General features: G+C 59.5%; 58 protein-coding genes (2 of these 58 running past the window's edge). 30 read left to right on the top strand and 28 right to left on the bottom strand.

All coding sequences use genetic code 11. From position 1 onward, the window contains the following. On the top strand, window positions 1-273 hold the 3' portion of the coding sequence (locus FHW76_RS10685) for an Hsp20 family protein (RefSeq protein WP_008804992.1). Its footprint begins 201 nt before the window's first position; 273 of the gene's 474 nt are visible here — the last part of the coding sequence; its start codon lies beyond the left edge, outside the window; its stop codon occupies window positions 271-273. Window positions 274-440: 167 nt separating this feature from the next. Continuing rightward, complete coding sequence (locus tag FHW76_RS10680; RefSeq protein WP_012968286.1) at window positions 441-953, top strand: 2-oxo-tetronate isomerase; 513 nt, start codon at window positions 441-443, stop codon at window positions 951-953. 20 nt (window positions 954-973) lie between these two features. Here FHW76_RS10680 and FHW76_RS10675 read toward each other — a convergent pair whose 3' ends face one another. After that, a complete protein-coding gene (locus tag FHW76_RS10675) occupies window positions 974-2,191 on the bottom strand; it encodes a diguanylate phosphodiesterase (protein WP_183476650.1) in 1,218 nt (405 codons plus the stop codon). Window positions 2,192-2,530: 339 nt separating this feature from the next. On the opposite strand from FHW76_RS10675, the gene FHW76_RS10670 reads away from it, so the two are divergent. Beyond that, the gene (locus FHW76_RS10670; RefSeq protein WP_071787621.1) at window positions 2,531-2,713 is read left to right on the top strand and encodes a small membrane protein; all 183 of its coding nucleotides are present in this window, start codon (window positions 2,531-2,533) and stop codon (window positions 2,711-2,713) included. Window positions 2,714-2,741: 28 nt separating this feature from the next. On the opposite strand, the gene kbvR is transcribed toward FHW76_RS10670, so the two are convergent. Next, a complete protein-coding gene (kbvR, locus tag FHW76_RS10665; protein ID WP_008804989.1) occupies window positions 2,742-3,353 on the bottom strand; it encodes a LuxR family transcriptional regulator KbvR in 612 nt (203 codons plus the stop codon). Between the two features lie 310 nt (window positions 3,354-3,663). On the opposite strand from kbvR, the gene FHW76_RS10660 reads away from it, so the two are divergent. Then, complete coding sequence (locus FHW76_RS10660; RefSeq protein WP_012541794.1) at window positions 3,664-4,563, top strand: helix-turn-helix domain-containing protein; 900 nt, start codon at window positions 3,664-3,666, stop codon at window positions 4,561-4,563. Window positions 4,564-4,611: 48 nt separating this feature from the next. Here the strand turns inward: FHW76_RS10660 and FHW76_RS10655 are convergent, their stop codons facing one another. Genes FHW76_RS10655 through ltnD form a run of 5 tightly spaced genes read right to left on the bottom strand, consistent with a single transcriptional unit; the run spans window position 4,612 to window position 9,613 of the window. Next, window positions 4,612-5,976, bottom strand: coding sequence for a GntP family transporter (locus tag FHW76_RS10655; RefSeq protein WP_008804987.1), 1,365 nt, complete (start codon window positions 5,974-5,976; stop codon window positions 4,612-4,614). A 57-nt stretch (window positions 5,977-6,033) separates the two neighbouring features. Further along, window positions 6,034-6,816 (bottom strand): HPr family phosphocarrier protein, encoded by a 783-nt coding sequence (locus FHW76_RS10650; RefSeq protein WP_022065599.1) that lies wholly within the window; start codon window positions 6,814-6,816, stop codon window positions 6,034-6,036. A 4-nt stretch (window positions 6,817-6,820) separates the two neighbouring features. Then, window positions 6,821-7,441, bottom strand: a complete 621-nt coding sequence (locus FHW76_RS10645) for an aldolase (protein ID WP_012541792.1) — start codon at window positions 7,439-7,441, stop codon at window positions 6,821-6,823. After that, on the bottom strand, window positions 7,434-8,699 hold the full coding sequence (gene otnK, locus FHW76_RS10640; protein ID WP_032730293.1) for a 3-oxo-tetronate kinase: 1,266 nt from the start codon (window positions 8,697-8,699) through the stop codon (window positions 7,434-7,436). Before otnK ends, FHW76_RS10645 begins: the two co-directional genes overlap by 8 nt. An 11-nt stretch (window positions 8,700-8,710) precedes the next feature. After that, window positions 8,711-9,613, bottom strand: a complete 903-nt coding sequence (ltnD, locus tag FHW76_RS10635; RefSeq protein ID WP_022065597.1) for an L-threonate dehydrogenase — start codon at window positions 9,611-9,613, stop codon at window positions 8,711-8,713. A gap of 260 nt (window positions 9,614-9,873) precedes the next feature. Between ltnD and FHW76_RS10630 the strand changes: the two genes are divergently transcribed. Beyond that, window positions 9,874-10,635 carry a DeoR/GlpR family DNA-binding transcription regulator gene (locus FHW76_RS10630; RefSeq protein WP_040968491.1) on the top strand — a complete coding sequence of 254 codons (762 nt, stop codon included), beginning with the start codon at window positions 9,874-9,876 and terminating at the stop codon, window positions 10,633-10,635. Between the two features lie 17 nt (window positions 10,636-10,652). Here FHW76_RS10630 and blaLEN read toward each other — a convergent pair whose 3' ends face one another. Next, window positions 10,653-11,513 carry an LEN family class A beta-lactamase gene (gene blaLEN / locus FHW76_RS10625; protein ID WP_183476648.1) on the bottom strand — a complete coding sequence of 287 codons (861 nt, stop codon included), beginning with the start codon at window positions 11,511-11,513 and terminating at the stop codon, window positions 10,653-10,655. A 299-nt stretch (window positions 11,514-11,812) separates the two neighbouring features. Here blaLEN and FHW76_RS10620 point away from each other — a divergent pair, with 299 nt between their 5' ends. Both FHW76_RS10620 and FHW76_RS10615 read left to right on the top strand, forming a co-directional pair. Continuing rightward, window positions 11,813-12,073, top strand: coding sequence for a hypothetical protein (locus tag FHW76_RS10620; RefSeq protein ID WP_080930376.1), 261 nt, complete (start codon window positions 11,813-11,815; stop codon window positions 12,071-12,073). Window positions 12,074-12,159: 86 nt separating this feature from the next. Then, window positions 12,160-13,248 carry an AAA family ATPase gene (locus FHW76_RS10615; protein WP_012541789.1) on the top strand — a complete coding sequence of 363 codons (1,089 nt, stop codon included), beginning with the start codon at window positions 12,160-12,162 and terminating at the stop codon, window positions 13,246-13,248. A 28-nt stretch (window positions 13,249-13,276) separates the two neighbouring features. Here FHW76_RS10615 and FHW76_RS10610 read toward each other — a convergent pair whose 3' ends face one another. Together FHW76_RS10610 and FHW76_RS10605 are read right to left on the bottom strand one after the other, a co-directional pair. Beyond that, window positions 13,277-14,542: an MFS transporter gene (locus FHW76_RS10610; RefSeq protein WP_008804978.1), complete on the bottom strand. Its 1,266-nt coding sequence runs from the start codon at window positions 14,540-14,542 to the stop codon at window positions 13,277-13,279. A gap of 54 nt (window positions 14,543-14,596) precedes the next feature. After that, window positions 14,597-17,704: a beta-galactosidase gene (locus FHW76_RS10605; protein ID WP_110209814.1), complete on the bottom strand. Its 3,108-nt coding sequence runs from the start codon at window positions 17,702-17,704 to the stop codon at window positions 14,597-14,599. A 196-nt stretch (window positions 17,705-17,900) separates the two neighbouring features. Between FHW76_RS10605 and FHW76_RS10600 the strand changes: the two genes are divergently transcribed. Continuing rightward, entirely contained in the window at window positions 17,901-18,965 is a 1,065-nt protein-coding gene (locus FHW76_RS10600) for a LacI family DNA-binding transcriptional regulator (RefSeq protein WP_012541786.1), read from the top strand. 265 nt (window positions 18,966-19,230) lie between these two features. Then, on the top strand, window positions 19,231-19,671 hold the full coding sequence (locus FHW76_RS10595; RefSeq protein WP_012968274.1) for a GNAT family N-acetyltransferase: 441 nt from the start codon (window positions 19,231-19,233) through the stop codon (window positions 19,669-19,671). 52 nt (window positions 19,672-19,723) lie between these two features. On the opposite strand, the gene FHW76_RS10590 is transcribed toward FHW76_RS10595, so the two are convergent. Both FHW76_RS10590 and ftrA read right to left on the bottom strand, forming a co-directional pair. Then, window positions 19,724-19,939 carry a DUF4177 domain-containing protein gene (locus FHW76_RS10590; RefSeq protein ID WP_004205985.1) on the bottom strand — a complete coding sequence of 72 codons (216 nt, stop codon included), beginning with the start codon at window positions 19,937-19,939 and terminating at the stop codon, window positions 19,724-19,726. Beyond that, window positions 19,908-21,005 carry a transcriptional regulator FtrA gene (gene ftrA, locus FHW76_RS10585; protein ID WP_032735539.1) on the bottom strand — a complete coding sequence of 366 codons (1,098 nt, stop codon included), beginning with the start codon at window positions 21,003-21,005 and terminating at the stop codon, window positions 19,908-19,910. Before ftrA ends, FHW76_RS10590 begins: the two co-directional genes overlap by 32 nt. Before the next feature lie 67 nt (window positions 21,006-21,072). On the opposite strand from ftrA, the gene FHW76_RS10580 reads away from it, so the two are divergent. The 7 genes from FHW76_RS10580 to urtE all read left to right on the top strand — a co-directional run bounded on the left by FHW76_RS10580 (window position 21,073) and on the right by urtE (window position 28,379). After that, complete coding sequence (locus FHW76_RS10580; protein WP_012541783.1) at window positions 21,073-21,471, top strand: rhodanese-like domain-containing protein; 399 nt, start codon at window positions 21,073-21,075, stop codon at window positions 21,469-21,471. Window positions 21,472-21,619: 148 nt separating this feature from the next. Beyond that, window positions 21,620-22,723: a cobalamin-independent methionine synthase II family protein gene (locus tag FHW76_RS10575; protein ID WP_183476646.1), complete on the top strand. Its 1,104-nt coding sequence runs from the start codon at window positions 21,620-21,622 to the stop codon at window positions 22,721-22,723. A gap of 170 nt (window positions 22,724-22,893) precedes the next feature. After that, a complete protein-coding gene (urtA, locus tag FHW76_RS10570) occupies window positions 22,894-24,165 on the top strand; it encodes an urea ABC transporter substrate-binding protein (protein WP_008804971.1) in 1,272 nt (423 codons plus the stop codon). A 61-nt stretch (window positions 24,166-24,226) separates the two neighbouring features. Next, on the top strand, window positions 24,227-25,801 hold the full coding sequence (gene urtB, locus FHW76_RS10565; RefSeq protein ID WP_183476644.1) for an urea ABC transporter permease subunit UrtB: 1,575 nt from the start codon (window positions 24,227-24,229) through the stop codon (window positions 25,799-25,801). After that, window positions 25,801-26,874, top strand: coding sequence for an urea ABC transporter permease subunit UrtC (urtC, locus tag FHW76_RS10560; RefSeq protein ID WP_008804969.1), 1,074 nt, complete (start codon window positions 25,801-25,803; stop codon window positions 26,872-26,874). Before urtB ends, urtC begins: the two co-directional genes overlap by 1 nt. Then, window positions 26,874-27,671, top strand: a complete 798-nt coding sequence (gene urtD, locus FHW76_RS10555) for an urea ABC transporter ATP-binding protein UrtD (RefSeq protein ID WP_002904321.1) — start codon at window positions 26,874-26,876, stop codon at window positions 27,669-27,671. Before urtC ends, urtD begins: the two co-directional genes overlap by 1 nt. A 9-nt stretch (window positions 27,672-27,680) precedes the next feature. After that, window positions 27,681-28,379, top strand: a complete 699-nt coding sequence (urtE, locus tag FHW76_RS10550; protein WP_008804968.1) for an urea ABC transporter ATP-binding subunit UrtE — start codon at window positions 27,681-27,683, stop codon at window positions 28,377-28,379. 35 nt (window positions 28,380-28,414) lie between these two features. Here the strand turns inward: urtE and FHW76_RS10545 are convergent, their stop codons facing one another. Together FHW76_RS10545 and ydeE are read right to left on the bottom strand one after the other, a co-directional pair. Then, entirely contained in the window at window positions 28,415-28,897 is a 483-nt protein-coding gene (locus FHW76_RS10545; RefSeq protein ID WP_183476642.1) for a helix-turn-helix domain-containing protein, read from the bottom strand. 129 nt (window positions 28,898-29,026) lie between these two features. Further along, window positions 29,027-30,223, bottom strand: a complete 1,197-nt coding sequence (gene ydeE / locus FHW76_RS10540) for an efflux MFS transporter YdeE (protein ID WP_008804966.1) — start codon at window positions 30,221-30,223, stop codon at window positions 29,027-29,029. A gap of 194 nt (window positions 30,224-30,417) precedes the next feature. Between ydeE and eamA the strand changes: the two genes are divergently transcribed. Further along, window positions 30,418-31,317, top strand: a complete 900-nt coding sequence (gene eamA / locus FHW76_RS10535) for an O-acetylserine/cysteine exporter (protein ID WP_049009640.1) — start codon at window positions 30,418-30,420, stop codon at window positions 31,315-31,317. A gap of 46 nt (window positions 31,318-31,363) precedes the next feature. Here eamA and marB read toward each other — a convergent pair whose 3' ends face one another. From marB to marR, 3 genes are read right to left on the bottom strand one after another with little or no spacing between them, the layout of a single operon-like run. Further along, window positions 31,364-31,582 (bottom strand): multiple antibiotic resistance protein MarB, encoded by a 219-nt coding sequence (gene marB / locus FHW76_RS10530; protein ID WP_038422522.1) that lies wholly within the window; start codon window positions 31,580-31,582, stop codon window positions 31,364-31,366. A 40-nt stretch (window positions 31,583-31,622) separates the two neighbouring features. After that, window positions 31,623-31,997 (bottom strand): MDR efflux pump AcrAB transcriptional activator MarA, encoded by a 375-nt coding sequence (gene marA / locus FHW76_RS10525; protein ID WP_002904397.1) that lies wholly within the window; start codon window positions 31,995-31,997, stop codon window positions 31,623-31,625. Window positions 31,998-32,016: 19 nt separating this feature from the next. After that, window positions 32,017-32,451, bottom strand: a complete 435-nt coding sequence (gene marR, locus FHW76_RS10520; protein ID WP_008804963.1) for a multiple antibiotic resistance transcriptional regulator MarR — start codon at window positions 32,449-32,451, stop codon at window positions 32,017-32,019. Window positions 32,452-32,712: 261 nt separating this feature from the next. On the opposite strand from marR, the gene FHW76_RS10515 reads away from it, so the two are divergent. Further along, the gene (locus FHW76_RS10515; RefSeq protein WP_002904403.1) at window positions 32,713-33,381 is read left to right on the top strand and encodes a MarC family NAAT transporter; all 669 of its coding nucleotides are present in this window, start codon (window positions 32,713-32,715) and stop codon (window positions 33,379-33,381) included. A gap of 70 nt (window positions 33,382-33,451) precedes the next feature. Here the strand turns inward: FHW76_RS10515 and FHW76_RS10510 are convergent, their stop codons facing one another. Continuing rightward, the gene (locus tag FHW76_RS10510; RefSeq protein WP_008804962.1) at window positions 33,452-34,651 is read right to left on the bottom strand and encodes a sugar transporter; all 1,200 of its coding nucleotides are present in this window, start codon (window positions 34,649-34,651) and stop codon (window positions 33,452-33,454) included. Between the two features lie 201 nt (window positions 34,652-34,852). Here FHW76_RS10510 and FHW76_RS10505 point away from each other — a divergent pair, with 201 nt between their 5' ends. After that, entirely contained in the window at window positions 34,853-35,644 is a 792-nt protein-coding gene (locus FHW76_RS10505) for a PhzF family phenazine biosynthesis protein (protein WP_183476641.1), read from the top strand. Between the two features lie 63 nt (window positions 35,645-35,707). Here the strand turns inward: FHW76_RS10505 and FHW76_RS10500 are convergent, their stop codons facing one another. From FHW76_RS10500 to FHW76_RS10475, 6 genes are all read right to left on the bottom strand, one after another. After that, window positions 35,708-36,385, bottom strand: a complete 678-nt coding sequence (locus FHW76_RS10500; protein ID WP_004183978.1) for an SDR family NAD(P)-dependent oxidoreductase — start codon at window positions 36,383-36,385, stop codon at window positions 35,708-35,710. Then, window positions 36,382-36,855, bottom strand: a complete 474-nt coding sequence (locus FHW76_RS10495) for a YhcH/YjgK/YiaL family protein (protein ID WP_008804960.1) — start codon at window positions 36,853-36,855, stop codon at window positions 36,382-36,384. The genes FHW76_RS10500 and FHW76_RS10495 overlap by 4 nt, the downstream gene beginning before the upstream one ends. Further along, the gene (locus FHW76_RS10490) at window positions 36,852-38,018 is read right to left on the bottom strand and encodes an exo-alpha-sialidase (RefSeq protein ID WP_016160991.1); all 1,167 of its coding nucleotides are present in this window, start codon (window positions 38,016-38,018) and stop codon (window positions 36,852-36,854) included. The genes FHW76_RS10495 and FHW76_RS10490 overlap by 4 nt, the downstream gene beginning before the upstream one ends. 3 nt (window positions 38,019-38,021) lie before the next feature. Beyond that, on the bottom strand, window positions 38,022-39,431 hold the full coding sequence (locus tag FHW76_RS10485; protein WP_004151621.1) for a sodium:solute symporter family protein: 1,410 nt from the start codon (window positions 39,429-39,431) through the stop codon (window positions 38,022-38,024). A gap of 76 nt (window positions 39,432-39,507) precedes the next feature. Beyond that, window positions 39,508-40,392 (bottom strand): dihydrodipicolinate synthase family protein, encoded by an 885-nt coding sequence (locus FHW76_RS10480; protein ID WP_008804958.1) that lies wholly within the window; start codon window positions 40,390-40,392, stop codon window positions 39,508-39,510. Between the two features lie 13 nt (window positions 40,393-40,405). Next, window positions 40,406-41,554 (bottom strand): iron-containing alcohol dehydrogenase, encoded by a 1,149-nt coding sequence (locus tag FHW76_RS10475; protein WP_012541772.1) that lies wholly within the window; start codon window positions 41,552-41,554, stop codon window positions 40,406-40,408. A gap of 175 nt (window positions 41,555-41,729) precedes the next feature. Here FHW76_RS10475 and dtnK point away from each other — a divergent pair, with 175 nt between their 5' ends. The 3 genes from dtnK to FHW76_RS10460 are packed head-to-tail and all read left to right on the top strand — an operon-like array spanning window position 41,730 to window position 44,707. Then, on the top strand, window positions 41,730-42,965 hold the full coding sequence (dtnK, locus tag FHW76_RS10470) for a D-threonate kinase (RefSeq protein WP_183476639.1): 1,236 nt from the start codon (window positions 41,730-41,732) through the stop codon (window positions 42,963-42,965). Beyond that, on the top strand, window positions 42,958-43,944 hold the full coding sequence (locus FHW76_RS10465) for a D-threonate 4-phosphate dehydrogenase (protein ID WP_012541770.1): 987 nt from the start codon (window positions 42,958-42,960) through the stop codon (window positions 43,942-43,944). Before dtnK ends, FHW76_RS10465 begins: the two co-directional genes overlap by 8 nt. Window position 43,945: 1 nt before the next feature. Then, entirely contained in the window at window positions 43,946-44,707 is a 762-nt protein-coding gene (locus FHW76_RS10460; protein WP_012968265.1) for a DeoR/GlpR family DNA-binding transcription regulator, read from the top strand. A 14-nt stretch (window positions 44,708-44,721) separates the two neighbouring features. On the opposite strand, the gene FHW76_RS10455 is transcribed toward FHW76_RS10460, so the two are convergent. Further along, complete coding sequence (locus FHW76_RS10455) at window positions 44,722-45,666, bottom strand: L-lactate dehydrogenase (protein ID WP_046619722.1); 945 nt, start codon at window positions 45,664-45,666, stop codon at window positions 44,722-44,724. Between the two features lie 145 nt (window positions 45,667-45,811). Between FHW76_RS10455 and FHW76_RS10450 the strand changes: the two genes are divergently transcribed. Next, the gene (locus tag FHW76_RS10450) at window positions 45,812-46,294 is read left to right on the top strand and encodes a GNAT family N-acetyltransferase (RefSeq protein ID WP_008804952.1); all 483 of its coding nucleotides are present in this window, start codon (window positions 45,812-45,814) and stop codon (window positions 46,292-46,294) included. On the opposite strand, the gene ptrR is transcribed toward FHW76_RS10450, so the two are convergent. Next, window positions 46,248-47,126: a putrescine utilization regulator PtrR gene (gene ptrR, locus FHW76_RS10445; protein WP_012968263.1), complete on the bottom strand. Its 879-nt coding sequence runs from the start codon at window positions 47,124-47,126 to the stop codon at window positions 46,248-46,250. The genes FHW76_RS10450 and ptrR overlap by 47 nt on opposite strands. Before the next feature lie 106 nt (window positions 47,127-47,232). On the opposite strand from ptrR, the gene sad reads away from it, so the two are divergent. The 7 genes from sad (at window position 47,233) to FHW76_RS10410 (ending at window position 54,408) form a co-directional block, all read left to right on the top strand. Continuing rightward, entirely contained in the window at window positions 47,233-48,618 is a 1,386-nt protein-coding gene (gene sad / locus FHW76_RS10440; protein WP_008804950.1) for a succinate-semialdehyde dehydrogenase, read from the top strand. 81 nt (window positions 48,619-48,699) lie between these two features. After that, the gene (glsB, locus tag FHW76_RS10435) at window positions 48,700-49,626 is read left to right on the top strand and encodes a glutaminase B (protein ID WP_008804949.1); all 927 of its coding nucleotides are present in this window, start codon (window positions 48,700-48,702) and stop codon (window positions 49,624-49,626) included. After that, entirely contained in the window at window positions 49,626-49,994 is a 369-nt protein-coding gene (locus FHW76_RS10430) for a DUF4186 domain-containing protein (RefSeq protein WP_008804948.1), read from the top strand. The genes glsB and FHW76_RS10430 overlap by 1 nt, the downstream gene beginning before the upstream one ends. Before the next feature lie 114 nt (window positions 49,995-50,108). Beyond that, complete coding sequence (locus FHW76_RS10425) at window positions 50,109-51,533, top strand: GGDEF domain-containing protein (protein WP_008804947.1); 1,425 nt, start codon at window positions 50,109-50,111, stop codon at window positions 51,531-51,533. Between the two features lie 77 nt (window positions 51,534-51,610). Then, window positions 51,611-52,141 carry a GNAT family N-acetyltransferase gene (locus tag FHW76_RS10420; protein WP_008804946.1) on the top strand — a complete coding sequence of 177 codons (531 nt, stop codon included), beginning with the start codon at window positions 51,611-51,613 and terminating at the stop codon, window positions 52,139-52,141. Window positions 52,142-52,254: 113 nt separating this feature from the next. Continuing rightward, window positions 52,255-53,706, top strand: coding sequence for a tagaturonate reductase (locus FHW76_RS10415; RefSeq protein WP_023297591.1), 1,452 nt, complete (start codon window positions 52,255-52,257; stop codon window positions 53,704-53,706). A gap of 255 nt (window positions 53,707-53,961) precedes the next feature. Next, window positions 53,962-54,408: a GNAT family N-acetyltransferase gene (locus tag FHW76_RS10410; protein ID WP_012968261.1), complete on the top strand. Its 447-nt coding sequence runs from the start codon at window positions 53,962-53,964 to the stop codon at window positions 54,406-54,408. A gap of 211 nt (window positions 54,409-54,619) precedes the next feature. On the opposite strand, the gene FHW76_RS10405 is transcribed toward FHW76_RS10410, so the two are convergent. Both FHW76_RS10405 and FHW76_RS10400 read right to left on the bottom strand, forming a co-directional pair. Next, window positions 54,620-55,000, bottom strand: coding sequence for a tautomerase family protein (locus tag FHW76_RS10405; RefSeq protein ID WP_008804943.1), 381 nt, complete (start codon window positions 54,998-55,000; stop codon window positions 54,620-54,622). After that, window positions 54,991-55,063, bottom strand: the end of a protein-coding gene (locus FHW76_RS10400; RefSeq protein ID WP_008804942.1) for a carboxymuconolactone decarboxylase family protein. Its footprint extends 248 nt past the window's final position; the window shows 73 of its 321 coding nt (coding positions 249-321); its start codon lies beyond the right edge, outside the window — the gene reads right to left on this strand; its stop codon occupies window positions 54,991-54,993. Before FHW76_RS10400 ends, FHW76_RS10405 begins: the two co-directional genes overlap by 10 nt.

Raw genomic sequence — 55,063 nt, 5'->3', positions numbered from 1 at the left:
GAAATAGAGACCGTCGGCGGTAATCTGCATATTACCGGCAAACGTGGAGAAACTGATTCCGGGACCGACGGTAGCCAGCGCTGGATATATAAAGGCATCCGCCGCGCTGATTTCCAGCTGAGTTTCTCGCTTCCTGAACATGCCCAGATTAATCAGGCACAGCTGGATAGTGGGATCTTAAAGGTGACTATCCATCAGGAGATCCCGGAAAGCGAAAAACCGCGCAAAATTGCCATTGAGAGTCACGGCCGGGTGATTGAACACAAGGTCTGATTCGGCGACAGTTCAGACGAGTATTCGCTAAGGCCCGCGCAGCGGGCCTTTATTTTTCCACCCGAACTGACGCGATCGGTCTACTGCCGACGAGAGAAATCGATATGCTATTCTTTTAACTGGCGCGATGCTGCTGTTATTCCTTTGATATTTTGTGAGGGGTCTGAATGACAGACGAGATGAGTTACGATGCAAAACCGACCTCAGCGCTAACGGCGGAAGTGGCTCAGATGCTGGTTGCTCGGGGCTGGCGGCTAACCACGGCAGAGTCCTGCACCGGGGGCAATCTGGCGGCGGCGCTCTGTGCTCAGGCGGATACCGCGGCGTTTTATGATACCGGCGTCGTCACTTTCAGCGATGAAGCCAAACGAAACGTGCTGCAGGTTCGTGCGGAAACCCTGGCGGTACACAGCGCCGTCAGCGAAGCGTGCGTCCAGGAGATGTCGACCGGTATTCTGGCAATGGCTGACGCCGATATCGCCATCGCCATCAGCGGCTACGCGGGACCGGAGGGCGGGGAAGATGGTACCCCCGCCGGCACGGTATGGTTTGCCTGGAATTTTCGCGGCCAGACTGAAACCAAACGGATGTGCTTTGCCGGCGACTGTGAGACCGTGGTGGCGAAAGCGGTACGATATGCCCTGGCGGCACTGAGCGAAAAGCTTGCCCACTGGCAATGACGATGCCCGGGTGCGCGTCCTTACAGGTCCGTTGCCTGGCGCGCTACCGGCCAGCAGATCTCCCCGATGCCGTTAAGGCAGGGTCGGGAAAAGAGAAATCCCTGAAACAGGCGAATGCCTACCGACTGCAGCCAGCACCACTCCTCAATGGTTTCGACGCCCTCGGCGACCACGGTGATGCCGAGATCTTCACAGCAGCGCACGACCGAGGCGACAATCGCCTGTTTGGTGCCGCTAATATGAATATCGCGCACCAGCTCCGCATCCACTTTGATTTTATCAGGCTGAAAGCGGGTCAGGAGCGACAGACCGGAGTAACCGGCGCCAAAATCGTCGATGGCCAGTTTCATGCCGGCCACGCGCAGCGCTTTGAGTACTTTGCGGAACTGGTCGAAACAGGAGATAACCTCCGTCTCAGTCACCTCGATCAAGACCTGTTCTGGCCTGAGACCTGCCGCCAGCAGGTTGTCCATCAGCCAGCCTACGGCGTCAGGATGGTTATACAGCGAGCCTGGCAGCAGGTTGACCGCCAGCTGCTGTTTGCCGAGCGGAAGGCGGGCGGCGAGAGAGAAGGCGAACGCTTTGCTCTCAAGGTCGAAACGGTAGCGATCTTCCGCCGCAATGGCGGCAAACATTTCCACGGGTGAGCCGCCGGTTGGGCTGCGGATCAGGGCTTCAAAGGAAGAGACCCGCCTTTTGGCCGGCTCGACGATGGCCTGCAGGGCGAACTGGCAGGGCTGATCCGTCAGGTTGCGCGGCGAGGCATTGCCCACTGTGGGAGTCATCGACCAGCGAGAAGGCTGCAGAGACTCGGGCAGGCAATAGCGCCCGCCGTCGGCGATAAAGGCGCTAATCAGTCTGAACATGCGGTCATTGACCGGCTCAGTTTCACCAAAGGTGCTGAAGCGCAGGATCTCTTCTACCGCAGCATCATTCTCATGATAGCGGAGATCCAACATCCGCATACCGACGTCCCGAAAACGGCGATAGGCCGAGTAGTCGCGCATCAGCTCCACCACATCGCGATGTCGTGGGTCGAATTGTATTTTGCTGAATAACGACTCGAGGATCTCCTCATTTCCTTCCAGTACCTGGAAAAACTGCTGACCATTAAACAGCAGAATTCCGGTTATCCCGAGGGGCATATTTTTTCCGCTGGCGCGATGAATAAGGGCGTCAAGATCGGTCAGTGGCCGGGCTGGATCAACCTGGCTGCGGTAAATCAAGGTGGTTAGCATAGTCATTCCGTTCGCTGTAGCAGAGCCCGATGGCCTGTACAGAGCGAAAATAGGGAGGTAGGGCCATACCCTCAAGGAGGAGGCCAGCATTTTCTGACATTCAACCAACCGTGATGTCCGCTACGCGGAACGGGAGATTCACATGGTGATTCCCTCCACTCTACAGGGAATCGGATGTTTAGCTATCTTTTTCTCAATATCGTTGCTAAAAGATAATAACAGGCCATACATTTCTTCTAAAACTCGGGGGCGGAGACTGAACTTAGCGATTAAATAATGGCTGTCAGGAATTATCCTACCACGCTATGACGTGTTCTGGAAAAAAAGAAATGAGCTTGCATGGATAATATGAGGTCAATATTATCTATGCCAATCAAATTCTTTTTATTTTTCGAGGTTGTCATGGGTGATTTGCTTATTGTTTTATGTTTGATTTTTTGCCCCATTATTTCTTTGTGGAGCGGTATATCCTATATTAAAGAGAGGCGTAAAAGACGTTATGTCTTCCGTTCCAGAAGATAATGAGTTAGCATAATAATATTTTACGAGGTTAACGTCTGGCGAGTATCTGGACAAGATTGTTGAATTGCTGACGACTCTTTAAATGGAACTTATTCATAATGTTCTTTTTATGCGAATGGATCGTTTTGTGACTAATTTTTAGTACAGTGGCAACTTCATGCGGGCTCAGGCCAATGCTGAACGCGTAGATGACTTTGGTTTGTGCGTCGCTCAATGACTTACAGGGACAATTTATGCAGCGACGCAGACGATTAAAGGGAGAGCCATGCTGTTCCGTTAAGGGGCGTTGAATTGCATGACCTATCACCTCCTTAAGAAGATGAACGGCGGTGTGCGGGTGTATAAATACCGCATGCTTAAAACAGTTGGGTAAGTGATCGATGACGGTAACCTCTTCATCATTCAGGAAAATAAAAAGTTGATAATTCTCTGTAGCGTGCTGTAAAAGTTCATGGCATAAGTACCATTCTCCCGCCACCATTTCCGTGAATATGACATCGGCTTGTGCAATCGACGCCGGCTTCCATTGCTGAGAAAACTGATAATGCGATCGCTCGCACGCCTGCATCGTTTCATTGACCAGTTCGGCAATCGCGACCCGCAGATAGTGATTTTTTATATTGAACAAAAAATTCGTCATATAACTTCCCTGTTGGGTATTAAAATGATATCAGGATAAATTAAAACATATAATGGCAATGCGCTGAATATTTTTAGACGAGATAATCTAAGGGATGTTTTACACTAATGCAATATTCGCTGGAGAAAGTGGGATAACGGCAGATGAGCATACGAAAGTTCCTAATAAACAAAACGTTAATCATATGTCTGTTAGGGTTTTTCACTGATAATTATTTTTTTATTTTTGCCGTGCATAAAAAGCTTAGTGCTGTCCGCCGCCTGTTGTTAAAATTAGAGGAGGATAAGACTACAGGAAGTATGCGGTATCTATGAAGCAGATGCTCTATTTAAAAATGCTGGCGTGGCTGGAAGATAATATCTACTGTAACCCGTCTATCGATGACCTGGCGCAGTATATGGGGTATTCGCGGCGGTTTGTCTATGAGGTGTTTTATCAGTATGGTCAGTTACCCATCGGGCAGTATATCCGGCTGCGGCGGTTGACCATCGCGGCGGTGAGTCTGCGATTAACACGGCAACCGATCGCCGCCATTGCCTGGCAGTTAAGCTATGATTCGCCGCAGACTTTTTCCCGGGAGTTTAAGAAGCGCTTCTCGCTCTCGCCGCGGGAATACCGTTGCGCCGTGCACTGGGACACGGCTTTGCTGTTAAAGAAATTCGACCCGGAGGGTGAGAGCCTGCCTCAGGCCCGTTTCTGTTCACTGCCCGAGAGGGTCTATCGTGGCTCTCCAATGAAGTATGAGCTGCGCCTGTCGGATATGGTATTGCAAAGCACGTCGAAGACGGCTGTCAGACAAAAGGTTGACCGTTTTTTTACCGCCGGCGGTGGCCGTCTCTCTGTGTTATCCGATTATTATGCGGCGAGAAACAATGAGCTTAACGTCGAGGTTAACGCTTTTGTCGGTTGTCATCGGGAGCGAGGGGCGCTGCCCGCGCTGACGACGAACAGCACGTTGACGACAAGGCCTGGGCTGTATGTTGGCGTTGAATTCTATGGCAGTTGGGCGCGTTACGCCCGTTTATCCAGCGATCTGTATATGGAGTTGCTGCCAGCGCTGGGAGCAAGCCGCCGGGAGGGAGTCGACATTGAATGCTTTCTCGAGCGTCATACGGAAGGTGGGCCAGCGGCGGAAAGGCGCTATCGCGTACGCTATTTTATTCCGGTGACGCTGTCTGGTGAGGTGACAGCGCGGCCAGCGCCCGGCTAACTGACAAATGACAAATAAAGGTGGCCCGGTGGCCACCTTTCACGAATATCACAACACAAACCACAGCAGCCAGGTGATCAGAAAGCCCGTCACCCCCATGATGGTCGTCAATACGGTCCAGGTTTTTAACCCGTCCGGCACTGAGAGCCCGAGATAGCGCGTGACGACCCAGAACCCGGCATCGTTGACGTGCGATAACCCGAGCGAGCCGAAGCAAGTCGCCAGCGTTACCAGCACCAGCTGAATCGGATCCAGCCCGATGACCGCCTGAGACAGCAGACCGGAGGTGGTGAGGATCGCCACGGTGGCCGATCCCTGCGAGGCCCGGAGTACCAGCGAGAGCAGGAAGGCGGCGGGCATCAGCGGCAGATGAATTGTCTCCAGCGCCTCGGCTAAGGCATTGCCGATGCCGGAGGCGACCAGTACGCCGCCAAAGGCGCCGCCGGCGCCGGCGACGAGGATCACGTCCGCCGACGAGGGGATCGCGCTGCCGGTGACTTCGCCCAGCTTTTTCAGGCTCATCCGCCGACGGATGCCCAGCGTCCAGCTCGCCAGGCCCAGGGAGATCAGCAGGGCGACCGGCGGGGTACCAATGACGGTCATCAGCTGGCGAACCGCGTTTTCCGGCAGCAGCAGTGCCTGACACAGCGTCCCGGAAACAATCAGCATAATGGGCACCACGATCAGTCCACCGATAACCAGCGCATTCGGCGGCGGCAGACGGGTCTGCTGCGCGTTAACCGAGAGGTCCGGCACTTCAGCTGTTTGCTGCTGTTCCAGCACGTTAATCGACAGATGATAATGGCGCCGATTGATAAACCGGGCGACAAAATAACCCACGATACCAACGACTATCGATACTCCAATCCCCGCCAGCATCAGCCAGCCCACATCGCTATGCAGAATGCCTGCCGCGGCCGCTGCGCCAGGGTGGGTGGGCAGCGCGACGTGCACGGTTAACATCACTCCTGCCATCGGCAGGCCAAACTTCAGCGGCGACACGTGGGCGACTTTGCTGAAGCCGTAAATTAACGGAATGATGATGATAAAGCCGACTTCAAAAAAGACCGGCGTGCCGAGAATAAAAGCCACGATGGTTAAGGCGGCAATGGTCCGTTTTGCGCCCAGTACGCCGGTCAACGTTTTCGCCAGCGATTCGGCGCCGCCGGACATTTCAATCAGCACCCCCAGCATTGAGCCCAGAATAATAATGCTGGCGATGTGACCAAGCAGGCCGCCCATGCCTTTTTCAATGGTGGTAATAATTTTATCTGCCGGAATGCCGGTGGCGAATGCCACCAGCAGGCTGACGATCAGGAGCGCCACAAAAGGATGCGCTTTCGCTTTGATCACCAACAGGAGCAACAGCACTACGCTGGCTAACGCAATAAGTAACAGCGCCGATGTCGACATAGGTTTGCCTCGGGTATTAACAGGTGTACAGAGAGTTATTTTTTTAGAAAACGGCGTTTATTTTTTCCGGTAGGGCGAGAACCACCCCAGCCCGGAAAGCGTGTCTGCTCGGGGGATATATTCGCAGCCGATCCAGCCGTCATAACCGGTTTTATCCAGTAGCGCATAGAGCCACGGATAGTTTATTTCGCCCTCATCCGGTTCATGACGGTCGGGCAGGGAGGCAATCTGAATATGGCGATACTGGCCGGCATATTCGGTAATGAGATGGCTTAAATTGCCGTCCACCTTCTGCGCGTGAAACAGATCTAACTGCACCGCGACGTTTGGCCTGTCGACACGTTTCACCATCTCCAGCGTTTGATATTGGCTGTGGTAGAGATAGCCCGGTTTGGTCTGGGGATTCAGCGCTTCGATGAGTATCCGCTTGTCGTGGCGGGCAAAGCACTCCGCCGCGTAGCGCAGATTATCGATAAGCACGGCTTCGCAGGCTGCGCGATCCATCCCCGGCTGTACCACGCCGGCCATGATATGCACCTGCGGGCAATCCAGCTGGCAGGCATACTCCAGTGCCAGCTGGATCTGCTGGCGGGCCTCGGCGCTTCTGCCTGGCACCGCGGCGAGCCCCCATTCTCCGGCGTTGACGTCGCCAGGTGGGGTATTGAACAGCACCAGCTGCAGCTGGTTTTCCTGCAGGCGCTGTTTAATTTCCCCGGCCTCATACTCATAGGGAAACAGAAACTCCACGGCTTCAAAACCCGCGCGGGCAGCGGCGGCGAACCGGTCCAGGAACGGCAGTTCGGTAAACAGCATGGTTAAATTAGCAGCAAATTTTGGCATGGTTTTATCTCAGTTCATCCACTTCGTCAGTGGTCAGGTAACGGATCTCACGGTTGCCGAGGGTAAATATCAGCCGCGCGGTCTCTTCCAGCTCTTCGGTATTGTTGGTGGCTTCGCGCAGCGATGAGCCGGTGACCACCGGACCGTGGTTGGCCAGTAAAAAGGCGTTATAGCGCGGCGCCAGTCCGGCCAGTGCCTGGGCAATACGGTCATCGCCCGGCCGGTAGTAGGGAACCACCGGGACGTCGCCGACACGCATCACCACATAGGGGGTAAAGGGACGAATACAGTTGTGCGGATCGAGCCCCTGCAGGCAGGAGAGCGCGGTCAGATAGTGGCTGTGCAAGTGGACGATCGCCTTGCAGGCCGGGTTGTGCAAATAGACCGCCCGGTGAAAAGTGACCTCTTTCGACGGTTTGTCGCCGGAGATCCATTCACCTTGCAGCGTCACCACCGACAACCGCTGCGCCTGCAGTTCGCCGAGGCAGGAGCCGGTCGGCGTCGCCAGCAGATTGCCGTCCGGCAGCAGCAGCGACAGATTGCCGGCGGAGCCGGTGGCATAGCCGCGGCTAAACAACGAGGCGCCAATCTGCACCATTTCATCTCGCAGCTGTTGCTCAGTCATGACGAAACTCCTGCTGGGCACGGGCAAAGAAGTGGATATCGCCGAAGTTACCTGACTTCAGCGCCAGGGAGAGCGGCTGGCGGGTGTCACGCACCCAGGGCACGCCGGGGGAGATGGTCGGCCCAATATGGAACGCCTCGACCCCCAGCGTCTGCGCCACAATGCTCGATGTTTCCCCTCCGGCCACAATAAACCGGGTAAATCCTTTCGCCTTCAGGGCGGCGGCAAGGGCGGCAAACAGCTGTTCCACCCGTTCGCTGCTGGCCTTGTCGCCATACTGCGCCTGGATCCGCTGCAGCGTTTGCGGCTCGGTGGTGGCATAGATCATCGGCGCCAGCGGCGCATCGCGCTGCGCGTCCACCCAGTCAGTCAGCGTCCTGACGTAGCTCTCCAGATCGGTAAAACAGGCGCTTAAGTCGACGGCGCGGGCGGGGGCCTGTTCACGATAGGCCGCCACCTGGCTGTTGGTCATCACCGAGCAGGAGCCCGAGAGCACCACCGCCGGGCCGGCCAGCGGCATGCCCGCCTGAGCGCTTTCACCCCGGGCGCCATGGCGCTGTGCCCAGTCGCGGGCGAGGCCGATGGCGAGACCGGAACCGCCGGAGACCAGCTTCATCTCTCGCAGCGCCACGCCCTGGGTGAGCAAATCCTGTTCACTGAGGGCGTCGAGCACCACATAGCGCACCGCCGGATCGCTGATTGTCGCCAGCGCGGTGGCGACCGCCTCCGGCCCCCGGGCGACAATCGGCCAGGCAATCAGCGCGGCTTTTCCGCGCCCCTGGCGCTCAATTAAGCGGCCCAGGTGCGCATCCTCCATCGGCGTCACCGGATGGTGGCGCATCCCGGACTCATTCAGCAGTTGCTCGCCGACAAACAGATACCCCTGATAGACCGTGCGGCCGTTCACCGGCAACGCCGGGGAAATCACCGTCCGCGTTTCACCCAGCTCGGCCAGCAGAGCATCCAGCACCGGGCCAATGTTGCCCTGCGCGGTGCTGTCGAACGTGGAACAGTACTTGAAGTAGAATTGCTGACAGCCCTGGGCCTGCAGCCAGCGCAGCGCGGCCAGCGACTGGCTGACGGCCATTTCCACCGCGCAGGAGCGGGTTTTCAGGCTGATGACCACCGCCTCGCTGGTCAGCGGAAGATCGCGGGTCGGTACGCCATTAAGTTGCACCGTCGGCATGCCGTTGCGCACGAGAAAGCTGGCGATATCCGTGGCGCCGGTGAAGTCATCGGCAATGACACCAAGCTGCATGTTATCTCTCCTCACTGTTTGTGGCCCGGCAGGGTGATGCCTTTGAAAATCTTGATCACCGCGCTGTCATCTTCCCGGCCGAATCCGGCATTGCTGGCGGAGGTGAACATATTTAGCGCGGTGGTGGCGAGCGGCAGCGGGAAGGTCAGCGCCCGGGCGGTGTCATTCACCAGACCGAGATCTTTGACAAAAATATCGACGGCGGATTTTGGCGAGTAATCGCCATCCAGGACGTGCTGCATGCGATTCTCAAACATCCAGGAATTACCCGCCGCGTGCGTCACCACGTCATACATCGTCTCCAGCGGGATCCCGGCGCGGGCGGCAAGCGCCATCGCTTCGGCGGCAACAGCGATATGCACCCCAGCCAGCAGCTGATGAATAATCTTTACCGTCGAGCCAAGGCCGATGTCGCTGCCGATGCGGTAGACTTTGCCGGCCACGGCGTCCAGTACCGGCGCGAGGCGGGCAAAGGCGGCATCGCTTCCGGAGGCCATCACCGTCATGTCGCCAGCGGCCGCTTTCACTGCGCCGCCCGATACCGGCGCGTCAAGCATCAATAGCTGGTATTCCGCCAGCGCCACGGCTATCGCCTGGGCATCGGCGGAGGCGATGGTGGACGACACCATCACGACGGTGCCGGGCTTCAGATGGGCGGCGAGGCCGGTTTCGCCGAACAGGATCCCCCGCACCTGGGCGGCATTGACCACCAGCAAGACGACCGCATCCAGGTCAGCGGCGAAAGGCACCGCGCTGGGGCCCGCGCCTTTGGCGCCCGCCGCCAGCAGTGCGCGACAGTTGTCGGGGTTGATGTCAACGCCCCAGGTGTTCAGGCCCGCCTGCAGGCAGGCGCGGGCGGCGCCCATGCCCATTGAACCCAGCCCAATCACGCAGACGTTAGTGTGTGCAGCCATGATGGTCTCCTTGTGAATATTCGTTAATTAATGTGATTTAATGATAGAATAAAGCGTTATCATGTGAATTTATGTGAGAGCTATCACGAATAACCCACATGAATATAAAAAATTCACAGGCGGAAAGAGGCTGCACAACGGCGATTCTTGCCCTAAAATAGCGTAAAAACAGCAGCAAAGCGCGATAACAACACAGGGTGTCGCCAGGTCCGCAGCCCGAGTGGTGACGCCTGGTGTGAAAAAATGGTAAGGGGAGAGCGGTGATTCCAATAGAACGACATCAGCGTATTTTAGCCCTGGTGGAGCAGCGTGGGGCGGTAAGCATCAATGAGCTGACGGAGATCCTCGGCGTGTCCCATATGACCATCCGTCGGGACGTCAGTAAACTGGAGGAACAGGGGCTGCTGGTCAGCGTCTCAGGCGGCGTGCGCGCCGTCAGCCGGCTGGCCACGGAACCCAGTCATCTGGTGAAAAGCACGCTGCAGAGCGAGGAGAAACAGGCGATTGGCGCGCTGGCGGCGAGTCACATCGCCAAAAACAGCTGTATCTATCTCGATGCCGGGACCACTACCCTGGCGCTGGCGCGGGCGATCCTCGACCGGGATGATCTGCAGGTGGTGACCAATGATTTTGAGATAACCCAACTGCTGATCGATGCCAGCCAGTGCGGCGTGATCCACACCGGCGGCACGCTGTGCCGGGAGAATCGCTCCTGCGTGGGCGAATCGGCGGCGCGAACGTTACGCCACCTGGCTATCGATACGGCCTTTATCTCCGCCAGCGGCTGGGACAGCCGCGGTATTTTCACCCCTGATGAGAACAAGGTTACCGTCAAGGAGACCGTCAGCCAGGTCAGCGCGAGAAGCATCCTGCTGTGCGACAGTTCGAAATACAATCAGGTGGCCACCTTTATGGCGTTACCCTTGACCCGGTTCAGCACTATTATTACCGATCGGCATCTGTCCGATGCCGCCGCCAGTCATATCGCCCGGCACGCCTGCGAGGTGCTGCGGGCCGGCTAACGCACGGTACCGCCGGGTTAGCGTTGCCAGTGCTCGATCAGCGCTGCGCCGATCCCGGCGATATGTTGATTACGCTCGGCCATACTCGCCGGGGTATCCCGCAGATAGATCACCACAATGCGCTCCGGTTTGCCGTCCGGGCCGAGCAGGGCGACAATGCCGCGCGCACCCCGTTCGCCAGCCCCGGTTTTGTCGGCGATAAACCAGCCCGGCGGCAGCACGGCGCGGATCAGCGGGCCGGCAACCCGATCGTCCACCATCCACTGCAGGAGTTGCTGTTGCGAACGGGCGCTCAGATGCTGCGCGGTCAGTAGTTTGCGCAGCGTGGCGGCCATGCTGGCCGGGGTGGTGGTGTCGCGCGCGTCGCCGGGAAGCGCCTCATTCAGTGCCGTTTCCCAGCGGTCAAGACGGGTGACGTTGTCACCGATCTGGCGCAGAAAGGCAGTTAATCCCGCGGGGCCGCCGACGGTGGCCAGCAGCAGATTGCCAGCGCTGTTATCGCTCAGGGTGATGGCGGCGGCGCAGAGTTCGCCGATCGTCATCCCGTCGACAAGGTGTTTTTCGCTGACCGGGGAGTAGTCCACCAGATCCTGCTGGCGGTAGTGGATCCTCCGATCCAGTTGTTCGACCCCTGCATCCACCCGCGCCAGCACCGCGCCGCACAGCAGCACTTTAAAGGTGCTCACCATGGGAAAGCGTTCATCGGCGCGCCAGGCGGCCAGCGTGCGGCCGCTGGCCAGATCCATTTCCACCATCCCCACGCGGCCCGACAGCTGGCTTTCGCTTTGTTTAATCTGCTCAAGCGGCTGTGGACCGGCGTATACCACCAGTGGCAGGGTGGCTAACAGGGAGATAACACACAGGCGAACATAACGCATAACCGCAATACTTCCTTGAGTGAGGGCCGATAAGGGCGAGCAAAGGGGCGACAAATAAGAATAACCCGGCGTTTTGCTGATTCACAATTCCTCTTTTTTCCTTCATCATTTGTCATCTTTTATTTCGAATAATCAATATTTAGCCCAGCCTCAGCACGCTATTTTTTGACTCAAGGCCGCGATGAACTATAAGAAAGTACGTAATGCCGCACTCAGGCTGGCGCCGTTTGTTGACGTGACGACAATGCCCGCCGCACTCCGCGGTTCGCCAATGATATACGCCATCCCGGGAGGAACTGGTGCACCCGATAATTAAGGTCATGCTGGTGGGAGGTAAGGCCGACGGGCTGTTGGTCAGCGTCGCCAATGACGCGACCGAGGTCTCGGTGACGCCTGCGCAGTACGGTGCGCTATCCGGGCAACCGCTGAGCTATCGTATTGTCAGTCAAACCATTGACGATGAACGCTATTATTTTGGCGTCTTCAGTGAAGCCCATCAGGATAGCGACAAGCTGACGCGGGTCGCCCTAACCCGTGGAATGAAAAAAATGTTCTGTTAAACCCTGCCCGAATGAGGGCGTGAGAGGGTATCCCTGGCGCCGCTCTGCTACTGTGGCAGCCTTCTATTTCCAGGGCAGGACCTATGATGATTCAGTACATCCGTATTCAAAACTTTCGCTCGGTCAGGGATATCGCGCTGGAGCTCGGGCCGCTGAACATTGTCTTCGGCCCCAACGGCTGCGGCAAATCCAATATTTATAACGCCATCCACCTGCTGACCGCCGCCGCTGACGGCAGGCTGTCGGGGTTTATCAGCGAAGAGGGCGGTCTGGAGAATATGATGTGGTCCGGGGAGCGTTCGCCCGTTGATCGTCATCCCCGCCGTCTGCAGATCGCCTGCCGGACCGACAGCTTCGATTATGAGCTGCAGATAGGCTTCCCGGAAAAATTGCCCTATCCGACGCAGTTCATGCTCGATCCCATCGTTAAAGAAGAGAACATCTGGCTGGCCGGCTACTCCCGCCGGCCTTCCTCCCGCGTACTGCAGCGTAAGAATCAGGCGGCGTTTCTCGTCGATGTGACGGGGGAGAAAAGTACGTTCACTGAGAGCATCTATGAAAACGAGTCGGTGTTCGGTCAGCTCGGCGAACCGCATCGTTTTCCCGAGGTGTCGCGGGTGCGGGAGACCCTGCGCCGCTGGCGGTTTTACCATGAGTTCGCCATCGGCCGCCATTCGCCGCTGCGTCAGCCGGCCGTGGGATACCGTTCGCCAGTGCTCGACAGCGATGGCCATAATCTGGCGGCCGCCTTTCAGACCATTGTCGAAATTGGCGCGGAAGAGATTTTGCACGAGATCCTCGCCGACGCCTTTCCTGGCTGCCAGTTTTACTGTGAAAACGAGCAGTCACGTTTCGCCCTGAAAATGCGTCGCGAGGGGATCCGCCGCCCGCTGCTGGCGGCGGAGATGTCTGACGGTACGCTGCGTTTTTTGTGCCTCGCCGTTGCGCTGCTCAGCCCGCGCCCGCCGGCCTTTCTGGCGATCAATGAACCGGAGAACAGCCTGCATCGCGACATGTTGCCCGCGCTGGCCCGGCTGATTATCGAGGCCTCGCGCTACAGCCAGATCTGGCTGACCAGCCACTCGGCAGAGCTGGCGGAGCTGATTGCCGCCGGGGCGCCTTGTCAGCGCTATGCCCTGGAGAATCGCGGCGGGGAGACGCGGATTGTCGAGTGAGTCCCGTCGTCCCTGACGGGAGCCGGAGTCAGGCGGGGGTCTGCGTCCCCGCTGCTGGCAGCAGATTTTTCCCGCCCCGTAAGGTAAAGAACGAGAGCAGGGTGAAGCTCAGGGTGATACACCCGAGGATCAAATAAGCCTGATGGAAGCCGACGGTGTCGTACATCCGGCCGACCCAGGCGGAAAGCACCACCCCGGAAAGCTGTTTCGACAGGTTAAAGCCGATCAGAAACAGGGTGGCCGAGAGCCGCGGGTTAAAGGCGGAGGAGATATATTTAAAGGTCCCGACCAGCAGGAAGGGGATCTCAAACATATGCAGCATCTTGAGGATCACCACCTCCACCGCCGATGAGGCAAAAGACGACCCGAGAATACGCACCGACATGATCATCCCCGCCGTCAGCAGGGCGTTTTTGGCGCCGATGCGGTTAACGATGGCCGGGGCGCAGAACATAATTAGCGCGTTGAGCAGTTCGCCACCGGTGGTAACAAAGCCAAACACTTCGGTACCACGCTGCGGGCTGGCGAAAAAGCTTTTGAAAAAGTTGGCGAACTGCTGGTCAAACACGTCATAGACGCTGGCGACGCCGATCACATAGACGATAAAGCCCCAGAAGCGCGGCATACGCAGCAGCTCTGCCGCCGTGCGCAGCGAAAAGGCCTGGCGATTGGCGCCCAGCGCCTCGATAACCTCGGCGCTGTTGCTGCTTTCCGGTCGCGACAACCAGAGCAGCAGACCGAGCACCAGCGCAAAACCGGAGGCGATCCAGAAGGTGATGTTGGGATCGATGCCGAACAGCACGCCGGTTATCGAGGCGCACAGCGCCCAGCCGACGCAGCCTGCGACCCGCACTTTGCCATATTCAAAGCGGTTGGCCCGGCTGACGCGTTCGATATAGGCTTCCACCGCCCCGGAGCCGCTGGAGAAAACAATCCCCAGATAGATCCCGCCCGCCAGCGCCCCGGCGATAATATTCATTTGCAGCAGCGGTGAAAAAACGAAAATAAAGAACGGCGCGAACAGAATTAACAGCACCGTAATAGTCCACAGCAGATGTTTGCGCAGGCCGAGCTTATCTGACATCAGGCCAAACACCGGCTGAAATATAATGGCGAATAACGAGATAGACGAGAAAACGATCCCGGTTTCCGTTTTGGTTAAATGGTTAACGTCCGCCAGCCACACCGGAAAAAACGGAAAGTAGGCCGACATAATGAAATAGTAAAAGAAAAAGAACAGCAGGAAATAGACAAAATTATGCCGTTCTCGTGGCGCCAGTTCAGAGAATTTCATCACCATGATCCCTTGTTATTCTGTTTGTAGGGTGGGGGCTGTCGCCCCCACGGATTAAAGGCAACGCAAAAAGACCTCGTACTGCCAGCGCGTTTGACTCAGGAGCCACTGCGGTAGCACGCTGGGGGTCCAGGAGTCATCGCCTCCCACCCCCATATGCAGGCCGTCGAGGGTGATCCACACGCCGTCTTCGGCCTGCATCTTGTGCCAGTGGTCGGTCTCCATCAGCTGACGGGTGCTCCACGGCTGAACGGAGAAGTGGAAATGCCCGCTGACGTGCCAGCGTCCCCAGTCCAGCGCCTGGGTATCGCAGCGCAGGCCGTTTTCCGTCGGGAAGATGTAGGGCGTCGTCATCGCCGCCAGCGGCTGCTCCCAGCGGGCGAAGCAGGCGCTGCTCCGCCGGTCGGGGTAGTTCTCATGCGGCCCCAGCCCCAGCCAGCTCACCGGCGCCTGCTGATCCGCCACCTGGAAGTGCAGCCCGACCCGCGGCAGCGGCGGCAGGGTTTCTGCACGTTCGCCGTCCACCGCCAGCCGCAGCGTACCGTCCGCGGTGAAGTGCATGCGCCAGTGGCTGACAATCACTACCTCTTCGCCGCGCAGATAGTGCCAGCGGCAGTCGACGAGGGTTTCATTTGCCAGGCGCTGCGCGTCGCACTGGACGCAGTGCGCCTCAAGATCGTACAGGCCGGCGCTTTTCCAGCGCTCCACCCAGGCGTTGGGGTCGATACGCTCTACTTCGCTGACCCCGATGTCGTTGTCGAGCGGCGCGCGAATAAACTGGTCACGCAGGGGGGTCAACAGCTGCTCCTGACCGCCAACCGACCAGCGGCTCAGCAGACCCGTCCGGCGATCGATGGTCCAGCATTGCGAACCGGCGCGGATCTGCCAGACCTCGTCGCTGACGATAAGATCCGGAGCGCCGGCAGGCACGGTGGGCGCCGGCAGCGCCAGCGGGGCGGGCAGGGGAAACTGTTGCCAGGCGACGCGGTGTTCCGCTGCTGACCAGGCGGTCGCCCGGGGCTGGGTCACCTCCAGCGTCAGCCACACCGCGCGGGCGCCTTCAGGCAGGATCAGGCTGTCGAGCAGCGTTATCTCGTCGCTGCCCTCAGGGGGCAGCGCAAGGGTCAGGTTGCCGTGATACAGGGTTTCACCGGCCGACTGCACCTGCCAGCGCACCACTTCGTTATCGGTTGGACGGAACAGGTATTCGCTGGTGATGCGCACCCGCAGCGGCGAGGTCGACAGCAGCGTGAACTGAAAATACTGCTGGGCGTGCTTCGCCTCCACCAGCGACGGATGCGGCGTGCGATCGGGAAACACCAGACCATTCATACAGAACTGGCGATCGTTAGGCTTATCGCCAAAGTCGCCGCCATAGGCCCAGCCGACGCTGCCGTCGTCAAAGATTTTGCGGATCGCCTGATCGGCCCAGTCCCAGATAAACCCGCCCTGCAACCGCGGATACTCGCGGAAGGCCTGCCAGTAATCGGCGAAGTTGCCGAGGCTGTTGCCCATCGCGTGGGCATATTCGCAAAGGATCAGCGGCCGCTGCTCGCCGGGCAGGCTGATCCATTTTTTGATCCCCCATTTCGGTACCGCCGGGATCGGCTGGTCGCGTTCGACGCGGGCGTACATCGGACAGATAATATCGGTGGCGGTGGTATCCGCGCCGCCGCCCTCGTACTGCACCGGACGGCTCGGGTCGTTGCGTTTCAGCCAGTGGTACAGCGCTTCGTGGTTGCCGCCGCCGCCGGACTCGTTGCCCAGCGACCAGATGATAATGCACGGATGGTTGCGGTTGCTCTGTACCATCCGGGTGACGCGGGCGCTGAAGGCTGGCAGCCACGCCGGATCGTCGGACAGCCGATTCATCGGCACCATCCCGTGGGTTTCAATATTAGCTTCATCGACCACGTACAGACCGTAGCGGTTGCAGAGTTCATACCAGCGCGGCGCGTTGGGGTAGTGCGAGCAGCGCACGGCGTTAAAGTTGTTCTGCTTCATCAACAGAATGTCCTGCACCATATCCGCCTCGGTGACCACCTGACCGCGCAAATGATGATGCTCATGGCGGTTAACGCCGCGGATCAGCAGCGGTTTGCCATTGAGACGCAGCAGGCCATCGGCAATCTCGATACGGCGAAAACCGATGTCCCATGCTTCGGCCTCCAGCAGTTCGTCGCCGCGCCACAGGGTGACCACGGCGCGATAACAGTTTGGAGTTTCCGCGCTCCAGTGCGCCGGCGCCGTCACCGCCAGAGCAAAATCGACCCGTTCCGCGTAGTGGCCGCGTTCATCCACCGCCGGGGTGCCTAATGGCTGCCGCCCGGCGGCGACCTGCTCCTCGCCACGCCACAGGCTAACCCCGATGCTGAGCCCGGCAAGGGCCGCCTCTGTCGCTTCGACGGTCGCCTGGACCTGCAGAGTGCCATCGCGGTAGAGGGCGTCGAGGGCTGGCGTCAACTGCACGTCGCATAGCCGTTGCTGCGGCTTATTCAGCAGCCACACCGAGCGGAAAATGCCGCTCATCCGCCACATATCCTGGTCTTCCAGCCAGCTGCCGGCGCTCCAGCGCATGACCATCACGCACAGGCGGTTGTCGCCCGGGCGCAGGAAGGGGCTGAGATCGAACGCTGCCGGCAGGCGACTGTCCTGCGAATAGCCGACCCAGACGCCATTGCACCACAGATGAAACGCCGAGTTGACGCCATCGAAAATAATCTGCGTTTGCCCGTTCTCGCGCCATGTGTCCTCAACCGTAAAGTGCAGGGAATAACAGCCGGTCGGGTTATCCTCCGGCACCCGCGGTGGCGTGGTATCGATGGGATAGCGGACGTTGGTGTAGATCGGCGCGTCATAGCCCTCCATCTGCCAGTTGGAAGGCACTGGCGTGCCGCGGCTGTCCGGCAGATCCTGCGTCAGCCACTGCGCATCGACGGCAAACGGGCTGCGGGCATAAACGAACTGCCACTCGCCGTCCAGCTGACGACGGCGTGTGGAGAGATGGTTATCCCGGGCGGCAAGCTCATCGCGCCAGCTGGCGAAAGCGGGATGCGCCGGCAGGCGGTTAAGGTGGGTAATGGTCTGGTTCTGCCAGTCTTCACGGGCGAGGACGGCGTCAAAGTTGGGCATGTGGCTGTTGCCGGTATCGCTAATTTGCATTTTAATCCCCGGTAAGTCAGAAAATGTCGTTCGCTAAACAGGATGATTAACGTTATCGGGTAATTTGTTTTTTCCAGCAATCACGCTGGAAATGAAATGAACAGACGATCACGAAAGCGAGGGCAAAACGCTGTTTTTTGTCGCGCGTTAAACATAAAATGTTAGCGCACGACATTGTTATCGCTGAGGAGAAAAGATGCCGCGTCGTACCGCAACCCTTGAGGATGTCGCCCGCGCGGCGGGTGTCTCCCAACAGACGGTCTCCCGGGTGCTGAACCGTCCTGAGGTGGTGTCAGCCCGCACCCGGGAGCAGGTGATCCGCGCGATGCAGACGCTGCACTACGTGCCTAACCGCTCGGCGCAGCTGCTTGCCGGCAAGGCAGCGCCCTCCATCGGGTTAATTACCGCCTCGCTGACGCTGCATGCCCCCTCGCAGATCGCCGCCGCGATAAAAAGCCATGCCAGCCTGCATCAGCTGGAAGTGGCGATAGCGATGCCGGCGCAGGCCGATTTTGTCGCGCTACAGGCGCGGCTGGATGAGCTACGCGCCCAGCATATTCGCGGGGTGATCGTCAGTCTGCCCCTGGAGAGCGCCACCGCCGAGCGGCTGGTGCAAGAGAACCCGGATATGGCCTGCCTGTTTCTTGACGTCTCCCCGGAGGCCGATGTCTGCTGCGTGCGCTTCGACCACCGCGACGGCTGCGGAGCCTGCGTACGCCACCTGTGGGAGCTGGGGCATCGCGAATTCGGCCTGCTGGCGGGGCCGGAAAGTTCGGTTTCCGCCCGTCTGCGCCTCGCCAGCTGGCGCGAGGCGCTGCACAGTCTGAATATCGCTCGCTCAACAACGGTGTTCGGCGACTGGAGCGCCGCCAGCGGCTGGCAAAAAACGTTCGAGCTGCTGCATCTGCAGCCGCGGATCAGCGCGATTGTGGTGGCGAACGATCAAATGGCGCTCGGCGTGCTCAGCGCGCTCGCCCAGCTTAATCGCAGCGGTAGCCGGGCGGTATCGGTGACCGGCTATGACGACACCGCCGACAGTCTCTACTTCCAGCCGCCGCTCACCACGGTGGCGCAGGACTTCGATCTGCTGGGCAAGAGGGCGGTGGAGCGGCTGATCGCCCTGATGGCGGCCCCGCAGCTGCGGATCCGCGAGCTGCTGCCGACCCGGCTTATTGTGCGCCAGTCGGCCTGGCCCGCCGCCGTCGCGGAGGATCAGCAGCAGACCCTCGCGCAACTGAAAGCGCTGGTGGAAAAACTTTAGCGCAGGCCGTTGAGGCTTTATTGAGGTTGACTCTGTTAACCTCGTCATCAAACGTAGAGAGGTCAGGATTATCTGTCTGCGAAAAATGCAAAACACAATCTATCCATGCAAGCATTGATTTACCGCCAGTCATATGGCGGTTTTTTTTTGCCGTCGCCCGCGTCTACCGTTTTCTTCCGTTCGCCTTTCCGCCTGGCATATCCTGCCGCGGCATGCTAGATCTTGCTTCCGGGGCTCCATCCGGGAGACGACGGGAGGCAAGGGTATGATGGTGATAGAGGGTAAAGAGGCGATCGCGCGGGTGGACTGGCAGCGGGTGCGAACCATTATCGCCGAGGCCGGATTGAATGAGCGCGATGTTCAGCAACTGGAGCAGGCGTTCCGCCAGAGCACCTTCTGCTGGTTTGGCTATGAGAACGGCCAGTTGATTGCCGTGGCGCGAGCCATCAGCGATTGCACCTGGAGCAGCTATCTGGCGGATGTGGCGATCGTCCCCGAACGTCAGGGGCAGGGTTACGGGCAACAGCTGATGCTGGCCATCCGGGAGCAACTCCTGCCCTTTGGCAAAATTTTTATCTATGCGGTCGCCGATAAAATTACGTTTTATCAGCGCTTTGGTTTTGCCATGCTGACCACCGGCATGGTCTGCGCCAGCGAGGAGGGCATGCACAACATGCAGGAGCAGGGCTATATCCGTCGGCCCTGAAAGCAGGCGTTCAGGAACGCCTGGCTTAAGCGGGTAAACCAGGCGCAGGCTGTCAGAGGGGGCGTTCGAGCACGAAAAGATACGCTTCCCGCGACCAGAACAGGGCGGTGCGGCGGCGCTCCACCGACATGGTTTTCACTTCCCATCCCTCACGGGTATAGCTGCTGAGAAACTGGCTCATTTTGTCAGGGTCAGCCTTGGCTTCGCCAAAAAACAGGCTGCCCAGCAGCCCCTCTTTATAGATCACTACCCGACACTCTTTCTTCATCATCGACCCTCCTGGCGACCCGTTTACTGTGGCCGTCTATTGTCCGTTGCCGCGACGATTTTGCAATCGGAGAAGTAGCAAACTGTTTCCGGTACTGCAGCGGACTGAGCGCGAAGTGCTGGCGAAAATGGTGACGCAGGGTGCCGGCGCTGGCAAACCCGCAGCGCTCAGCGATCTGATCGATGGACATCGTGCTCTCCGTCAGGTGCTGGCGGGCGCGCAGCAGCCGCTCGTCCAGCAGCCAGCGGGCGGGTGTTTTACCGGTGGCCTCCTCAAAGCGGCGCAAAAAGGTGCGCGTCCCCATGCCGGCGCGCTGGGCGAGGGAAGCGACGGTATGGCTGGCGGCAAGATGTTGGTGCAGATAGTCAAACAGCTGCCCAAGGCGCTGGCTCTCCCGGCTGCGGGCTACCGGGCGCAGGACCTGCTGCGCCTGACCGCCATCGCGATGGGGAGAGACCACCAGGCGGCGGGCGACGACGTTGGCGGCTTCGCTGCCGAAATCCTCGCGCACCAGATGCAGACAAAGGTCGATCCCCGCCGCGCTGCCGGCGGAAGTCAGCAGCAAAGCATCGCCCACGTAGAGCACATCTTCCACCACCTGGATCTGCGGGAAACGCGACTGCAGCGCCGCGGTGTAGCGCCAGTGGGTCGTTGCCTGGCGGCCATTGAGCAGCCCGGCGGCGGCGAGAACGAACACCCCGGAACAGATGGAAATAATCCGGCATCCGCGGGCGTGGGCGGCAACGAGGGCGGCGCACAGCGCCTCGGGGACCGGGGCGTCGACACCGCGCCAGCCGGGGACCACAATCGTATCCGCCTGGGCGAGAAGTTCAGGCCCGCCGTCAGTCATCAGGCGGATGCCGCCGGTAGCGCACAGCGGCCCTTCATCGACGGCGGCGACGGCAAAGTGGTACCAGTTGTCACCCATTTCCGGGCGCGGCAGGCCGAAGATCTCCACGGCTACGCCAAACTCAAAGGTGCACAGGCCATCGTAGGCGAGGGCGACCACCTGATGACGTGACGGTGTCACAGAAGGGGTTGTCAGGATGTTAGCGTTTTCTGTCATGGTTGTCGGCAGATCAGGGTGATGGGCGTCAGTAAAGTAGTGTTATCACAGACAAGGAGAAGACGCCATGAGTGTAGTAACCCAATTTCCCCCTGCCGCTTCCGCTGAGGCTATCCGTTGGTTCCGCCATAAGCTGCATCTTGAGACCGACTGCGCCGATGTGCACAGCGCCCAGCGTGCCGGCGAGGTCGACTTTGTCCTGCTGCACGTGGTCGGCAGCGAGGAAGCCTTCGCCAGACGTCACTTGCCAGGCGCGCAGCATCTCCCGCACAGCCAGATCACCGCCGAGCGAATGGCCGCCTGGCCGGCGGAGACCCTCTTTGTGGTCTACTGCGCCGGGCCGCACTGCAACGGTGCTGACGTTGCCGCGCTGAAGCTGGCTGAGCTTGGGCGGCCGGTGAAAATGATGCTCGGCGGACTCACCGGCTGGGAAGATGAGGGCTATGCGTTTGTTTCCGGTAAATGAAAATATTTCATGCACCATGAAATATTCTCGTTTGCGACCCACCACTCTGCATGCCAGTATCTGGACATATAGCCATCCAGAAGTCTAAAAATTCAAATAATGAACTATCACGGTGGGCAACTAACGCGCCCACCGCTAAGGAGACAGCATGCGACGTCAACAGGCCCCGTTCCGCGCAGACATCGTCGGCAGTTTTTTGCGCCCGGACAGCATTAAACAGGCGCGTCAGCAGCTGGCTGAGGGGATTATCGACGCCGGTCAGCTACGCGAAATTGAGAATAACGCGATCCGTCATCTGGTTCAGCAGCAATGCGACTGCGGCCTGCATGTGGTCACCGACGGTGAGTTTCGGCGCGCATGGTGGCATTTCGATTTCTTCGATGGCCTGCAGGGCGTTGAACGTTACGATGCCGAGCAGGGGATCCAGTTTAACGGCGTGCAGACCAAAGCGCACGGCGTTCGCGTCACCGGCAAGCTGGCGTTTGGCGACCACCCGATGCTGGAGGACTTCCGCTATCTGAAAAGCATCAGCGGCGACGCGCAGCCGAAGATGACCATTCCCAGCCCGAGCGTGCTGCACTTCCGCGGCGGGCGGAAAGATATTGATGCCACCGTTTACCCGGATCTTAGCGACTACTTCGACGATCTGGCCACCACCTGGCGCGACGCGATCCGCGCGTTTTATGACGCCGGCTGCCGCTATCTGCAGCTGGACGATACTGTGTGGGCCTACCTGTGTTCCGATGCCCAGCGTCAGCAGGTACGCGAGCGCGGCGACGATCCGGATGCGCTGGCGCGCATTTATGCCCGGGTGCTGAACCAGGCGCTGGAAGGTAAGCCGGCCGATCTGACGGTGGGCCTGCACGTCTGTCGGGGTAACTTCCGTTCAACCTGGATCTCGGAAGGCGGTTACGAGCCGGTGGCCGAGGTGCTGTTTGGCGGCGTCAATGTCGATGCCTTCTTCCTTGAGTACGACAACGACCGCTCCGGGGATTTCGCGCCGCTGCGCTTTATTCGTCCTGGCCATCAGCAGGTGGTTCTCGGACTGATCACCACCAAAAATGGCGAGCTGGAGAATCCGCAGGGGGTGAAAGCGCGTCTCGCCGAGGCGGCGCAGTACGTGCCGCTCGAGCAGATCTGCCTGAGTCCGCAGTGCGGTTTCGCCTCTACGGAAGAGGGCAATGCCCTCAGCGAAGACCAGCAGTGGCAAAAAGTCCGTCTGGTGACGTCGATCGCCGCCGACGTCTGGTAATGACTTTCTTAGCGCAGCGTTGCACCGTGATGAGGCAACGCTGCCGTCCCCACCGTCTCCGCCGCCCACCTGTCCCGCATCCTGCTGTTTTCACAACCTGGCACCGTTTTTGCCTTATCACCTCTGGTTAGCTGTTAATTCTTTATTTTTGCGCTACTCAGGAGTGAATCATGCAACGTAGAACGTTATTAAAAGCTTTTGCACTCTCCGCCTCTGTAATGGCTATGGGTCTTTCATTCCAGGCCTATGCCGCCGACACCATCAAAGTCGGGATCATGCATTCGCTCTCGGGAACGATGGCGATTTCCGAAACGCCGCTGAAGGACGTCGCGCTGATGGCCATCGACGACATCAACGCCAAAGGCGGGGTACTGGGCAAGAAGCTGGAGCCGGTGGTGGTCGACCCGGCCTCCAACTGGCCGCTGTTTGCCGAGAAGGCACGCCAGCTGCTGGCCCAGGATAAAGTGGCGGTGGTGTTTGGCTGCTGGACGTCGGTCTCACGTAAATCGGTGCTGCCGGTGTTTGAGGAGCTGAACGGCCTGCTGTTCTACCCGGTGCAGTATGAAGGGGAAGAGATGTCCCCCAACGTCTTCTATACCGGCGCGGCGCCTAACCAGCAGGCTATCCCGGCAGTGGAATACCTGCTAAGTGACGATGGCGGCGGCGCCAAACGTTTCTTCCTGCTGGGGACGGACTACGTCTATCCGCGCACCACCAACAAGATCCTCCGCGCCTTCCTGCATGCCAAAGGGATCCAGGACAAAGATATCGAGGAGGTCTACACCCCGTTCGGCTACAGCGATTACCAGACCATCGTCGCCAATATCAAAAAATTCTCCGCCGGTGGCAAAACGGCAGTGGTCTCCACCATCAATGGCGATTCCAACGTGCCGTTCTACAAAGAGCTGGCTAACCAGGGTCTGAAAGCGACCGATGTGCCGGTGGTGGCCTTCTCGGTGGGGGAAGAGGAGCTGCGCGGCATCGATACCAAACCGCTGGTCGGCAACCTCGCGGCATGGAACTACTTTGAGTCCGTCGATAATCCGACCAACAAAGCCTTCGTCGCCGACTATCGCGCGTACGCCAAAGCGCACAAGCTGCCGAATGCCGATACGGTGGTGACCAACGATCCGATGGAAGCGACCTGGGTGGGTCTGCATATGTGGGCGCAGGCGGTGACCAAAGCGGGCACCACCGATGTCGATAAAGTGCGCGAGGCGATGGCCGGGCAGACCTTCAACGCGCCATCCGGTTTTACCCTGACCATGGATGCCACTAACCATCATCTGCATAAGCCGGTGATGATCGGTGAAATTGAAGGTAACGGTCAGTTCAACGTGGTCTGGCAGACCGATAAACCCGTTCGCGCGCAGCCGTGGAGTCCGTGGATCCCCGGTAACGATAAGAAACCTGACCATCCGGTGAAAACCGTCAGCCAGTAAGCGCCAGGGCCGACGGGGCTGGAGCATAGCGCCCGTCGGCTGCTGACCAGAGGAGAACGACATGAACGCATTGCGTCTCATGAGTGTGTTGGCGCTACTGCTGATCCTGCTGCCGTGGCGGGCGCAGGCCGCGGAGGCGGACGACTTCGTTGCCGCCAGCCGCAGCCAGCAGGCGCAGCTGTTGACCCAGTGGGCGGCAGCGCCGCAGGCGGATCGTCTGCCGCTGCTGCGGGCGTTGACCACCGAGAGCCTGGTGATGGACGACGGAAAACATGCTTTCCGCACCCGACAGGGCGGATTACAGCCATTGGGTGCCGTCGCCGCGCCGCAGGGCGAAACCCGACCGGTCCGTCTGACCAACAGGCTGCGCAATCTGGCTGCCGGCGCGCTGGCCAGCCACCTTATTTTAAGTGACAACGTCACGGAGAGAGCTTCCGCCGCGCGCACGCTACAGCGGGAAGCGACCCCGGCCATGGCCGCGCTGCTGCAACAGCGGCTGCAGGCGGAAACCGATGATAATGTGCGGGGTCTGCTGGAGGTGGCGCTGGCGCGCCTGCAGCTCACTCAGCCTGAGGCCAGCGCGCGGCTGGCCGCCGTGACGCTGCTCGGCCATTCCGCGGACCCGGAAACCCAGGCGCTGCTGATCCCCTTTACCGATGCCCAGCATGAGCCGGATGCGGCGGTGCGCGAGGCGGCCAGCGACAGCCTGCAAAAGATCAAACATCGTCTGCTGCTCGGCGATCTGCTGGGCCAGGCCTTTATGGGGCTGTCGCTGGGATCGGTGCTGTTGCTGGCCGCGCTGGGGCTGGCGATCACCTATGGCCTGCTGGGGGTGATTAACATGGCCCACGGTGAGATGTTAATGATCGGCGCCTACAGCTGCTGGCTGGTACAGCAGGTGCTGGCGCAGCTCGCGCCGCAATGGCTGGCCTTTTATCCGCTGGTCGCGCTGCCGGTGGCGTTTCTGGTGACCGCCGGGATCGGCATGGCGCTGGAGCGCACCATTATTCGTCATCTGTATGGTCGGCCGCTGGAAACGCTGCTCGCCACCTGGGGGATCAGCCTGATGCTTATCCAGCTGGTGAGGATGCTGTTTGGCGCGCAGAACGTGGAGGTGGCAAACCCGGCCTGGCTCTCCGGCGGCGTGCAGGTCCTGCCGAACCTGATCCTGCCGTGGAACCGGCTGGCGGTGCTGGCGTTCGTCCTGCTGGTGCTGTGTTTTACCTGGCTCATCCTGAACCGTACCCGTCTGGGGATGAACGTCCGCGCCGTGACGCAGAACCGGGCGATGGCCGCCTGCTGCGGCGTGCCTACCGGGCGGGTGGATATGCTGGCCTTTGGCCTCGGCTCCGGTATTGCCGGGCTGGGCGGCGTGGCGCTGTCGCAGCTTGGCAACGTCGGGCCTGAACTGGGTCAGGGATACATCATCGACTCGTTTCTGGTAGTGGTGCTGGGCGGCGTCGGCCAGCTGGCCGGCAGCGTGGCGGCGGCCTTTGGGCTGGGCATTTTCAACAAAATTCTCGAACCCCAAATGGGCGCGGTGCTGGGCAAAATCCTGATCCTGGTGATGATTATTCTGTTTATTCAGAAACGCCCGCAGGGTCTGTTCGCGCTGAAAGGGAGGGTTATTGACTGATGAGCCAACCAATCACCTTAACGCTGGCGCAGCGCGCGCCGCGGCCTCTGCGCTGGCTGGGGATCCTGCTGGTGCTGGGGCTGCTGAGTATGCCATTCCTGGCGCTGCTGCCGGCCTCGCATCCGCTGGCGGTGCCGAGCTGGCTGCTGACGCTGAGCGGCAAAATCCTCTGCTACGCCATTGTGGCGGTGGCGCTGGATCTGGTCTGGGGCTATGCGGGTATGCTGTCGCTGGGGCACGGGATCTTCTTTGCCCTCGGCGGGTACGCCATGGGGATGTACCTGATGCGCCAGGCGGCGGGCGACGGTCTGCCGGCGTTTATGTCTTTTCTCTCCTGGAGCGAGCTGCCCTGGTTCTGGTGGGGCACGCAACATTTCGCCTGGGCGATGGCGCTGGTAGTGCTGGTTCCCGGTCTGCTGGCCCTGGTTTTCGGCTGGTTTGCCTTTCGCTCGAAGATCAAAGGGGTCTATTTCTCGATCATGACCCAGGCCCTGACCTATGCCGGTATGCTGCTGTTCTTTCGCAACGAGACCGGGTTTGGCGGCAACAACGGCTTCACCGGTTTTACCACGCTGCTGGGTTTTCCGGTCACCGCCACCGGCACCCGCGCCACCCTGTTTATGGCCACGGTTTTGCTGCTGTTGCTGACCCTGTGGCTGGGCTCGGCGCTGGCGCAGAGTAAGTTTGGCCGGATCCTCACCGCGGTACGTGACGCCGAAAACCGGCTGATGTTCTGCGGGTACGACCCGCGCGGCTTCAAGCTGCTGGTATGGACGCTGTCGGCGGTGCTCTGCGGTCTGGCGGGGGCGTTATATGTCCCGCAGGTCGGGATCATCAACCCCAGCGAAATGTCGCCGACCAACTCCATCGAGGCCGCCATCTGGGTCGCGCTCGGCGGGCGCGGCACCCTGATCGGCCCGGTGCTTGGCGCCGGGCTGGTCAACGGCGCGAAAAGCATTTTCACCGTGGCGATGCCAGAGTACTGGCAGCTGTTTCTGGGCCTCATCTTCATCATCGTGACCCTGTTTTTACCCCGCGGAGTGATGGGCCTGCTGCGTCGAGGAGACCGCTAATGCAACCGGATGAAGGACTGTTTACCCGTCAGCTGCCCGGCGATCGCTTTCGCGAACAAACCGATCCGGTGCTGCAGCTGGAGAATATCAACGTCAGCTTTGACGGTTTCCGGGCGCTGACGGATCTGTCGCTGGCGATAGGCGTCGGCGAACTGCGCTGCGTGATCGGCCCCAACGGGGCGGGCAAGACTACCCTGATGGACGTGATCACCGGCAAGACCCGGCCGCAAAGCGGCAAAGCGCTCTATGACCAGTCGGTGGATCTGACCACTCTTGACCCGGTGGCCATCGCCCGCCAGGGCATCGGGCGCAAGTTTCAGAAGCCGACGGTCTTCGAAGCGCTGACGGTGGCGGAAAATCTCGCCCTGGCGATGAAGGGAGATAAATCGGTGTGGGCCAGCCTGCGCGCCCGGCTGAGCAGCGAACAGGACGATCGGCTGAATGAGGTACTGCGCCTGCTGCGTCTCGACGGCGAGCGCTACCGCCAGGCCGGTCTGCTGTCCCATGGCCAGAAACAGTTCCTTGAGATCGGCATGCTGCTGGTGCAGGAGCCGCATCTGCTGCTGCTTGATGAGCCGGCGGCCGGCATGACCGATGCGGAAACGGAGTATACGGCGGAGCTGTTTCGTACCCTGGCTGGACAGCACTCCCTGATGGTGGTGGAGCACGACATGGGATTTGTCGAGACCATCGCCGACCGGGTGACGGTCCTGCATCAGGGCCAGGTGCTGGCGGAGGGATCGCTGCGGGAGGTGCAGGCCAATGAGCAGGTCATTGAAGTTTATCTGGGACGTTAAGGAGCGCCAATGTTACAGGTGAGTCAGCTACATCAATACTACGGCGGCAGCCATATTTTGCGTGGGGTGGATTTTTCCGCCCGTCAGGGCGAAGTCACCTGCCTGCTGGGGCGCAATGGCGTCGGTAAGACCACGCTGCTGAAATGCCTGATGGGGCTGATCCCGGCGCGCAGCGGTGAGGTACGCTGGCAGGATCAGAACATCACCCATCGCAAACCGCACCAGCGGGTGCAGGCCGGGGTCGCCTACGTCCCCCAGGGGCGCGAGATATTTCCGCGCCTGACGGTGGAAGAAAACCTGCTGATGGGGCTGTCGCGCTTTCCCGCCCGCGAAGCGCAGCAGGTGCCGGAGGAGATCTACCAGCTTTTCCCGGTGCTCAAGACCATGAAGCAGCGGCGGGGCGGTGACTTATCCGGCGGTCAACAGCAACAGCTGGCGATTGGCCGCGCGCTGGCCAGCCGTCCGCAGCTGCTGATCCTCGATGAACCCACCGAGGGGATCCAGCCTTCGGTTATCAAAGAGATTGGCGAGGTGATCCGCCAGCTGGCGAGCCGCGGGGATATGGCGATCCTGCTGGTGGAGCAGTTCTATGACTTTGCCGCCGGGCTGGCGGACCACTACCTGGTGATGTCGCGCGGCGCCATCGTCCAGCAGGGCAAGGGCGGTGATATGGAGAGCGACGGCGTGCGCGCCATGGTGACCATCTGACCAGGCCGGCGGCGTGCGCGCCGCCGGTTTGCGGGCTATTTGCGCAACAGCCGCTGCAGGCGCGCCTGGCGCCAGTTTTTGATCCATTCGCCGAACACGAACAGGCGTAATCCTCTCACCACCAGCAGGGCGCCCCAGATCAGGGCGACCCAGCCGGACCAGTAGTACTGCGGATTAGTGAAGCGGTTAAGCACCGCCAGCAGCACGCAAACCACCAGCGCCACCGACAGCGAACGGAAAAAGCGGCTCTCCTGATGCACCCGCGCTTTGGCTTCCTCTATGCGCAGATCCAGCGAGGCTTCCGGGCCCGGCGCACCCTCCCGCGAGGCTTCGCCGCCGATCTCGGCCACCGTGACCTCAAAGACCGCGGCGAGGGCGCTGAGGGTCTCCAGCCCCGGGCGTTCTCCATTCTCAATGCGCTGGATCGTGCGGACGCTGAGACCCGCCATTTCGGCCAGCTGCTCCTGGGACCAGGCGCGCTGTAGCCGTAATTGTTTGACCTGATTGTTGTTGTTCATATTCGTATGCTCCATGACGTTCTGCGGATGTAAACCTGTGATGGAGTATGGTGAACCGGGCCGCCAGCCACCACGACAGCGACCCGACAGCGGCCCGACATCAACCCGACAGCCGCATGCCAGCTGGCGTCAGGCGTTGGCCAGCGGACAATCCGGCTGCCAGGGACGGGCATTCATCCCGCGGAAAATCATCAGCCAGGCGGCGACAATCGCCACGATAAGAATGACAAAAAGCGACCAGTGCGGCAGATGGGTGAGGATCATCCCGGTGAACATCGGGTTGAATGCCGCGCCCAGCCACCCCAGCGACTGGGCGGAGAAGTAGCTGGCCTTCATCCCCGGCGGGGCAATATGGTCAATCAGCATATACTCCCCGGGGGCATAAATCACTTCCCCGAGGGTGAAGATCGCCGCCGAGATCCCCCACGCCCACAGGCTGGCGCCAGAGAACATAAAGCCCACGAGGCCGATAACAAAGCAGACGGTGCCGAAGGTCATCAGCGGGCGAATATTTCTGGCGCTCAGCCGCCGGCCAACCGCGTACTGCAAAGCGACCACCACCGCGGCGTTAACCGGCAGCACCACGGCCACCACTTTCTCGGCGAAGTCGCTGCTGGCGACCACCAGCACATACTGCGAGAGGCAGGAGGCGAAAGCGCCGCTGACGAAGGAGGCCAGCAGCCCGGAACAGGTAAACCACAGCAGCGCCCGGTCACGCAGCAACACTGAGGGAGACCAGGCAGCAGCGCCCGGCTGGGCCGCGGCGGCCCCATCCCGCTGGAGAAACAGCTGAATAAACACCAATGGAAAGGCGGCGCAGGCGGCCGCCAGCCAGAACGGCAAATTGATGCTGTGCATCACCAGCAGTGTGCCGATGGGCGGCCCGACGGTCCAGCCGATATTGAGGATGGTATAGTTCAGCGAGAAGATACGCGCTTTTTTCTCCGGCGTCAGTCGGTCGGCGAACCAGGCTTTTAGCACGGTGGAAAACACCGAGTAGGCGCAGTTGATCAACGCAAAAAAGATCACCACCAGGATAGCGTTATTGACCAGCGGTATCGCGCTAAATCCCAGAATAAACACCAGCACTGACCACACCATATAGCGCTTTTTGTCGAACTTATCCGCGAGGATGCCAAAGCCCATGCTGAACAGCACGCCGACCACCAGCGCCAGCGACAACGCGTAGCCAATCACATCGACATCCAGCTGATAACGTCGGGTGAGGTAGATAGTCATAAACGGCAGTGTGGCCCCGCGGCCAATAGTTAGCAGTAACGACGATGCCAGCAGCGCGATGGTGGAGCGCCTGAGAGTGGTGATCATGATTTCCTTGCCTGTCATGTTGTTATAATTTTACGTCTTCGATCACAAATAACACGCTCATTACGCCTTGTACAGGTCAGCCCGGTCGCCGGTCGCACTTCCTGGCCTGCCAAAAATAATGATCTATCCTGGCGGCCGCTTTTTGGTTACTTTGATTTTGTTCACAAAAATTCTAATAACGACAGAGGCAGGGTATGACGAGGAAAGATGGACTGCTGGCGCTGCTGGTAGTGGTGGTGTGGGGGCTTAACTTTGTGGTGATTAAGCTGGGATTACACAATATGCCGCCGCTGATGCTGGCGGGGCTGCGCTTTATGTTGGTCGCCTTCCCGGCGCTGCTGTTTGTATCCCGCCCGGCTATCCCGCTGCGCCTGCTGCTGGGTTATGGCCTGACCATTAGCTTTGGTCAGTTTGCCTTTCTGTTCTGCGCTATCGGCCTGGGTATGCCTGCCGGGCTGGCTTCGCTGGTGCTGCAGGCGCAAGCCTTCTTCACCATCATTCTCGGCGCCTTCGTCTTTGGCGAACGTCTGCAGGGCAAGCAACTGGCGGGGATCGCCCTGGCGATCTTTGGCGTGCTGGTGCTGGTGGAGGGCAGCCTTGGCGGGGAGCATGTGCCGCTGGTGGGCTTTATGCTGACCCTGGCGGCGGCGCTCAGCTGGGCCTGCGGTAATATCTTCAACAAGAAAATCATGTCGCATGCCGCCCGGCCGCCCATTATGTCGCTGGTGGTGTGGAGCGCGTTGATCCCGGTGCTGCCGTTTATGCTGGCCTCATGGCTGATTGATGGCCCGCAGACCATGCTGGCGAGCCTGCAACACATCGATCTGCTGACGATACTGTCGCTGCTCTATCTGGCATTTATCGCCACTATCGTCGGCTATGGTATCTGGGGATCGCTGCTGGGGCGCTATGAGACCTGGCGGGTGGCGCCGCTGTCGCTGCTGGTGCCGGTGGTGGGGATGGCCAGCGCTGCGCTGTTGCTGGGGGAGACGCTGAGCGGACTGCAGCTCATCGGGGCGGTACTGATTATGGCCGGGCTCTATATTAACGTCTTCGGCTTACGTCTGGTGCGGCCGGGTATGGCGCGCGGATAAAAAAAAGCCCCGAAGAAGGGGCTACACAATTATGCGTGTAATGGCATCACAGGTCGTGCTGCTGGTAGTACGGCACGCCCAGTTCGTCGGATTTATCACTGCCAGCCGCCATATGATTGAAATCAAATGGCGAATCGTTATGTTCCGAAGGGATAATCATTGTATCACGCTGGTTTTGACGCACCGGCGTGGTGTTTTGCTCCGCATAGCTGAGGCTGGAGACCAGCGACAGGAGTACGATAGCTGCGGTAGCGAATAATTTCATGATTTCCTCAATACGTCTTTGATAATACAGGCGATTAACATCAGTTATTTAGCGGATGCAGATAGCGGGATTCGCCAGGTACATTCGTTATGCGATACTTGTGGGGCGGAACATCGAAATAGTTCTTGAACGTTCGCGTCAGGGTCTGCTGCGACTCGAAACCGTAGCGTTCCGCCAGGTACAAAATGGGCTCATTGCTCTGCTTGAGCTTCTGCGCAATCTCCGTCAGCTTGCGGCTGCGGATGTACTGGCCGAGGGAATGGCCGGTCTCTTTCTTAAACATACGTTGCAGGTGCCACTTGGAGTAACCTGAACGCTCAGACACTTTTTCCAGCGACAGGGGCGATTCCAGGTTATCCTCGATCCACGACAAAATACTATGGATAGTGATGGCGTCATTATTACGTCTGGACATCATCTTACCTCTTCTTATTTTACGGCAGGACCTTCTTGAGTAGTTGCTCAAGCGCGACGACTTCGTCCGCCGACAGATTTTTTGTTAACTCCTGGTGTAACTTCTGACCCACAACCTGATGACACTGCTCGCAGAGGGCTGCGCCGTCCGGTGTCAACTGCACCAGCACGCCGCGCTTGTCAGCGGGGTTGGGTAACCGTTCAATCCAGCCTTTGCACGCCAGGCGGTCGAGCATACGCGTCATCGCGCCCGGGTCGACGGAAAGCACGGTTTTCAGCTCAACGGGGGTAATACATACCTCGCAACGAATGGAACAGAGCACGCGAAACTGGGTCGCGGTAATATCCATGGGTGAGAGGTAGTCGTTGAGCAGGCGATCTTTTTTCTGGTTAACCATCTGGATCAAGCGGCCCAACGGGATCATTTCATTAAACAGGTCGCTGGTACTTTTCATGATGGTTGCCCAGGCAAGTAATTAGTTGCAGGTGATACTATTGCCCAGGCAATCATAAGTCAACATTATGAATTGGCCGATGCCACGATTTGCTAAAATAAAAAAATCTGACGTGGGTCACTGTTTGTGGTTTTGCTAACGCTTGTTAATTTTTAGCGGAAGTGGTTTATCAGCAGGCTGGCGGCGAAAGTGTCGAAGCCGGTATACTCACGGAACGAAACAATACTTAAAAAATGAATATTAACGGGACTTTAATTAACTATGTTCGATTTGTTTAAAGCAATAGGGCTTGGCCTGGCGGTGCTTTTACCGCTGGCAAACCCACTCACAACCGTGGCGCTGTTCCTCGGCCTGGCGGGCAATATGAACAACGCCGAGCGGAACAAGCAGGCGTTGATGGCATCGGTGTATGTGTTCGCCATTCTGATGGTGTCGTGGTATGCCGGTCAGGTGGTGATGAATACATTCGGCATATCAATACCTGGGCTGCGTATCGCCGGGGGATTGATTGTGGCCTTTATCGGTTTCCGCATGCTGTTCCCCCAGCAAAAAGCCCACGATTCGATGGAAGCGAAGATCAAATCGGAAGAACTGCAGGATGAACCGACCGCCAATATCGCCTTTGTGCCGCTGGCGATGCCAAGCACCGCCGGTCCGGGAACCATCGCGATGATTATTAGCTCCGCCTCGACCGTTAAGCACGGCGTGGACTTCCCGGAGTGGGTGGTACTGGCGGCGCCGCCGATCATCTTTTTGCTGTTAGGGGTGATTCTGTGGGCTTGTCTGCGCAGTTCCGGCGCGATTATGCGTCTGGTAGGCAAAGGCGGCATCGAGGCCATTTCGCGGCTGATGGGCTTCCTGCTGGTCTGTATGGGCGTGCAGTTTATTATTAATGGCGTGCTGGAGATCATTTCGACCTGGCACCCCTGATCGCCCCGGATGGGATGAGAGACAACAGCCTGCCGGTAGCCATGCCGGCAGGCTTTTTTATCGCGGTAACTCAGGAGTGGTGCGGTTGATGGTCTTCCAGCGATACCGGCCAGCGGCGGAAGATCATCAGAGACCATACCAGCGCGGCCAGCGCCGGGATGGCACCGATGTAGCCGATGGAAGCCATCGACAGATGCAGACTCACCTGGCTGCCCACCAGCGCGCCAGCGCCAATACCAATATTAAAGATGCCCGAGAACAGGGACATGGCGACGTCGGTGGCATCCGGCGCGGAAGCCAGCACTTTTACCTGCATACCGAGGCCGATAATCATGATCGCCACGCCCCAGAAGATACTGAGCAGCATCAGATGATGTGCATTGTCCGAGGCAGGCAGGAGCAACAGCAGGCAGGCCAGCAGCAGGCCGATAGCGATGCTAATCAGCCCGGAAGCGTGCTGGTTGCCGAGCTTACCGAACAGAATGCTGCCGATAATACCGGCCCCGCCGAGGATCAACAGCAGCACGGTAGCAAAGTTGCCGCTCAGGCCCGCCACCGTCTGGACAAAGGGCTCGATATAGCTGTAGGCGGTATAGTGGGCGGTCACCACCACCACGGTCAGAATATAAACGCTGACCAGCGCCGGGCGGCGGAACAGCACCGGCAGGCTTTTCAGCGAGCCAGAATGTTCGCTCGGTAGCGTCGGCAGCAGTTTTACCAGACAGGCAAGGGTGGCTAACGCGCCGAGGCCAATCGCCAGGAAGGTCATTCGCCAGCCAAAATACTGGCCGATGATGCGGCCAATCGGAATACCGAACACCATCGCCAGGGCTGTACCGGTGGCGATCAGGCTCAGCGCCTGCGCCCGTTTGCCAGGCGGCGCCATGCGGATGGCCAGCGCTGAGGTAATCGACCAGAAAACCGCATGCGCAAAAGCGATGCCAATGCGACTAATCACCAGGACGTCAAAACTCCACGCAAAAAACGACAGAACGTGGCTGGCGATAAACAGAATAAACAGGCCGATGAGCAGCCGCCGGCGCTCCATTTTGCTGGTCAGCAGCATAAACGGCAGCGACATCAGCGCCACCACCCACGCATAAATGGTGAGCATCATGCCCACCTGGGCGGTTTCCATGCCGAAGCTGCCGGCAATATCGGACAGCAGACCGACAGGGGCGAATTCTGTGGTGTTGAAAATAAACGCGGCGATGGCCAACGTCACGACACGTAGCCACGCTACCTTGCGTGAGACCGTATTCGTAGTCATAAGCTCTGGATGGGTGATTCAAGGGAAGATGTGACGGTGATCTTAAAACGATTACTGGCGAAAAGACAATCATTTTGTGATCTGCATCTCATTTCGCTGCAAGTGGCTGGCCGCGGTTAAGCAATTAATTTTGCTATGGATAGTGTCAGGGGAGCGCTTTTATGTCATGTTGAAGGAAAGTAAAAAAAGTAAGGACAGTGTATGCAGGAAATTCAATTTTATCTGGTCGATGCCTTCAGCGATAAAAACTTTGGCGGTAATGCCGCGGCCGTTTGCCCGCTCAGCGAGTGGTTAGCGGACGATGTATTGCTGAAAATGGCCCAACAGCATAACCAGTCCGAAACGGCGTTTTTCGTCCACACCGACGAAGGCTATGAGCTGCGCTGGTTTACCACGCTGGGCGAGATCAACCTCTGCGGCCACGCCACCCTGGCGACGGCGCATGTTATTTTCGAGTATCTTGACCATCCCTCGGCGACGATTACCTTCAGCACCCGTTTTGTCGGTGAACTGCGGGTGACCCGCAGCGGCGACTGGCTGACGCTCGACTTCCCGGCGTGGTCGACCACCCCGGTGGACAACCCGCCGGCGGACCTGCTGGCCGGACTGGGGCTTGAGTCTGCCGTCGAGGTGCGGGAGGGGCGTGATTATCTGGTCGTGCTGGCGGATCGCCAGCAGGTTGAAGCGGTGCAGACCGATATGGCACGTCTGCAGAAGCTCGGCAAAATGATCTGCGTCAGCGCGCCGGATGAGGAGTATGACTTTGTCAGCCGCTTCTTCTGCCCGGGTGAAGGGGTGCCGGAAGATCCGGTCACCGGCTCCGCCCACAGCATGCTGATCCCCTGGTGGGGCGAAAAGCTGGGGAAAACCACCATGATGGCGCGCCAGGTCTCTGGCCGCGGCGGCGACCTGCGCTGCCAGTGGCAGGGCGACAGGGTGCTGATTGGCGGCCAGGCCACCACCTATCTGCGCGGAACGGTTTACCTGCGTTAATCATGGCCCCCGCGTCGCCCCGGAGAGCGGCAATCTACTTCCGCTCCCCAGGGCGACATAGCATCAGCCCAGCGATGCGCCGCCACACATCACCAGCTCCTGTCCGGTCATCGCCGATGCGCCCTCGCTCAGCAACCAGCTCACCAGAGAGACCACTTCCTGCGGAGTAATGAGTCGCCCAAGCGGCGGAAGCCGTGGCGGAGAACTTTCTCTGCCTGGCTGATGAAGCATCGGCGTATCGGTTGCCCCGGGAGCCACGACGTTGACCGTCACCCCGGCAGGCGCCAGCTCTGCCGCCCAGCTCCTGGCGAGAGCGACCAGCGCGGCTTTGGTGGCCGCATACTGCGAGCGACCAGCGGCGCCTCGTGAGGTACGGCTTCCCAGCAGAACGATCCTCCCGCCTGGCCCCATGGTCGGGGCGAAGTGATTGACCAATGTCTGAGCCGCATCGACGTGTAAACGCCACAGCGACTCGCTGCGCTGAGGGTCCAGATTGCCCAGAGTGGCGGCCGCCATTGAACCCGCGGCGTGAATGATGGCCTGCGGGGGCTCAATCTGCTCCAGCGCCGCCAGCAGCGCGCTGCGTTGGCTGACGTCGACCATCAGATGGCGAAAGTTCGGCTGTGAGAAGGGCGGCAGCGAACGGCTCATGCCGATCACCTGCCAGCCGTCCGCCAGCAACTGCCTCACCACTGCGGCGCCGATCCCGGAGCTGGCCCCGGTTACCATTGCCCGCTTCATCGCGCCTCCAGCATCTCAGCGGGGATTTTGAATACCGCCTTTCTGACCGGCGCTGGCGTCGAAACCGCACACAGCGCCTGGTGCGGTTCGCCGGGGTAAAAGACCGCGAAGTCGCCGGGACGCAGCAGAATAGAGACACTCTCCGGGGCTGGCTGACATATATAGAGGTCGGGCTTAAGCTCATTATCTTCCGGGCGCATCGCGGGAGCCATGCCCGCCTGGATCCGCTCCTCGCCGGCCAGGATGACCTGAATATCCGCCCACTGGCGATGATATTCCGTATGCCGCTCGGCCGCAGGCTGGGTTTGCACCACGCTGAGGGTGCAGAACCACGGCGCACCGTCGGGCTGGAAGCGGCCATTCTCTCTGGCACTGAGGGCAGCCAGCGAACAGGCCTCGCTGCTCAATAGCTGCTTTAACGCCGGCGGCAGACCAGCCTGCTGCAGCGCCTGCAGATTACCGATAATCATGCGCTTTCTCCTTTTACCCACTGTGGCGAGACACGAACATACTTGATCGCCTGGCGATACCAGGTGTAGGCGATATGCAAATTACCGTCTGCTCCCTGTTTGATGCTGGGGTAGGAGAACTCCCGGTTCAGCTTCTGCTCCGAATTATTGGTCATGCAGTAGCCGTCACCCTCATCGAGATTGCGCAGCCACGGCCAGCTTTCACCACCATCGGCTGAAATAGCGACGGTCATCGGCGCGCGTGGTGCGCCCCAGAAGGCGCTTTTCCCGGTCGCTTCCGGCTCCCTTCGGCCATCGTCGTCAGCAATTTCATCATACAGCGAGGCGCGGCGTTCCGTGGCGCCGGCGGCGCTCATATTATTGAACACCAGCGCCAGTTCGCCATTGTCCAGGGTGGTCGCCTGAATGGACGAGTTGTTGTTCGGAAGCGTCGTCGGTACCGGCGCAGACCAGCTCTCTCCCTGGTCGCTGGACTGGCTGAACCAGATATGATCCGCCCAGCGGCTGCGGAAGAAGGCTGCCAGTCTGCCGTCCGGAAGCGGAGTGATACTCATATGGACACAACCCAGGCTCTCCGGGACCGCCACGTCACGCCAGCTTTTTCCGCAGTCTGAAGAGATCTTCACCGCGCTGACGTCATTGTTACCCACCCATTTCTCGCCGGGTTCGGTACGGCAGTAAAAGACCGGCAGCAGCCAGTTGCCGTCAGACATAACGCTTATTGGCTGGCGAATAAAGGTACCCGGTTGATCCAGCAGCGTATCGATGGCCCCCCAGCTTCGTCCGCCATCGTGGGAGAGGCGGTAGCGCACAATGGCGGTATCCTGGTTTCCGGCAAATTGCGCTGTCCACAACAGCCACAGCACGTTATCGGGCGCCTGAAATAGCACCGGGTTTTGTTCTGAGCGGTCTGGATCATCAGATAGCTTGACTGCCTCACTCCAGCGGTCACTGCCGGGGGCTAACCGCGATCCCCAGATAGAGATATCGGCTTTTCCCTCCTGGGAGCCGCCAAACCAGACGCACATCAGGCTGCCGTCATCCAGCGGCAGCAGATTGGCGGCATGGTTCTGCGGGCAGGCGCAGGGAAGCATTGCCCATGCGATGTGTTCATCTTGCTGGTGTTGGCGAATGACGCCGTCAAAAGGCGGAATTACGGTCATGTTTTATACTCCACGTTGCTCAACTGGGGCGGGGGATGGTTGTGATTTATTTGGGATCAGGCGGTCAATCACCATGATGATGGCCGGGGTTGCCAGGGCGACATACATGTTATTGATGCCGAACGGGTCGCCGAGTAAATACCAGACGGACGTCACCACACAGGCGCCGATCAGGCCGGCATTCGCGCCCCGAGTGCTTCTGAAGAAGGGGGCATAGAAGGCGATGACCGCCACCACGGTAATGGAGAGGCGAATGGCGCGGGTAAAGAAGGAGAGTTTCAGCACCTCCGGTACCAGCAGCACAAAGATCAGCGGCAGGAAGCCGATAATTAGCGACGCCCAGCGTGTGGCTCTGAACTCCTGGTCCGGCGTTGGGTTGCGCCATGGTACGTAAAAATCCTTCACCACCAGCGAGGCAATGGCCAGGGCTACGGTACTTACGCTGACGAAAATCGATGCCACAAGTGACGTTGTCACCAGACCTGCCAGCCACGGGTTCATGTCCTGCAGAAAGACCGGGAGGGCATACAGGCTGTTGATCTCGGGATGCAGGTATTTCGCCGCGACGCCGATAATGGCGATGGCAAAGGCGATAGGCAGGCAGAAAAAGAAGGCGATCCAGGTGGAGCGTTTCGCTGACCGAACGTCTTTGGTTGAGCTAATGGCCTGAATGACAAACTGGGTGCAAAAAATGGAGCCGATAGTGCCGATGAGCCAGGCGAAGATCGTGCCAGCACCAATGTTGCCATCCCATGTCCAGTAATAATCCGGCATCTTCTCCATCATCGGCGAGAAGCCGCCGGTTTTGGACAGGGCAAAACCCAGAATGATCAGCAGACCGGCGTATTTCAACGCGCTGTGTAACATGGTGACCCATGCGACGCCCTTCATGCCGCCGAACGCGAAATAAAAGGTACTCACAATGGCGGTAATAAAGGCGGCTACCGGTAAATTCACTTTTAATACGGTGGAGATGGCTGCGGCACCGCTGACGTAGTTGCCCACGTTAACCAGCAGCAGCGCATAAATCATAATCAGGGAGATAATATTTTTGGTACTGTTGCCATATTTTTCAGCGATGGCGCCGGAAATGGTAATTTTTCCGGTGTTATAGATGCGTTTCACCAGGATTAAACCGAACAGCGGAAAGCCGATGGCTGCCCCCAGCACGGACCACGAGGCGGCAATTCCGCTCTCAAAGGCGGCCTGGGCAGTACCGATGGTCGATTTGGCGCCAATATATTCTGACATCAGTAATATACCGACAATAAAGGCCGGCATGGCGCGCGAGCCTTCCATAAAATCCCCGGAATTTTTACTACGAATACGGAATGTCAGCCAGGTGGTAAACAGAATATAGGCAATAACAATGCCGACAATAATAAAGGTATCTTCAGCGGTAAAATGATTCATCTTAGCCTCTCTCTGGGCGTACGAATCCTGGGCACGGCGGTACCCGGTCTGTTTTATTAAAAAAGCGCAGCAAGTATTACGCTAAATAACGAGCGATGATGTCGCGTATCTGCTGCAGCTGTTGGTCACTGAACTGCACCGCGTAGCGGCTGTCGCCCACCTCATGACCCATCAGTTGCAGGGCTTTTTTCACTGCCGCGGGTGAGAACGCCACCTTATACAGATCGGTGCGCAGGCCCGTCACGCGCTCCTGCGCCTGGCGCGATCCGGCGATATCTCCGGCGTGAAACAGCGACCAGATCGCGTTGATTTCAGCGGGGGCGACGTTGGCAAGCCCTGAGATGCAGGCCGAACAGCCGTCGACATACCCCTGATGGATAAGGGAGTCCGGCCCGTTCAGAACGTCGAAACCGTCAATGTCGCGTACCGCGTCAAGAAAGCCTTTCAGGCTATCGTAGCTGCCGGCGCTGTCCTTAATGCCGACGATATTCTCGTGTCGGGCCAGCTGGCGTGCCGTCTCCGGAGCAATGGTGTTCCCGGTGCGGGCGGGAATGTTATAAAGAAAAAGCGGGACGCTCAGCGCGTCGGCGATCGCCGTATAGTGGTTAATCAGCTCTTCCTGCTTCAAGGGTACGAACCACGGGGTAATGGCCGATACCGCGTCAACCCCGAGGCGGGCGATCTGCTGGCCCAGCCGGCGAGTCTCACGGGTGGAAATCTCCCCGATATGCGCTACCACCGGCGCGCGTCCGGCGGCTTCTTCCACGCAGGTTCTGGCGACGGCGATCTTCTCCTCCTCATTGAGGACAAAAAACTCGCCATTGGTGCCGCCGCAGAAAATCCCGTTGCCTGCGGCGAGCTGGCGCTGCACCTGCTGGCGTAGCGCTGGCAGGTTAAGGGCTCCCTCGGCGGTAAAAGGGGTGACGATGGCGGTGAGTACGCCGCTAATGGCTCTCCTCATTTTCTTTCTCCTGTTAGGCATGTTCTGGAAACAGCGTTTGATAGATAGCCGCAATCTCTTCGCGGCTGACGCTGCAGGGGGCGTTGTTCATCAGGCGCTTGACGTTTTGCGCCGCTGCGCTGAGAGCAGGGATGCTCTCCCTGGGCACGCCGAGCGCGGCCAGGTTGTCCGGCAGGGGCAGTCGTTTCACCAGCGCCGCCAGCCACGCGACCAGCGCATGGGATTTCTCTTCCTCACTGAGCGTGCGATCTGCGTCGGGGATCAGATCCCAGACCTGAGCGAATTTTGCCACCGCGTGGGGGCGGACCACCCGCATGCAGGGCGCCAGCAGAATGGCGTTAGCCACCCCGTGCGGCAGGTGCCAGGTACCGCCAAGCGGATAGGAGAGCGCATGCACCAGATGGGTGCCGGCATGGTTGATCGCCGCGCCGCCGTACCACGAGGCCCAGAGCATCTCCAGCTTCGCCGTCAGATCCTGCGGCTGATCCACCGAGCGTTCGATATGCCGCACCAGCTTGTGTAAACCGATTAACGCCGCGTTGTCGCTCACCGGATTGGCGACGGTGGAGGTAAAGCACTCCAGCAGATGACACAGGGCATCGATGCCGGTCGACGCCGCGATGCTGGCCGGCATGCTGGTGGTCAGCTCCGGCAGCAGGGCGACATAGTCCGGCAGCAGCACCGGGGAGATGATCCCCACTTTGGTCTGCTGCTCGGGGATCGCCAGAATGGCGTTCGGCGTCGCTTCGGAGCCGGTGCCGGCGGTGGCCGGGATCAACAATGAGCTAATCCGTCGTTGCGGCAACTCGCCTGCCAGCATGGCCGTCAGAGAGGGCGCCTCAGTATGCAGGAGCACCGAGAGCAGTTTCGCCACATCCAGTACGCTCCCCCCGCCGATGCCCACGATCATCTGGGGCTGACTGGCGCCCAGTTGGCTGACAATCTGCGCCACATCGTGATGGCTGGGCTCTGCCGGTACTGTGTCAATGACCTCAACCTTACGCCCTTCGGCCGCCAGCAGGCGATGGATCGCCTGGGTCGCTTCCAGCGCGCCAACGTTCTGGTCGGTCACCAGCAGGATGCGGGTTTTACCTGACAACAGCGGGAGCAGGGCCGTTGAGGCGCCCGCCCCGCTGATGATTGTGCTGTGTATCGTCGCCACGCGTTTCTCCTTGGTAGTAATTGATTGAATTCAATCATTCATGGATCGTGTCACTCGTCTGGTGGGGAAGAGTTATAATTTATACGGCAGTTTAATAACTTGAGCTTGCTCACATTTAATCAAATATGATTGAATATAATCAGTTTCAGATTTTCATCGACCACAAGGCAGAACAATGAACGATGGTAATAACCAGGTGCTGGTGCTGGCAGATGACTTTACGGGAGCCAATGACGCCGGTGTCAGCCTCGCGGAGGCGGGCATGTCGGTGGAAGTGGCCTTCAGCGCCGGGCAACCATCAACCGCCCGGGCGTTAATTCTCAATAGCGACAGCCGGGCAATGAGCGCCGCCGCCGCGGCGGACAAGGTCACCGGTCTGCTGCGCGGCGCGGCAAGATTTGTCCCGCACTGGCAGGTAAAGAAGATCGACTCCACGCTGCGCGGCAACCTTGGCGGCGAACTGGAGGCAATGATGGCGGCGCACGGCTGCCGGCTGGCGGTGGTGGCCCCGGCGTATCCGGCGGCCGGGCGGCATACCCGGGACGGGCGCTGCTATGTGCATGGGGTGGCCCTCGATCAGACCGAATTTGCCAGCGATCCGAAAACGCCCGTGAGCCGGGCGGAGATTAGCGAAATTATCGCCATGCAGAGCCGTCTTCCCTGTCTGACGTTGAACGCTGCCCGGCTTCCGGCGGCATTAGCGACCGCGGGCGAGGAGAAGCGAGTGTTGATTGTCGACGCCTGGGAAGACAGCCATCTGGACCAGGTGATCGACGCCGTTGCGCCCCATGCGCGGGAGACCCTGCTGGTCGGCTCGGCGGGACTTTGCGAGGCGCTGGCGCGCCGCCTGCGCCGCTGCGAGCAGGGGCCGCTGCTGGCGCTGGTTGGTTCGATGAGCGAGATGGCGCAGCGCCAGGTCGCTGCGCTGCAGGCTCATTCCCGAGTGAGAAAGATCGAAATAGATGTCGAACAGGCCTTTAGCAGATCGCCGAAGGAGGAAGCCTCGCGGATCGCCGAGGTGCTGCGTGAGGGTCATCACTGCGTGGTGACCACCCGCCCGAATAACGCCGCCCGGCACGGGATTGAAGCCCAGTGTAACGAACGCGGTCTCAGCCGCGCAGCCTACGGGGAGCACATCTGCGCCTGGCTTGCCGACGTCACGGCGCAGGCGGTGGCGCTGTGCCCACCGGGCGCCCTGTACCTCTCTGGCGGCGATGTAGCCATCGCCGTCGCGCACGCGCTCGGCGCCACCGGATTTCAGATCCGTGGGCGGGTGGCGCAGTGTGTGCCTTACGGGCACTTTCTCGGCGGTCGCTGGTCACGGCCGGTGATGACCAAAGCAGGGGGATTCGGCACCGACACTACGCTGTTAAATGTTGTGAATTTTATTGAGGAGAAACTGAGTGTCTAACATGATTGCAGTGACAATGGGCGACCCGGCAGGGATTGGTCCGGAGATTATTATCAAATCCCTCGCCGAAGGGGCGCTGAGCGGCGCGCCGGTGGTGGTGGTGGGCTGCGCGCAGACGCTGCGGCGGATCCTGGCGCTGAATATTACGCCGCGGGCGGAGCTGCGCATCATTGACCATCCCGCCGAGGCGAGTTTTTCCCCAGCGACCATCAACGTTATTGATGAACCGCTCAGCGACCCGCAGGGGCTGCGCCCTGGCGAAGTTCAGGCCCAGGCAGGGGACCTCGCGTTTCGCTGCATCAGGCGGGCGACCGCGCTGGCGCTGGACGGCGCGGTCGCGGCCATCGCGACCGCGCCGCTAAATAAAGAGGCGCTGCATCTCGCCGGGCACGCTTTCCCCGGCCATACCGAACTGCTGGCCCACCTGACGCAGACCACCGATTACGCCATGGTGCTCTATACCGAGAAGCTCAAGGTTATCCATATCACTACTCATATCGCCCTGCGCCAGTTCCTCGATACCCTCAACCAGCCGCGAATCGAGACGGTGATTGGCGTAGCGGATCGGTTTTTGCGCCGGGTCGGCTATCAGCGTCCGCGCATTGCGGTTGCCGGCGTTAACCCGCACGCCGGGGAGAACGGCCTGTTTGGCGATGAAGAGATCCGCATCGTCGCCCCGGCGGTCGCCGCCATGCAGGCGCAGGGGATAGAGGTCACCGGCCCCTGTCCACCGGACACGGTGTTTATGCAGTGTCACGAAGGTATGTACGACATGGTGGTGGCGATGTACCACGATCAGGGGCATATCCCGCTGAAGCTGCTCGGGTTCTATGATGGGGTGAATATCACCGCCGGGCTGCCGTTTATCCGTACCTCAGCGGATCATGGCACCGCGTTTGATATTGCCTGGACAGGTAAAGCGAAGTCTGAGAGCATGGCAACCTCCATTGAGCTCGCCATGCACATCGCGCAGGAATAACATGAAGGGATATAACCGGTTAGAGCAGATTATGGACTTCCTGAAAAGCCATAATCTGGTGACAGTCGACCAGCTGGTGGCGGCGACCAACGCCTCGCCGGCCACCATTCGTCGCGACCTGATCAAACTCGATCAGGAAGGGGTGATCAGCCGTACACATGGCGGGGTGACGCTGAACCGGTTTATTCCTTCCCAGCCGACGACGCTGGAGAAAGCCCAGCGCAGTCCGCTGGAAAAGCAGGCTATCGCCAGCGCGGCGGCCGCGCTGGTGAAGGCCGGCGACGCGATTGTGCTTGACGCCGGCACCACCATGATTGAGCTGGCGCGGCAGATCACCCATCTGCCGCTGCGGGTGATCACCAGCGATTTACATATCGCGCTGTTTTTGTCGGAATTTAAGCAGATAGAAGTGACGATTATCGGTGGGCGCATCGATGACAGCAGCCAGTCGTGCATCGGCGATCACGGCCGCCGCCTGCTGCAGACCATCTGGCCGGACCTTGCCTTCGTCAGTTGCAACGGCTGGGACCTCGAGAAGGGGATCACCGCCCCGACGGAGGAGAAGGCTGCCCTGAAACGTGATCTGATGGCTAATGCCCGGCGGCGCATCCTGCTGGCGGACAGCTCCAAATACGGCGCCTGGTCACTGTTTAATATTGCCCCGCTGGAGTCGTTGACCGATATCGTCACCGACGCCCATCTGCCGGAGGCGACCCGCGAGGCGCTGGTGACCCTTTCCCCACAGCTGATCATTGCCGACTGACTTGCAAGCTGCCGTCAGGGCAGACGGGCAATATTGGCCTTGATCACCGCCATCGACTGGCTGAACTTCGCCTGCTCCTCGGCGGCCAGCTGCAGTTCAATAATCTGCTCCACGCCACCCTGGGCCAGCACCGCCGGCACCCCTGCCGCCGCGCCGCTGACGCCGTACTCACCGTCAAGAATGCAGGAGACTGCCAGCGCACGGTGGCTGCCGGTGAAGATATTGCGGCAGATCTCGGCGATGGTGCCTGCCACGCCATATTCGGTGCAGCCTTTGCCCGCGTAGATCTCAAACCCCAGTTTTCGTACTTTTTCGGCCATTGCCTCGCGGTCGAGCGGCCGGCCGGTACGTTGCTGATAGAGGTCGGCGATCGGCGAGCCATACACCGAAGAGTGTGACCATACCGGAAACTGGGTATCGCCATGCTCGCCGAGGATAAAAGCGTCGATGCTCTGGGCGCCAATATCCAGTTCCTGCGCCAGCAGGCGACGCAGGCGGGTGGTATCCAGCCAGACGCCGGTGCCCAGCACCTGACTGCGCGGCAGGCCGGAGAGCTGCCATACCTGCCAGGTGATGATGTCGCAGGGGTTGGTGGCCACCAGAAAGATGCCGTTAAACCCGTTGGCCATCATCGTCGGCACAATACTTTTCACAATCTTCGCCGTCGTGGTCAGTTCATCCAGCCGACTCTGACCGGGGCGCAGCGCACCGCCGGAAACGGTGATCACCGCGATATCGACATCAGCGCAGTCGCTGGCTTCCCGGGTGGAGATGGTCATCATCCCCGGCAGATAGGCCGCGGCATCGCTGAGATCCTGGGCATGGGCCTCGGCGCGCTGTTGGTTAAGGTCGACGAGGATCAGCTCCTCGCAAATGCTCTGGTTGAGCAGGGCGTAGGCCGCCGACGCGCCGACATTGCCGGCGCCAATAATCATCACTTTACGGGCTTTGGTGTGCATATTCAGATCTCAAGTACGAACGGCAGGGGATAAAATTACTGTGTTTCAGCGAGTTAGCGCAAGAGGTGGGCAGCAATATAAGTTAATGCTATGGCGGAAACGGGCCGAGGGCGCGCTACAGTGGCGTAAAAAAAGGAGTTCACCTATGTATACCGTTACCGACATCGCCCCCACCGACGCAGAATTTACCGCCCTGATTGCCGCTCTCGACGCCTGGCAGGAGACACTCTATCCGGCAGAGAGCAACCATTTGCTGGACCTCAGCCAGCTGCCGCCGCAGACGGTGATCGCCCTGGTCATCCGCAGCGCGCAGGGCGAGGCCGTTGGCTGCGGGGCTATCGTCCTCAGTGAGGAAGGTTTCGGCGAGATGAAGCGGGTCTATATCGATCCGCAGCACCGCGGACAGCAGCTGGGAGAAAAGCTGCTGGCGGCGCTGGAAGCGAAAGCGCGCCAGCGCGACTGTCATACGCTGCGGCTTGAAACCGGTATCCATCAGCATGCGGCCATCACCCTCTACACTCGCAACGGCTACCAGACCCGCTGCGCGTTTGCGCCGTATCAGCCCGATCCGCTCAGCGTGTTTATGGAGAAACCGCTGTTTGCCGATCTTCGTTCAGCAGCGCTATAAACGCCTCCAGCTGGCGGGTTTTGGCGCCCCGGCGCCACACCAGCCAGGTGGTTAACCAGCGCCACTCTTCGGCTAGCGGCCAGGCGGAAACCTGCTGATGACCGGGCATACTCTCCAGCATACTGCGCGGGATCAACGCCAGGCCCGCGCCGGCGATCACGCAGGCCAGCATCCCATGGTAAGACTCCATCTCGTGGATCCTGCCCGGGGTTGCTCTGTCGGCATGGAACCAGCTCTCAAAATGCCGGCGGTAGGAGCAGTTGGCGCGAAAGGCGTAAACGTTGGCCCCGTTCACTTCGCTGGCGCGGGCGATGGGCGCGTGGCCGTACGGGGCGACGATCATCATCTCTTCCGGGAACACCGGCAGCCCCTCCAGACCCGGATGCACCAGCGGGCCGTCAACGAACGCGGCGCTCAGGGCGCCCTCCAGCACGCCGTCGATCATCGTCCCGGAAGGGCCGGTGGAGAGCGCCAGGTGAATTTTCGGGTAGCGCTGATTAAAGTGGGCCAGGGTGGTGGGGATCCGTACCGCCGCGGTGCTCTCCAGCGAACCAAGAGAAAACAGTCCCTGGGGTTCATCGCCTGCCACCACCATCCGCGCCTCGTCCACCAGGGCGAGGATCTGCTGGCTGTAGCGCAAAAAGCTGTGTCCCGCAGGCGAGAGGCGCAGGCGCTGGTTCTCGCGGATAAACAGCTCTACGCCGAGGTCTGCTTCCAGCTGGCGGATGCGGGTGGTGAGGTTGGACGGCACGCGATGCACTTTCTGCGCCGCCTGGGTAATGCTGCCGGTGGTGGCGACAGCGTTAAACATCTCTAGCTGAGTCAGGTCCATACTATTCTTCTTTTGTGAATGCGTTGCTTAATATTATTCATTTTCAATGAATGGAAAGGTAAGCCAGAATACGGTTACTTCGCAAGCAACGAGAGAGAGAATAACGATGAATTTATCTGCAACGCACGCGGTTTCCGTCAACCCGACTACCGGTGAGGTGGTCTCCTCGCTGCCCTGGGCCAGCGAACGCGAGGTCGATGCGGCTATCGCTCTCGCCGCGGCAGGCTATCGCCAGTGGCGTCAGACGCCGCTCGCCGAGCGCGCTGATGCGCTGCGCCGCATCGGGGCCGCGCTGCGCGCCCGCGGGGAAGAGGTGGCCCAGATGATCACCCTCGAGATGGGCAAGCCGATCGCTCAGGCGCGCGGCGAGGTGGCGAAATCCGCCAACCTCTGCGACTGGTACGCCGAGCACGGCCCGGCGATGCTGGCGACGGAAGCCACCCAGGTGGAAAATAACCAGGCGGTGATTGAGTATCGTCCGCTGGGCGCCATTCTGGCGGTCATGCCGTGGAACTTCCCGGTCTGGCAGGTGCTGCGCGGCGCCGTGCCGATCCTGCTGGCCGGCAACAGCTACCTGCTGAAGCATGCCCCGAACGTGATGGGCAGCGCCCGCCTGCTGGGCGAGATTTTTGCCGCCGCCGGCCTGCCGGATGGCGTGTTCGGTTGGGTGAACGCCACCAATGACGGCGTTTCGCAGATCATCAATGATGACCGCATCGCGGCGGTGACCGTCACCGGCAGCGTCCGCGCCGGCAAGGCGATTGGCGCCCAGGCGGGGGCGGCGCTGAAGAAATGCGTGCTTGAGCTGGGTGGCTCCGATCCCTTTATCGTGCTCAACGATGCCGACCTGGATGAGGCGGTGAAGGCCGCCGTCACCGGTCGCTATCAGAACAGCGGCCAGGTGTGCGCCGCGTCGAAACGCTTCATCCTCGAAGCTGGCATTGCCGACGCGTTCACCCGCAAATTCGTCGACGCCGTGGCGGCGCTGAAGATGGGCGACCCGCGCGATGAGCAAAACTACGTCGGGCCGATGGCGCGTTTCGACCTGCGCGATGAACTGCACCAGCAGGTAACGGCGACCCTTGATGAAGGGGCAACTCTGCTGCTGGGCGCAGAAAAAATCGAAGGAGCGGGCAACTACTATGCGCCAACGGTGCTGGGCAATGTCACCGCCGGGATGACCGGTTTTCGTCAGGAGCTGTTTGGTCCGGTAGCAACCCTGACCACCGCTCGCGACGCTGACCATGCGCTGGCCCTCGCCAACGACAGCGAGTTTGGTTTGTCTGCAACGGTCTATACCACCGACGAGGCGCAGGCCCAGCGCTTCGCCCGCGAGCTGGAGTGCGGCGGCGTCTTCCTCAACGGCTACTGCGCCAGCGACGCCCGCGTGGCCTTCGGCGGCGTGAAGAAGAGTGGTTTTGGTCGCGAGCTGTCACATTTTGGTCTGCACGAGTTCTGTAATGCGCAGACCGTCTGGAAAGACCGTCGCTAATCAACGTTAGCCCCCTGACGACCGTCGTCCACGTCTGCTATACTCGCCCACCAAATTTCGATGGTGGGCAAGGAGCTGCATGTGGCGGCGGTGATCAATAACGCAATGCTGGAAGCCATTCTGGCAGAAATCAGGCCGCTGATTGGCCGCGGTAAAGTGGCGGATTACATTCCGGCGCTGGCCAGCGTCAGCGGCGATAAGCTTGGCATTGCGATCAGTACGGTAGACGGGCAGCACTTCGCCGCCGGCGATGCGCATGAACGTTTTTCCATCCAGTCTATCTCCAAGGTATTGAGCCTGGTGGTGGCCATGAACCACTATCAGGAAGAGGAGATCTGGCAGCGGGTGGGCAAAGATCCCTCCGGCCAACCCTTTAACTCCCTTTTGCAGCTGGAGATCGAGCAGGGCAAACCGCGAAACCCGTTTATCAACGCCGGGGCGCTGGTGGTCTGCGACATGCTGCAGAGCCGGCTCAGCGCCCCGCGTCAGCGGATGCTGGAGATTGTCCGCCGCCTGAGCGGCGTGGCCGATATCGCCTACGATCCGGTGGTGGCCCGTTCTGAGTTCGAGCATTCGGCGCGCAACGCCGCCATCGCCTGGCTGATGAAATCCTTCGGTAACTTCCATAACGACGTCGCCACCGTGTTGCAGAACTATTTCCACTACTGTTCGCTGGAGATGAGCTGCGTTGAGCTGGCGCGAACCTTCCTGTTCCTCGCCGATCGCGGTATCGCCCCGCACCTGGAGGCACCGGTTATCGCGCCCATTCAGTCCCGTCAGGTGAATGCCCTGATGATGACCAGCGGCATGTACCAGAACGCCGGCGAATTCGCCTGGCGCGTTGGCCTGCCGGCGAAATCGGGCGTCGGCGGCGGAATTGTGGCGATTGTGCCGCAGGAGATGGCGATCGCCGTGTGGAGCCCGGAGCTTGATGACGCCGGGAACTCGCTGGCCGGCGTGGCGCTGCTGGAAAAACTGACTCAGCGGATGGGGAGGTCGGTGTTCTGATGGTTGAGCAGGATCGGTTGTTTGCCCGTCTGGCGCGCTCGACGTTTCGTTCACGCTTTCGACTCGGGGTCAAAGAGCGGCAATACTGTCTTGATAAGGGGCCGGAGATCATCGACCAGCACGCTGCGGATTTTATCCGCCAGCGGCTGGCGCCCGCCGAACCGATGAACGACGGTAAGCAGACGCCGATGCGCGGCCATCCGGTATTTATCGCCCAGCATGCGACCGCCACCTGCTGCCGCGGCTGTCTGGAAAAATGGCACGCCATTCCCCACGGCCGCGCGCTGAGCGAGCAGGAGCAGCGCTATGTGGTGCAGGTGATCCATCACTGGCTGGTGCTGCAGATGAACGGCCCGTCTGTGCGGTAATCTGCATTTGATCGGCGCCGGAGTATGCCTGATAAATATTCTCATGTTATGATAATCCGCTAACTAATTATTAACATAATAATTGCCTGAAACAATTAGACGGATAATTACTGAATGTCTTCACTGTCGATTCGGTCATTTACGCTGTTTCGTGAAGAGCAGCCCGTGCGCGACGCACTGGTATTATTCACGTTAACGCTACTACTGCATTTTCTGGGGGCTATGCTGCGCCTGGTGCAGGAGCTCTCATTCTTCTGGCCGCTCAATGCCGTGATGGCCGGGATCTTTGCGCGCTATGTCTGGCTTAATCGCAGCTATTTTTATGCCGTCTGTTTTGCGGCAATGCTGGTTTATGACGGACTCACTTCGCGCTGGGGCATGGGCTTTGCCTCATTGCTGATTAATTTCTCCAATATTGTCTTTATTGTGGTGCTGGCGCAGCTGGTGCTGTGGGATAAGCGACGCGCCGACTCCATGCCCGGCCCGATTAATGCGCTTAATTTATTCTGTTTTTGCCTGTTTGCCGCCTTATTGTGCGCCGCCGTCGGCGCCCTGGGGTCGGTGGATGTTGAACGCGCCACCTTTATTCCCCAACTGGCAGACTGGTTTAGCGAACAGTTCTCGACAGCGGTGCTGATCCTGCCGTTTATTCTGACCCTGACGTTGCCTTCGGCATTAAGCGGTTTTCGTTTTCGCCAACTGCTGCCCGCGCTGGCGCTGGTGCTGTCGATAGCCCTCGGCGTGGCGGTGGGCGGCGCCGGCAGCATTACCTTCCCGTTGCCGGCCCTGATCTGGTGCGCCGTTCGTTATCCGCTGCCGCTGACCTGCCTGTTAACCTTTCTCACCGGCATCAGCGAGATATTGCTGGTCGCCAACTCGTTAATTCACTTTTCGCCGGATGCGCGAATGCAGCCGTGGCAGCTGTTCTCCACCCGCCTCGGCATTGCCGCTATGCTGATTAGCCCGGTGATTGTCGCTTCCAGTGTCGAAGCGATTAACACGCTGGTGAAACAGCTGGCCCTGCGTGCCGATTTTGATTTTCAGACCCGGGTGTATTCCCGTTCCGGACTGAGCGAGGCGCTGAAGCGTCAGGCGTTGCCCGCCGATAAGCTGCTGACGGTGATGGTGCTGGATATCGATGGCTTCAAACGGGTGAATGATGCTCTGGGCCATGAAGGCGGCGATTGCGTATTGACCCAGTTTGCCCAGCAGGTTCGGCAGTTGGTGGACGAGCAGGGGATGGTTGCCCGCATTGGCGGTGAAGAGTTTGCGGTGGCGGCGGTCGTCGACAGTACCCAGCAGGGCTATTTACTGGCGGAAAAAATCCGCCACGGGGTGGAGTCGCAACCCTTCGGCCTGGGGCAGAATCCAATTCACCTGACCATCAGCATGGGGCTGGAGACGCGCGAGGTGGGGCACGCTCGCATCACGGAGCTGTTTAACCAATTGCTGATGGCGGCAGACGAGGAGATGGTCAAAGCCAAACAGACCGGTCGCAATCGCATCTGTATGCCAGCGCTAACCGAAAGCGCACCATAAGAAAATCCTATACGGAATCCGCTTGTGTTAATTTTTGGTTAAAAACATAGTGATGTGGTCAATTACAGGGAGCTTCCATGACCACATCCTTTTCACTGCGCACGCTGTCGCGTGACGATATTCTGCATCACCTCCCGGCATTAAGCGATATCCTGGCAAGCTGCGTCAACGGCGGCGCCTCGGTAAGTTTTATGCTGCCCTTTAGCGCGCACACGGCCACCACTTTCTGGCAACATACCGCCGACAGCGTGGCGGCCGGCGAGCGCATCGTGCTGGCGGCCCTCGACGCGGATGAAAGGCCCGTCGGTACCGTGCAACTTATTACCCGCCAACCGGAAAACCAGCCCCATCGTGCGGATGTCGCCAAACTTTTGGTTCACCAAAATGCCCGTCGCCAGGGGATTGCCAACGCGCTGATGAGCGAGCTAGAGCATGTTGCCCGACAGGAAGGGAAGACGGTGTTGGTGCTGGACACGGCAGCCGGTAGCGGGGCGGAGCAGTTCTATGTCCGCTGTGGCTGGGAAAAAGTGGGGGAAATCCCGCGCTATGCGCTGATGCCTGACGGAGAGATGACCGCCACCTCACTGTTCTATAAGTTTTTGCCCTGACGGTCGCTATTGCAGAATGCTTTGATCAAAACGGGGTTTCACTGGTAGAAAAACCTGATAACTTATTGGACCAATTACTCAGGTTGTATGACTACTATTAGAGGGAACCCATTGTGAAAACATTAAACCGTCGTGATTTCCCCGGCGCGCAGTACCCTGACCGTATCATCCAGTTTGGTGAAGGCAATTTCCTGCGCGCATTCGTTGACTGGCAGATAGATCTCCTCAACGAGCATACCGACCTGAATGCGGGCATCGTGGTCGTCCGTCCTATTGCGACGGATTTCCCGCCTTCACTGAGCACCCAGGACGGCCTTTACACCACCATTATTCGCGGTCTGAACGAGCAGGGTGAGGCGGTGAGCGACGCGCGCCTGATCCGCTCGGTCAACCGGGAGATCAGCGCTTACGCTGACTTCGACGCTTTTTTACGTCTGGCGCATAACCCGGAGATGCGGTTTGTCTTCTCCAATACCACTGAGGCGGGCATCAGCTATCATGCCGGGGATCGTTTTGACGACGCGCCGCCGGTCAGTTATCCGGCGAAACTGACGCGCCTGCTGTTTGAACGCTACCAGCATTTCGCCGGTGCGGCCGACAAGGGATGGGTGATTATTCCCTGCGAACTGATCGATTATAACGGCGAGGCGCTGCAGGCGCTGGTGCTGCGCTATGCTGCTGAGTGGCAGCTGCCGCAGGCCTTTATCCGCTGGCTGACCTCGGCGAATACCTTCTGTTCAACGCTGGTGGATCGCATCGTAACCGGCTATCCGCGTGATGAAGTGGCGGCCCTTGAGGCACAGACTGGCTATAAAGATGCCTTCCTTGATACCGCCGAGCATTTCTACCTGTTTGTGATCCAGGGGCCTGCCTCGCTGGCGGCCGAGCTGCGTCTCGATAAACTACCGCTGAATGTGCGCATTGTGGACGATATCAAGCCGTATAAAGAGCGCAAAGTGGCGATCCTCAACGGGGCGCATACCGCGCTGGTGCCGGTGGCCTTCCTGGCCGGGATCGACACCGTGGGTGAGGCGATGAACGATGCGGAGATTTGCGCGTTTGTCGAAAAAGCGATTTATGACGAGATTATTCCGGTGCTGGATCTGCCGCGCGATGAGCTTGAGTCATTTGCCAGCGCCGTGACCGGGCGCTTCCGTAACCCGTATATTAAACATCAGCTGCTCTCGATTGCGCTCAACGGCATGACCAAATACCGCACTCGCATTCTGCCGCAACTGCTGGCAGGGCAGCAAAAGAGTGGGCAACTGCCGCCGCGGCTGACTTTTGCCCTGGCAGCGCTGATCGCCTTTTACCGGGGAGAGCGGGAGGGTGAAAGCTATCCGGTACAGGATGACGCCGAATGGTTGGCGCGATACCAGACGCTGTGGGCCCGGCATCGGGATCGCCAGATGAGCACCCGCGAGCTGGTGACTGCGGTACTCAGCGTAGAGGCTCATTGGGAACAGGACTTGAGCCAGATCCCGGGGCTGGTTGAGCAGGTGACTGCCGACCTCGATGCTATCTTGTCTCGCGGTATGCGCGATGCTGTACAGCCCTTGTGCTGATAGCGGACGTCATTGACCCGGCTGCGGCCGGGTTTTAAAGCCCCTTAATTAGTTACAACATGCTTTTTTATCACAGCTATCAAGCCGGTCGGTCACTCCGCTGCAAAAAAGCCTTTTAGTGCCAAATCGCCCCCTGCAAGGAGAGAATTGCCGCTATGCCGCTTGAACATGTGACTGCACAGGAAAATAATGGTTCGAACCCATTTTCCCTGCCAATGTTCGCAGGCTAATTCATTCATCTGTAAGGAAACTCGCATGGTCATCGATATCCGGGAAATACGGCCGCACGACAAAGCCGAATGGCTTAATCTCTGGGAAGGCTATACCCGCTTCTACGGCAGCCCGCAGCCGGAAGAGGTGACCGAATGCACCTGGCAGCGAATGCTGGACATGAACTCCCCGGTGCTGGGCAGGGTGGCTGTGGTCGATGATACGGTGGTGGGGTTCGCCATCTGCATTCTTCACGAGGGAACCTGGGTCACCACGCCAATCTGCTATCTGGAGGATCTGTTTGTCGATCCTGCCTTCCGTGGACAAGGCATTGCCAGAACAATCATTAAGTCGCTGCAAACCGAAGGGGCAGACAAAGGCTGGTCACGGTTGTACTGGCATACGCGCCGTGATAATCCCGCCCGTCATCTGTATGATGAGTTTACCCCGGCTGACGATTATGTGCGCTACAGGATCACGCTTGGGTCCTGAAGCGGTAAGAGGTTGTTAAGCTTTTCCCGCTATAACAGGGGAAACCGGCTCAGGAGAAGCAACGATGGAAAAACGTCTCGACACAGTGGTCAATCTGATTATGTTTCTTTCACTATTGGCTACGGCCTGGGATCTCTCACTGGTGCATCATCTCGCCTGGTAGCAAATAATATAGTGCTGAAACGCGGCGCCTCATGCGGCGCCGCCGGCGTTATTCAATAGCCATCCTCCCTGCGCTAAAACTCCAGTCCTCCTGCTGATTAAACTGGATAACCACCATCACGTCCTGCGGGCTGACCGCCATCTCATCGGCTAACCGCGCACAGAGCCGACGATAAAGCCTCTGTTTCTGCGCCCGGCTGCGCGGTTTACCGGCGAAAATATGAAACAGCACGAAGCGGGCGCTGCGTCCGTCGCTGAGGTAGTTCGGGTCGTAAATGCGCTGCTCGTCGGCGGCCTGCTCGATAAACTGAAATTTATCTGCTGACGGCACGTCGAACTCTGCCACCAGACACTCATGAAAGAGCGCCGACAATTGAGCAAACTCCGTGGGACGCCAGGCCGTGCCAAGCGATATGCGGGTCAGGGGCATGGTGTCTCCTGCTCATTCAGACAGGTCAGGGCGCTGGCCGCCGCCGGCCAGCCGGCATAGAAC

Source organism: Klebsiella sp. RC2 (genome assembly GCF_014192815.1).
Taxonomy (GTDB): Bacteria; Pseudomonadota; Gammaproteobacteria; order Enterobacterales; family Enterobacteriaceae; genus Klebsiella; species Klebsiella variicola.
This window is presented reverse-complemented; position numbering and strand designations above follow the sequence as displayed.

Bases quoted from the DNA above. Each gene is read 5' to 3' on its own strand.
- FHW76_RS10610 (WP_008804978.1), bottom strand. From the start codon at position 14,542: ATGAAATTCTCTGAACTGGCGCCACGAGAACGGCATAATTTTGTCTAT.
- eamA (WP_049009640.1), top strand. From the start codon at position 30,418: ATGACGAGGAAAGATGGACTGCTGGCGCTGCTGGTAGTGGTGGTGTGG.
- FHW76_RS10595 (WP_012968274.1), top strand. From the start codon at position 19,231: ATGATGGTGATAGAGGGTAAAGAGGCGATCGCGCGGGTGGACTGGCAG.
- kbvR (WP_008804989.1), bottom strand. From the start codon at position 3,353: ATGACGAATTTTTTGTTCAATATAAAAAATCACTATCTGCGGGTCGCG.
- FHW76_RS10410 (WP_012968261.1), top strand. From the start codon at position 53,962: ATGGTCATCGATATCCGGGAAATACGGCCGCACGACAAAGCCGAATGG.
- ydeE (WP_008804966.1), bottom strand. From the start codon at position 30,223: ATGATCACCACTCTCAGGCGCTCCACCATCGCGCTGCTGGCATCGTCG.
- ftrA (WP_032735539.1), bottom strand. From the start codon at position 21,005: ATGACAGAAAACGCTAACATCCTGACAACCCCTTCTGTGACACCGTCA.
- otnK (WP_032730293.1), bottom strand. From the start codon at position 8,699: ATGCAGCTTGGTGTCATTGCCGATGACTTCACCGGCGCCACGGATATC.
- FHW76_RS10575 (WP_183476646.1), top strand. From the start codon at position 21,620: ATGCGACGTCAACAGGCCCCGTTCCGCGCAGACATCGTCGGCAGTTTT.
- FHW76_RS10680 (WP_012968286.1), top strand. From the start codon at position 441: ATGACAGACGAGATGAGTTACGATGCAAAACCGACCTCAGCGCTAACG.
- FHW76_RS10655 (WP_008804987.1), bottom strand. From the start codon at position 5,976: ATGTCGACATCGGCGCTGTTACTTATTGCGTTAGCCAGCGTAGTGCTG.
- FHW76_RS10425 (WP_008804947.1), top strand. From the start codon at position 50,109: ATGTCTTCACTGTCGATTCGGTCATTTACGCTGTTTCGTGAAGAGCAG.
- FHW76_RS10515 (WP_002904403.1), top strand. From the start codon at position 32,713: ATGTTCGATTTGTTTAAAGCAATAGGGCTTGGCCTGGCGGTGCTTTTA.
- FHW76_RS10650 (WP_022065599.1), bottom strand. From the start codon at position 6,816: ATGCCAAAATTTGCTGCTAATTTAACCATGCTGTTTACCGAACTGCCG.
- FHW76_RS10490 (WP_016160991.1), bottom strand. From the start codon at position 38,018: ATGACCGTAATTCCGCCTTTTGACGGCGTCATTCGCCAACACCAGCAA.
- FHW76_RS10580 (WP_012541783.1), top strand. From the start codon at position 21,073: ATGAGTGTAGTAACCCAATTTCCCCCTGCCGCTTCCGCTGAGGCTATC.
- FHW76_RS10420 (WP_008804946.1), top strand. From the start codon at position 51,611: ATGACCACATCCTTTTCACTGCGCACGCTGTCGCGTGACGATATTCTG.
- urtB (WP_183476644.1), top strand. From the start codon at position 24,227: ATGAACGCATTGCGTCTCATGAGTGTGTTGGCGCTACTGCTGATCCTG.
- ptrR (WP_012968263.1), bottom strand. From the start codon at position 47,126: ATGGACCTGACTCAGCTAGAGATGTTTAACGCTGTCGCCACCACCGGC.
- FHW76_RS10455 (WP_046619722.1), bottom strand. From the start codon at position 45,666: ATGCACACCAAAGCCCGTAAAGTGATGATTATTGGCGCCGGCAATGTC.
- urtA (WP_008804971.1), top strand. From the start codon at position 22,894: ATGCAACGTAGAACGTTATTAAAAGCTTTTGCACTCTCCGCCTCTGTA.
- FHW76_RS10500 (WP_004183978.1), bottom strand. From the start codon at position 36,385: ATGAAGCGGGCAATGGTAACCGGGGCCAGCTCCGGGATCGGCGCCGCA.
- FHW76_RS10590 (WP_004205985.1), bottom strand. From the start codon at position 19,939: ATGAAGAAAGAGTGTCGGGTAGTGATCTATAAAGAGGGGCTGCTGGGC.
- marB (WP_038422522.1), bottom strand. From the start codon at position 31,582: ATGAAATTATTCGCTACCGCAGCTATCGTACTCCTGTCGCTGGTCTCC.
- FHW76_RS10545 (WP_183476642.1), bottom strand. From the start codon at position 28,897: ATGAACAACAACAATCAGGTCAAACAATTACGGCTACAGCGCGCCTGG.
- sad (WP_008804950.1), top strand. From the start codon at position 47,233: ATGAATTTATCTGCAACGCACGCGGTTTCCGTCAACCCGACTACCGGT.
- FHW76_RS10510 (WP_008804962.1), bottom strand. From the start codon at position 34,651: ATGACTACGAATACGGTCTCACGCAAGGTAGCGTGGCTACGTGTCGTG.
- FHW76_RS10670 (WP_071787621.1), top strand. From the start codon at position 2,531: ATGGATAATATGAGGTCAATATTATCTATGCCAATCAAATTCTTTTTA.
- FHW76_RS10430 (WP_008804948.1), top strand. From the start codon at position 49,626: ATGGTTGAGCAGGATCGGTTGTTTGCCCGTCTGGCGCGCTCGACGTTT.
- FHW76_RS10600 (WP_012541786.1), top strand. From the start codon at position 17,901: ATGCCGCGTCGTACCGCAACCCTTGAGGATGTCGCCCGCGCGGCGGGT.
- ltnD (WP_022065597.1), bottom strand. From the start codon at position 9,613: ATGGCTGCACACACTAACGTCTGCGTGATTGGGCTGGGTTCAATGGGC.
- FHW76_RS10505 (WP_183476641.1), top strand. From the start codon at position 34,853: ATGCAGGAAATTCAATTTTATCTGGTCGATGCCTTCAGCGATAAAAAC.
- FHW76_RS10660 (WP_012541794.1), top strand. From the start codon at position 3,664: ATGAAGCAGATGCTCTATTTAAAAATGCTGGCGTGGCTGGAAGATAAT.
- marA (WP_002904397.1), bottom strand. From the start codon at position 31,997: ATGTCCAGACGTAATAATGACGCCATCACTATCCATAGTATTTTGTCG.
- FHW76_RS10495 (WP_008804960.1), bottom strand. From the start codon at position 36,855: ATGATTATCGGTAATCTGCAGGCGCTGCAGCAGGCTGGTCTGCCGCCG.
- FHW76_RS10645 (WP_012541792.1), bottom strand. From the start codon at position 7,441: ATGACTGAGCAACAGCTGCGAGATGAAATGGTGCAGATTGGCGCCTCG.
- urtC (WP_008804969.1), top strand. From the start codon at position 25,801: ATGAGCCAACCAATCACCTTAACGCTGGCGCAGCGCGCGCCGCGGCCT.
- FHW76_RS10615 (WP_012541789.1), top strand. From the start codon at position 12,160: ATGATTCAGTACATCCGTATTCAAAACTTTCGCTCGGTCAGGGATATC.
- FHW76_RS10480 (WP_008804958.1), bottom strand. From the start codon at position 40,392: ATGAGGAGAGCCATTAGCGGCGTACTCACCGCCATCGTCACCCCTTTT.
- FHW76_RS10450 (WP_008804952.1), top strand. From the start codon at position 45,812: ATGTATACCGTTACCGACATCGCCCCCACCGACGCAGAATTTACCGCC.
- FHW76_RS10405 (WP_008804943.1), bottom strand. From the start codon at position 55,000: ATGCCCCTGACCCGCATATCGCTTGGCACGGCCTGGCGTCCCACGGAG.
- FHW76_RS10675 (WP_183476650.1), bottom strand. From the start codon at position 2,191: ATGCTAACCACCTTGATTTACCGCAGCCAGGTTGATCCAGCCCGGCCA.
- blaLEN (WP_183476648.1), bottom strand. From the start codon at position 11,513: ATGCGTTATGTTCGCCTGTGTGTTATCTCCCTGTTAGCCACCCTGCCA.
- marR (WP_008804963.1), bottom strand. From the start codon at position 32,451: ATGAAAAGTACCAGCGACCTGTTTAATGAAATGATCCCGTTGGGCCGC.
- urtD (WP_002904321.1), top strand. From the start codon at position 26,874: ATGCAACCGGATGAAGGACTGTTTACCCGTCAGCTGCCCGGCGATCGC.
- urtE (WP_008804968.1), top strand. From the start codon at position 27,681: ATGTTACAGGTGAGTCAGCTACATCAATACTACGGCGGCAGCCATATT.
- FHW76_RS10605 (WP_110209814.1), bottom strand. From the start codon at position 17,704: ATGCAAATTAGCGATACCGGCAACAGCCACATGCCCAACTTTGACGCC.
- FHW76_RS10460 (WP_012968265.1), top strand. From the start codon at position 43,946: ATGAAGGGATATAACCGGTTAGAGCAGATTATGGACTTCCTGAAAAGC.
- dtnK (WP_183476639.1), top strand. From the start codon at position 41,730: ATGAACGATGGTAATAACCAGGTGCTGGTGCTGGCAGATGACTTTACG.
- FHW76_RS10485 (WP_004151621.1), bottom strand. From the start codon at position 39,431: ATGAATCATTTTACCGCTGAAGATACCTTTATTATTGTCGGCATTGTT.